Here is a 52,663-nt window from a genome sequence, read left to right as displayed (position 1 = left end):
TGGGGCCATTCTGGGGGACCTCCGGCCCAGGTGTTCGAATATGGGTGCTGCTTACACTGAGCCAAGCCTCACCAAACCCGCACCGCCCGCTCCCCGCACCACCCGATGGGTCCTGATGCCAGCCGCTTTCCGTTCCAGACGGGTCCTCGCGACCTCGGCGGCTCTCGTCGCCCTGCTCTTCGCCGTGCTCCTGAGCCTCGCCGTCGGCGCCCGCCCCATCGCCCCGTCCACGGTGTTCGACGCGCTGCTGCACGGCGGCACGAGCCCCGACGCCGAGGTCGTACGGCAGCTCCGTGTCCCCCGCACCCTCATCGGGCTGATGGTCGGCGCGGCGCTCGCGCTCGCCGGTACCGCCCTCCAGGGCATCACCCGCAACCCGATCGCCGACCCCGGCATCCTCGGCATCAGCCAGGGCTCCTCGGTCGGCGTCGTCCTCGCGATCGCCTTCTTCGGCGTGCACTCGCTCACCGGGTACGTGTGGTTCGCCTTCGCCGGTGCCGCGCTCGCCGCGGTCGCCGTCCACGCGATCGCCTCCAGCGGGCGCGGCGGGGCGACCCCCGTGAAGCTGGCGCTCGGCGGGGCCGCGATCAACGCGCTGCTGCTCTCCGTCACCACCGGCATCCTCACCACCAAGGCCTCCGCGCTCGACGAGTTCCGGTTCTGGCAGATCGGCTCCCTCGACGGGCGCGACGCCCAGATCGTCGGCCAGATCTGGCCCTTCCTGCTGCTCGGCGCGGTCCTCGTCGTCTCCGTGGCGCGCGGGCTCGACGCACTCGCGCTCGGCGAGGACGTCGCCAAGGGGCTCGGGCAGCGGGTCGCGACCGTGCGGATCGTCGGCGGGATCGGCGCGACCGTCCTCACCGGCGCGGGAGTGGCCGCCGCCGGGCCCGTCGCCTTCGTCGGCCTCGCCGTCCCGCACATCGCGCGGGCCGTCGTCGGCTCCGACCACCGTTGGGTGCTGCCGATGGCCGCGGTCGTCGGACCGGTCATGCTCCTCGTGGCGGACGTCGCCGGGCGGATCGTGTTCCCGCCGGGCGAAGTGCCGGCCGGGGTGATGACCGCGCTGATCGGGGTGCCGTTCCTCGTGACACTCGTGCGGCGCAAGGCGGTGGCGGCGTGAGCACCCTCTCCCCCGTCCGGCCCGCCAAGGGCAGGCCGCGGCCCGCCGGATACGGGCTCGTGCGCGCCGGCGGCGCCTCGTTCCTGGTGCACCGGCGGTCCGCCTTCGTCACCGTGGGCCTGCTGCTGCTCCTGGCCGCGTCCTCCGTCGCGTACCTCTGCGTCGGTGAGCGGTTCGTCGACCCCTCCGAGGTCGTGCGCATCCTCCTCGGGGAGTCGTCGCCCTCGACGTTCGTCGTGACGGAGCTGCGGGAGCCGCGGCTCGTCGTCGCCCTGGCCGTCGGCGCCGCGTTCGGGGTCGCGGGCGCGCTGATCCAGACCGTGGCCCGCAACCCGCTGGCCAGCCCCGACATCATCGGCATCAGCCAGGGCGCGGGGGCGGTCACCGTCGCCGCGATGACCTTCGGGATCGGCTCGTACACCGTGCTGCCGTACCTCTCGATCGCCGGCGGTGTCGTCGCCGCGGCGCTCGTGTACGTGTTCGCGTGGCGCGGCGGGCTGCACGCGACGCGGTTCGTCCTCATCGGCATCGGCTTCGCGATCGCGCTGCGGTCGCTCACCACGCTCTTCCTGACCAAGGGCGACTTCCTCGTCGCCCAGCAGGCCCAGATCTGGATGACCGGCTCGCTCAACGGGCGCGGCTGGGACGAGTCCGCGCCGATCCGCTGGACGCTGCTGCTCATGCTGCCCGCCGTGCTGTGGGCGGCCCGCGCGCAGCGGACCGTCTCCCTCGACGACGACACGGCGACGGCGCTCGGCGTCCGGCTCGGGCGGGTCCGGCTCGGGCTCGTCGCGGTGGGGGTCGTGCTCGCGTCCGTGGCGACGGGTGTCGCGGGCCCGGTCGACTTCGTGGCGCTGCTCGCGCCGCAGATCGCCCGCCGGATGACCCGTACCGCGCAGATCCCGCTGCTCGCCTCGGCGCTGACCGGCGCCGCGGTGGTCGTCCTCGCCGACCTGCTCGGCCGGCGGCTCCTGTCGCCCGTCGAACTTCCGGTGGGCGTCCTCACGGCGGCCGTCGGCGCCCCGTATCTGATCTGGCTCATCGTCCGGAGCCGTACCGCAGCATCCGCAGGAGGCAAGGCGTGAGCAGGCTGACCGCGCGCGAGCTGACGCTCGCCTACGAGGACCGCACCGTGGTCCACGAGCTGGACCTGGCGATCCCCGACGGCAAGGTGACCGTGATCGTCGGCCCCAACGCCTGCGGCAAGTCCACCACCCTCCGGGCGCTCGGCCGGCTCCTCAGGCCGGCGGGCGGCGCGGTCCTCCTCGACGGGGTGGAGCTGGCGAAGCTCCCGACGAAGCGGATCGCCCGCTCGATCGGGCTGCTTCCGCAGACGCCGGTCGCGCCGGAGGCGATCACCGTCGCCGACCTGGTGTCGCGCGGCCGCCAGCCGCACCAGGCCTGGTGGAAGCAGTGGTCGGAGGAGGACGAGCGGGCGGTCGTCGAGGCGATGGACCGCACGGACGTGGCCGCGCTCGCCGACCGCTCCGTGGACGAGCTGTCGGGCGGGCAGCGGCAGCGGGTGTGGATCGCGATGGCCCTCGCCCAGGAGACGGACCTGCTGCTCCTCGACGAGCCGACCACCTATCTGGACATCTCCCACCAGGTGGAGGTCCTCGACCTGGTCCGCCGTCTCAACCGGCTGCGCGGCCGCACGGTCGTCCTCGTCCTCCACGACCTGAACCAGGCGGCCCGGTACGCCGACCACCTCATCGCGATGAAGGCGGGCCGGGTGGTGGCGGAGGGGCCGCCGGGGGAGATCGTGACGGAGGAGCTCGTACGGGATGTCTTCGGGCTGGCGTCGGTCGTGGTCCCGGACCCGGTGACGGGGTCGCCGCTGGTGGTGCCGGGGGCGCCGTGGCACGCGGACGCGGACGCGGATCTGGACGACGAAGCCGAGGTTCCCGCGGGCTGAGCCGAGCCCACCCGGTCAGTGCCTGCGGGACCGCCAGAGCAGGAACAGGGCCGACGCGACCGCCGCGCCCCGGAGGACCCAGGGCCAGGTCTCCGAGATCGCCGCGCCCATCGCCTCGCCGCCCGCGGCCACCGGCTCGCCCCAGCGGCCCTCCACGCGGCCCCACAGCCAGGCGATGCCCGACGCGGCGGCCAGGCCGGGGATCACCAGGACGGCGCCCTTGATCTCGCCGGGGGTCAGCCGGCGGGAGGCGTAGGCGATGAGCCAGCCCGCGGCCAGGGCGACGAGGGAGCCGAAGAGCGCGCCGCCGAGCAGGAGGAGCGCGGCGAGCAGGACGAAGGGGTTGGCGAGGCGGAGACGGGGGACCGGGGCCGCCTCGGGCTCCATGTCCGCGCCCGGCTCGGCCGCGGGGGCCGTCTCCTTGCGGCGGAGGAGACGGGCGAGGCGGCGGCGCTTCCCGGGGGACGGGGCCGGTCCGCCTTCGGCGCCCTCGCGGTCCTCGTGGCCGTCCTCGGCGTCCTCGGCGTCTTCGTAGCCTTCGTCGTCCTCGTCGTCCTCCGCGACGGGTTCCTTGAAGAGGTCCGGTCGCTCGACGCCGCCCACGAAGCCGGGGAGACCGTCGGCGGGGTCGGCGGCGTCGACCTGCCACCAGTCCGTACCGGCACCGGCGAGGCCCAGGGCGTCGGTGCCGTCGGTGGCCGCGGCGTCCGGGGCCGGAGTCGGCTTCGGCACCGCCACCGGGGCCGTTCCCTCGCGGGACCGACGGCTGCCCGGCACCCACCCGAGGCGCTTCCCCTCCCGCTTCGCCGTCCGGTCCCCCGCGCGCGGCTGCGGCACGGGCTTCGGCGCGGCCTTCCTCGCCGGCTTCTTCACCGGCTTCCTCGCCGGACCGCTCGCCGGACCGCTCGCCGCCTGCGGGGCCTGCGTCGACGGTTGCGGCGCGCCCGGGCCCTCCGCCCGTTCCACCACCTCGTCCGGGGTTCCCAGCGCACCGAGGATGCCTCGTATCGCCGCCGGGCTCTCCTCGCCGTGCGTGGCGCGGCGGCGGTCGATCTCGTTGCGGAGGGTGGACACCAGCCGCATCCGGTCGCTCGCCGGCAGCTGCCGCTGCTGGGCCAGATCGCCGACCCGGCTCAGATAGTCGTAGACCAACTGGTCGCTCTCGATCCCCACGATGCCCCTCCACGGCCGGTTCGCCCGGTACGGCCCGACGTTAGCGCCTGCGCAGCGGCTAACGTGGTCCGGATGGGGATCGGTGAGCTCGACCGGGAGGCGCACGTGCCCGAGGTAACTGGCGCCGCCGCGGCGCCCCGCACACTCGCTGAGGCGCTGCGCGCACGGGGCGACGAGGGGCTCGCCGCGCTGTTGCGGGCCCGGCCCGATCTGCTGAATCCGGTGCCGAACGACCTGACGCAGCTGGCGACGCGCGCCGGGACGCGCGGTTCGGTGGTGCGGGCCGTGGAGCGGCTCGACCGGTTCGCTCTCCAGACGGCGGAAGCGCTCGCGGTGGCTCAGGACCCGGCGCCGTACCCCGTGCTCCTGGGGCTGCTCACCGGCGACGAGGGTGACGCGGAGATCGAGGCGGCGCTGCCGGGCGCGGTGGCGCTGCTGCGCGAGCAGGCGCTGGTGTGGGGCGAGGACGACCGGTTGCGGCTGGTGCGGACGGCGCGGGAGCTGCTCGCTCCGTCGGCACAGCATCCGTCGCCTACGGGTCTCGGGCCGACGGTGGCCGAGGCGACGTCGGGGATGTCGCCGGGCCGGGTGCAGGAGATCATCGCGGCGGCGGGGCTGCCGGCCACGCACGATCCGGTGTCGGCGGTGGCGGCGCTGACGGGGCTGTTCACGGACCGGGACCGGATGGGGGCGCTGCTCGACACGGCGTCGCCGGACGCGTTGTCCGTGCTCGACCGGCTGGTGTGGGGTCCGCCGTACGGCGAGGTGACGGCGAAGCCGGCGGCTCCGGTGCAGTGGCTTCGCGATCACGGCCTGCTGCTTCCGGTGTCGCCGCGGACGATGGTGCTGCCGCGTGAGGTGGCGCTGCATCTGCGGGGCGGGCGGGCGCACCGGGCGCCGGAGCCGCTGGCGCCGGTGCCGGAGGTGCTGCGGGAGTACCGCCCGCAGGTGGTCGACAGTGCGGCGGCCGGGCAGGCGCAGCTGGCGCTCGCGACGGTCGAGGAGCTGCTGAAGTCCTGGGACCGGGGCGGGCCGCAGGTGCTGCGGGCGGGCGGTCTGTCCGTACGGGATCTCAAGCGGACGGCGACGGCGCTGGACGTCTCGGAGGAGACGGCGGCGTTCTGGCTTGAGCTCTGTTACGGAGCGGGTCTGCTGGCGTCGGACGGCGAGGCGGACGAGCGGTACGCGCCGACGCCGGCGTACGACGACTGGCTCGATCTGCCGCCGGCGGAGCGCTGGGCGCTGCTCGTCACGCCGTGGCTGACGGCGACCCGTACGTCGGGTCTGGTCGGCGGCCAGGACTCGAAGGGCCGGACGCTGTCGGTGCTCGGCCCGGATCTGGACCGGTCGCCCGCGCCGGAGGTCCGGCACCGGGTGCTCGGGCTGCTCGCGACGCTGCCGCCGGGTTCGTCGGTGGAGCCGGAGTCGCTGTTCGCGCGGCTGCGGTGGGAGCGGCCGCTGCGGGGTGCGGCGGCCGCGGACGAGGGCGGCGACCTGCGGTCGCGGCTGGCCCGCTGGGCGCTGGCGGAGGCGGAGCTCCTCGGTCTCACGGGGCGGGGTGCCCTGTCGGGACCGGCACGTGCGCTGCTGAACCTTCCGCTGGCGGAGGCTGCGTCCGCCGAGGAGCTGGGTGGCGGTGTGGAGCAGTCGGTGGCGGCGGGGCGGGCGGCGACGCTCCTGGCCCCGCTGCTTCCGGAGGCGGTCGACCACGTCCTCCTCCAGGCGGACCTGACGGCGGTGGCGCCGGGGCCGCTGCGGCGGCCGCTGGCCGACGCGCTCGCGGTGCTCGCGGACGTGGAATCGAAGGGTGGCGCGACGGTCTACCGGTTCACGCCCGGTTCCGTTCGGCGCGCGCTGGACTCCGGTCAGACCGCGACCGACCTGCACGAATTCCTCAAGGCTCACGCCCGGACGCCGGTCCCGCAGCCGCTCGCCTACCTGATCGACGACGTGGCGAGACGTCACGGCCATCTGCGGGTGGGAGCTGCGTCGGCGTATGTGCGCTGCGACGACGACACCGTGCTCGGCGAGATCCTGGCGGACCGCCGCTCGTCCTCCCTCGGCCTGCGGCGCCTCGCGCCGACGGTGCTCGCGGCGCAGACGGACCCGGCGTCGCTGCTCGACGGGCTGCGGTCGATGGGGTACGCGCCGGCGGCCGAGTCGACGACGGGCGACGTCCTGATCACGCGGGCGGACGCGTACCGCACGGGTGCGCGTACGGCCCCGGTGCCGGTGCCGGACGGCCCGCCGGCCCCCGACACGACGCTGCTCGGCGCGGCGGTCAAGGCGATCCGCGCGGGCGACCGGGCGGCGACTGCGGTCCGCAAGGAGCCGGCGGCCCCGACGGCGGCGGGCGCCCTGCCGCGCACGTCGGCGGCGGAGACCCTGGCGACGGTCCAGGCGGCGGCGATGACGGGCTCGGCGGTCTGGATCGGTTACGTGAACGCGGAGGGCGGCGCGAGCCAGCGGGTGATCGCCCCGGTGCGGGTGGAGGGCGGCTTCGTGACGGCCTACGACCATACGGCGGACGAGGTCCGCACGTATCCGCTGCACCGGATCACGGGTGTGGCGGAGCTGGCGGACGACCAGGTGTAGCGGGGCGTGCCGGGAGCGGGCGCGCCCGGGGCGGAGTGGCGGGAGCAGGCCGTCAGGCCTGGATGTTCCCCGTCAGGAACATGACGACGATGATCGCCACACCGATGCTGACGATCAGCGCCTGGTACGTCACCGCGAGGAAGCAGGCGAGGGCCGCGAGGATGGTCCGCGCCTGTCGGCGACGGCGCGTCCGGGCGAGGCACCAGCTCGGCACGACGAGCGCGAGGGGCAGGACGAAGCCGCCGATGAGGAAGACGGGGAGGGCGGTGAACAGGTCTCCCCACAGCGCCGCCAGGAACGACAGCAGCGGCGCGGCCACGGTCGCGACGAGCGGCGCCACCCACCACCGCGGGTCCGCCTCGTCACCGGGAGCCTGGACGGCGGGCCCGACGAGCCCGGCGGCGGTGGACGCCCCGGCGGTGACGGCGGCGGTGGCCGTGACGGAGGGGTCGGTGCCGGCGGTGGCCGTGACGGCGGCGGGCTGTCGGGTGCTGTTCGTCATGCCCTCATCCCACCGCCCCGGCGGGTCCGGCCCCAGCGCGCGGGTACTCATCCGGCGCGGGCGGGGTACTCAGGTGTGGCGGGCGTCGGGCGGGGCGGTCGGCGGTGACCGCGCCCGTCAGCCGACGAGCAGGGCGCCCCGCCCCGAGGCCATCGCAGGAAGGGGCCGCCAGTCGGCGGGAACGTTCCGCATGATCAGGACGCAGTCCAGGGTCGCGCTCCCCGGCGGGAAGCGGTCCGGGTCGTCGAAGAAGGACGACGTGGCGGCGCGGACCCGGCCGGCTTCCACGTGCCAGGCGTCGGTGTGCAGCTCCATGCCTTCCAGCCGGCCCGAGCCGGTGGGCGAGAAGCCCTTCGCCCCCGCTCGGAAGAAGCGGGAGGCCGCCGCGAGGTCGGGGAAGAGCTCGCTGCCGTGCAGCTCGTCGGCCGGCTCGACGGTGACGTCCACGTGCAGGTCGCCGTCCCAGGTGGCCAGGGCGACCCGCGTCCGGTCGGGGGTCTCGTGCACCTCGAAATCGGCGCGGCCGTGTGCACCGGGGAAGACGCGGCCTCCGGCCCAGGCGTTGAGCCGCGAGGCCGTGTCGCGGCGGGGTATGTAGACGCCGGTCTCGACGCCGTCCGGTCCGTCCCATTCGACGGCGATCCGGTGCGCCGCGTTCTCGCTCCTGGGCCCGAACGCCTCGGGTGCCCAGGTCGGCCGCACCTTTCCCAGGCGCAGGAGGCAGATGCCGGCGACCGCGTGGCCGTTCACCACCTGCGGGCGCAGGGGCTCGGGGAGCAGGCGCGCCGCAGCGTCCGGGGCGACCCGGTAGTTCACCAGCAGTCTTCGTTCGATGACGCTGGACAGTCGTGGCTGCCTCATGATCCCTCGCTCTGCGCCCCGGGGCGCCATGTGGTGTGGCGGAGCACGATCTGCTCGGGGCAGACGGTGCTGAGGAACCGACCGATGCACAGGGCCAGGCGTCCCTCGGCCAGCGTGTAGAGGATCCGGTTGCCCTCACGCCGCTCGGTGACCAGACCGGCACCCTTGAGCACGCCGAGGTGGCGTGAGATGGAGGGCGCGCTGATCTCGAACCTGGCGGCGATCTCACCGGCGGCCAGCTCTCCGCCTCTGAGGTCCTCGAGGATCTGGCGCCTCGTCGGATCGGCGAGGGCCCGGAAGGCCCCTGCCTCGTCCTGAGCATCTGTCATGGCCCATGTTTAGCACTTTAGCTAAAGAGCTAACAAGCCCCCCGGGGCGGCCCTGCCCAGGGCCCCGCGGCGACCCCCGCGGCGACCTCGCCCCGGACGGGAGGGCGCACGGCACCGCAGGCGTCTCCCGTGTCAGGCACACTGGAGGATTGGCCGTTACGGGAACGGCACGGGTGTCGGAAGGACCTGATCACGTGAATGGACCTCTTATCGTCCAGAGCGACAAGACGCTGCTCCTGGAGGTCGACCACGAGCTCGCCGATGCCTGTCGGCGGGCCATCGCGCCCTTCGCGGAGCTGGAGCGGGCGCCCGAGCACATTCATACGTACCGGCTGACGCCCCTCGGGCTGTGGAACGCGCGGGCCGCCGGCCACGACGCCGAGCAGGTCGTCGACGCGCTCGTCGAGTACTCGCGCTACCCCGTCCCGCACGCGCTGCTCGTCGACATCGCCGAGACCATGGCCCGCTACGGGCGCCTCACGCTGTCCAAGCACCCGACGCACGGCCTCGTGCTGACCAGCACCGACCGGCCCGTGCTGGAAGAGATCCTGCGGTCGCGGAAGGTGCAGCCGCTCGTCGGGGAGCGGATCGACCCCGACACCGTCGTCGTGCACCCCTCCGAGCGCGGGCAGATCAAACAGACGCTGCTGAAGCTGGGGTGGCCCGCCGAGGACCTCGCCGGGTACGTCGACGGCGAGGCCCACCGGATCGACCTCGCCGAGGACGGCTGGGCGCTGCGGCCCTACCAGAAGCAGGCCGTCGAGGGCTTCTGGCACGGCGGGTCCGGAGTCGTCGTGCTGCCCTGTGGGGCGGGGAAGACACTGGTCGGGGCCGGGGCCATGGCGCAGGCCAAGGCGACCACGCTGATTCTCGTCACCAACACCGTCTCCGCCCGCCAGTGGAAGCACGAGCTGGTCAAGCGGACCTCGCTCACCGAGGACGAGATCGGCGAGTACAGCGGTACGAAGAAGGAGATCCGGCCGGTCACCATCGCCACGTACCAGGTTCTCACCACCAAGCGGAAGGGGATCTATCCCCACCTGGAGCTGTTCGACTCCCGGGACTGGGGACTGATCGTCTACGACGAGGTGCACCTGCTGCCCGCGCCCGTCTTCAAGTTCACCGCCGATCTGCAGGCCCGGCGCCGTCTCGGGCTCACCGCCACCCTCGTCCGCGAGGACGGCCGCGAGTCCGACGTCTTCTCGCTCATCGGGCCCAAGCGGTTCGACGCGCCCTGGAAGGAGATCGAGGCGCAGGGGTACATCGCGCCCGCCGACTGCGTCGAGGTCCGGGTGAACCTGACCGACTCCGAGCGACTCGCCTACGCCACCGCCGAGGCCGAGGAGAAGTACCGCTTCTGCGCCACGACCGCGACGAAGCGGAAGGTGACCGAGGCCCTCGTGAAGAAGTTCGAGGGGCAGCAGATCCTCGTCATCGGCCAGTACATCGACCAGCTCGACGAGCTCGGCGAGCACCTGGACGCGCCCGTCATCAAGGGCGAGACCCCGAACGCCCAGCGCGAGAAGCTCTTCGACGCCTTCCGGACCGGCGAGATCAGCGTGCTCGTCGTGTCGAAGGTCGCGAACTTCTCCATCGACCTGCCCGAGGCGACCGTCGCCATCCAGGTGTCCGGCACCTTCGGCTCCCGCCAGGAGGAGGCGCAGCGCCTCGGCCGGGTGCTCCGGCCGAAGTCGGACGGCCACCAGGCGCACTTCTACTCGGTGGTCGCCCGCGACACCATCGACCAGGACTTCGCCGCCCACCGGCAGCGGTTCCTCGCCGAGCAGGGGTACGCGTACCGGATCGTCGACGCGGACGAGCTGCTCGCACCGTAGGGGCGGGGCGGCGGGCCGGCCCCTTCAGTCCATCAGCGCGAGGAGTGGGCCGGCGGCCCCCAGGCAGTACTGGGCGGTGACGAGCGCGCGGCGTGGCACGACGAGGGCCGCCACGCCCGCGACGGCCCCGAGGGCCACGGACCAGAACCCCGCGGCGATGAGGACGCCGCCGGAGCCGTCGCCCTCGACGGCGTCACGGAGGGTGATCATGGCGGTGAACACCAGGCAGGCGACAAGGAAGAGCAGTCCGCAGGCGGCGGCGAGGCGCAGGCCGAACGTGTAGGTCTCGGTCGTGGCCGGACCCGGGCCCGGGTCCGTGGAGGGTGGCGTCGTCATGGATCGATCACATCAGTGGGCGGTCCCGTGGCGGCAGGCGTTCTCGTACTCAGTCGGGGCCGGGGGCGTACTCAGGGCGGGGGTTCCTGACCCCGGCCTCCGGAGGGCCGTAGTCGCCGAGGAGGACGACGCCGGCCGCGGCGCCGCCGAAGGCGCGTATCGCGCGCAGGGCGGTGTTCAGCGGGCGGACGCGGGGGCGGGGCACGGTGGTCACGAGGGTGAAGGTCGTCGCGGTCATGTGTCCATGATGGAATCCGGACATTCCGAACACATCGCTCTCGGGGGTGAACCGGGGGCGCGCCCGGGTCCGACGTGAGACGGACCCCGTCCCCTACGGGGTGGATGCGGGTCGAATTCGTTCGCTCCCTGCCCCGCCCAGGAGTTACACTCGCCAGCTTCCCCGCCTCCCTCCGCGGAGTGCCGCCGCCCGGTCGGTAACCGGCGGCCACCTCTACGTGTCCGTGTATCCGCGTATCCGCGCATTCGCCCCGGAGGCTCCGCCGTGTCCGTGTCCGTGCCCGTGTCCGACGATCCCCTCTCGCGCGAGCGTGCCCATCTGGCCTCCTCCCGCGCCGCCCTGCGTGCGATGCGCGAGGACGTGGAGGCGCTCGACATCACGGACGTCACCGCGAACTGGGTCAACGCGGAGGTGCTGGGCCGGCAGATCGAGGACCGGATCAAGGCGCTCGCCGATCTGTCCCACACCCCGCTGTTCTTCGGGCGGCTGGACTATCTGCACACCACGCAGGAGGGGCAGCGCTTCTACATCGGGCGCCGGCACGTGCACGACGCCGAGGGCGATCCGATGGTGATCGACTGGCGTGCGCCGGTCTCGCAGCCGTACTACCAGGCGTCGAGGAAGGACCCGCAGGACGTCGGGCTGCGCCGGCGCTTCGGCTACACGGGCGGCGAACTCACCGCGTACGAGGACGAGCACCTCTCCGACCCCGGGGAGCTCGAGCGGACCAGTCGGCTGCTCCAGGCCGAGATCGAGCGGCCCCGTGTCGGCCCCATGCGGGACATCGTGGCCACGATCCAGCCCGAGCAGGACGGGATCGTCCGGTCCGACCTCTCCGGGACCGTGTGCGTGCAGGGAGGGCCCGGCACCGGCAAGACCGCCGTCGGTCTGCACCGTGTCGCCTATCTGCTGTACGCGCACCGTGAGCGCCTCGCCCGGACCGGGACGCTGGTCATCGGCCCCAACCGCTCCTTCCTGCACTACATCGAGCAGGTCCTTCCCGCCCTTGGCGAGCTGGAGGTCAAGCAGGCCACCGTCGACGATCTCGTCGGCGGGCAGGTCGAGGTACGGGGCACGGACGAGGCCGCCACCGCCGTCGTCAAGGGCGACGCCCGGATGGCGGAGCTGCTGCGGCGCGCGGTGCGTTCGCACGTGGCGCTGCCCAAGGAGTCCCTCATGGTGGTGCGCGGGTCACGCCGCTGGCGGGTGCCCGCGTACGAACTGGAGGAGATCGTCCAGGAGTTGCTGGACCGCGACATCCGGTACGGGGCCGCCCGCGAGGCGCTGCCCCAGCGCATCGCGCACTCGGTCCTGGTGCGGATGGAGGAGGCCGGTGAGGCGCCCGACGACCGGGTGCAGAACGCCGTCGCCCGCAACACGGCGGTGAAGGCCGTCGTGAAGGAGTGCTGGCCGCTGGTGGAGCCCGCGAAGCTGGTGCTCCGGCTGCTCGGCGACGCGGAGTTCCTCGCGGAGCACGCCGAGGGGCTGTTCACCGAGGACGAGCAGAAGCTGCTGCTCTGGGCGAAGCCCGCCCGGAGCGTGAGGGCGGCGAAGTGGTCGGCGGCGGACGCGGTCCTCGTCGACGAGGCGCGGGACCTGGTGGAGCGGACGCACTCGCTCGGCCATGTCGTCCTCGACGAGGCGCAGGACCTGTCGCCGATGCAGTACCGGGCGGTGGGCCGGCGCTGCACGACCGGCTCGGCGACCGTCCTCGGCGACCTCGCGCAGGGCACGACGCCGTGGGCGACGGCGAGCTGGGCGGAGGCGCTCGGGCACCTGGGGAAGCCGGAGGCGGTGGTGGAGGAGCTGACCGCCGGTTTCCGTGTGCCGCGTGAGGTCATCGCGTACGCCTCCCGGCTCCTTCCGCACATGTCGCCGGGGCTCGCGGCCGTGGAGTCGGTGCGTGAGAATCCGGGTTCGCTGGACGTACGGCACACGGACGCGCTCGACCGGGACGTCGTCGCGGCCTGCGTCGAGGCGCTGGCCCACGACGGGTCCATCGGGCTGATCGCCGCCGACGCGCGGATCGCCCCGCTCGCGGAGGCGCTGACGGCCGCCGGGCTCGCGTACCTCTCCCCCGGTGAGGAGACCACGGCCGAGTCCCGGCTGACGCTGGTCCCGGCCTCGCTCGCGAAGGGCCTGGAGTACGACTACGTGGTCCTGGACGAGCCCGCGGCCGTCGTCGACGGCGAGCCGGACGAGCGGACCGGTCTGCGCCGGCTGTACGTGGCGCTGACGCGCGCCGTGTCCGGTCTGACCGTCCTTCACTCGGCCCCGATCCCCTCGCAGTTGGAGCAGGCGTGAGCCGTCCGGCCCGGGCCGGGGCGCTCCATCACGCCGAGGTGCGGGTGGGGGATCCGGCGCGCGCCGAGGCGAGCTTCGGCCGACTCCTCGGCGCCCTCGGGTACGAGGTGGAGCTCGTCGCCGCACCGGAGGAAGACGCGAGGGCGCGATGAGTTTCCGCCCGGCCGCCGGTCTATAGGTTGTACTCGCTGCTGAGCGCCAGTGCTCAGTGGCCGTCACGAACCTCACGGGAGAACCCGGATGCGCACCCTGATCAGCTCTGCCTTCGTCTCGCTCGACGGTGTCGTGGAGGCCCCCGGCGGTGAGCCCGGCTACCGGAACTCCGGCTGGACCTTCAAGGAGGTGGAGTTCGTTCCCGAGGCGTACGCGATGAAGGGCCAGGAGCAGGAGGAGGCCGGCGCGATGCTGCTCGGCCGGGCGAGCTACGAGGCGTTCAGCGCCGTGTGGCCGGACATGGAGGACTTCGCCCGCTACAGGACGCTGCCGAAGTACGTCGTGTCCACGACCCTCACCGAGGACGATCTGGTCGACAACTGGGGCGAGATCACGATCCTGCGCTCGCTCGACGAGGTCGCCGCCCTGAAGGAGACCGAGGGCGGCCCGATCATCATGCACGGCAGCGCCTCGCTGGGTCGTGCGCTCTCGGACGCCGGTCTGATCGACCGGTACAACCTGCTCGTCTTCCCGCTGCTGCTCGGCGCGGGCAAGCGGCTGTTCAGCCAGACGGACAAGGACACGCAGAAGCTGGAGCTCGTGGAGCACGAGACGTACTCCAACGGCATCCAGAAGAACGTCTTCGACGTCGTCCGCTGAAGCTGCTGAGCTGCTGAACTGCTGAAGCTGCTTGAGCGGCCGGTGCCGCCGATGCCGCCGGTCTACAGCGTCGCGTACTCCGCGAGCGCCTCGGCGCGGGTGCGGCGGGCGACGGCCGCGAGCACCGGGTTCGTCTCGCGGAAGTAGTGCTCGGTCACCAGGCCCCAGGCCAGGGCCCAGCCGCGTCCCCGCGCCCAGGTCGCGTCGTCGACGCGGGCCTCCTCGCGGAAGAGCGGGCGGGTGTCGGCGGTGAACAGGGTCCAGGCGGGCATCATGTCGCAGGCCGGGTCGCCCGTACCGACGCCGCCGAAGTCGATGACGGCGCTGAGGCGGCCCTCGCGGCCGAGCAGGTTGCCGGGCAGCAGGTCGCCGTGGACCCAGACGGGCGCGCCGTCCCACTGCGGGAGCCGCAGGACGGCTTCCCAGGAGGCCGTGGCCAGTTCCGCGTCGATCAGGCCCTCGGCGCCGAAGTCGCGGATCGCGCCCGGGAGATGACCGTCCTCCCAGGAGGTGACGTGGCCGCCCCGGAAGGAGGCGGGCCCGTCGCTCGCGTCGACGGTGCGCAGGGCCGCGCCGAAGCGGCCCAGCGTCGCGGCCGCGTGGGCGAGGTCGGTGAGCGGGACGTCGTACGTGTCGTCGCCGTCGAGCCAGCGGTAGACCGACCAGGGTCGCGGGAACTCCGCGCTCGCCCCGGCCCGCCCCACCGGGACCGGGACGTCCAGCGGCAGGTGCGGGGCGAGCAGGGGCAGCCAGCGCTGTTCCTTCTCGACGTGGCGCGCGGCGTACGGGGCCCGGGGCAGCCGTACGACGAGGTCGTCCCCGAGCCGGAACATGTCGTTGTCCGTGCCGGCCGACCGTACGGCGCGGACCGGGAGGCCGGCCCACTCGGGGAACCGCCCGGCGACGAGCCTCTCGACGAGCGCGGTGTCGATGTCGGGTTCGTCGGGTCGGGTCGGGGTGGCTGTCATACGGGGGAGGCTAGCGAGCCCCCTCGCGGCGGGCCACACGATTTCCGCGGACCCCCGCGCGTGGTGGTTACGCGTCCAGTGCCTCGCGCCACGCCCGTACCGCGTCCGCCGAGACCGGGGCCGCCCAGCCCCGGGGGCGGGCCGCGCCACCGATGTGGAAGGCGTCCAGGCCTGCCGCGCGCAGTTCGGGGAGGTGGTCGAGGCGGAGGCCGCCGCCGACGAGGATGCGGGCCTCGTAGCCGGGCTCGCCCGCGCGGGTGGCCTCGGCCTTGAGGGTGGCGAGGCCGTCGTCGACGCCGGTGGCTGCGCCGGCCGTCAGGTAGGTGTCGAGGCCGGGCAGGTCGGCGAGCCGCTTGCGCAGTCCGTCGCGGTCGTCGGCGCGGTCGATCGCCCGGTGGAAGGTCCAGCGGCAGCCGTCGAGGACGGCGATGAGGCGCTCGACGGCCACCAGGTCGGGCTCGCCGTCGGGGGTGAGGAAGCCGAGGACGAACTCGTCGGCGCCCGCCTCGCGCAGGTCGAGGGCCCGGGCCACCAGGGCGTCGACGCCGTCGGGGCCGCCGGCCGCGAAGCCGTCGGTGAGGCGGAGCATCACGCGCAGCGGGATGTCGACGGCGGAACGGATGGCCGCGAAGCCGGTCCGGGACGGGGTGAGTCCGTCCGCGGCCATGTCGGTGACGAGTTCGAGCCGGTCGGCTCCACCGGTCTGGGCAGCGACCGCGTCTTCCTCGTCGAGGGCGATCACCTCAAGGACTGCACGGTTGCTCATCGAGCCCATTCCTCCATGAATGCGTCTCTACAGGTCTAGTCCAATGCCAGCCTAGCCGTGTGCGTGGTCTCCCGCATCGTGCGTGGCCTCACCGGCTGCGGGAGCCGGCACCTTCTCGCCGGCCGCGGACCCGGCCGTGGACCCCGTGGACCCTGCCCCGGACCCGCCCGCCGTCACCGTGAAGGCCGCGGTCCGGACCTTGCCCTCGTGCTGGAAGTCGAGGAAGAGGCGGTACGTGCCCGCGCTGGGCGCCGTCGCCGTGAAGGAGACGTCGGGGCCGGGGCCGCCCCCGTTCGGGTGCACGTGGAGGTAGGCGAGGTCACCGGCGCGCAGGGCGACGAGGTGCCCGTACGCCCCGAGGTACGGCTCCAGGTCGGTGACCGGCTTTCCGGCCTTGGTGACGGTGAGCCGGAGCTCGCCGGCCTTGCCGGGGTCCAGGGTGCCGCCGAGGCGGACCTGGTAGCCGTCGACGGTGGCGGTCGGGGCGACGGCGGGCAGCGGCTTCGGCGCGTACGCCCCCGGTACGGAGAGGTCGACGCCGAGCGTGATGCCCCGGGCGCCGGGCGCGGCGGGCTTGAAGTCGGCGAAGGCCTTGTAGCCGCCGGCGCGGGGCAGGTCGGCGGTCACCGACCAGGTGCCGTCGGCCCCTTTCACGGGGTGCAGGTGGCGGAAGGTGCCGAGGTCGCGCGAGGCGACGATGAAGTGGAGTTCCTTGCCGTGCTCGGTGGTGAACGCGGTGACCTTCCTGCCGGCCGAGTCCTTGACGGAGAACTTCAGGGTGCTCCTGCCCACGGCGGGGGCGGGGGTCTCCATGGCCAGGGTGTAGCCGCCCTCGGAGACCTGGAGGCCGCCGGGGGTGTCCGCGGCGGCGGGCGCGTCCGCGGGGGCGGGGGTGTCCGCGGGGGCGGGGGTGTCCGCGGGGGCGCCCTCCTCGTGCCCGGCGTGGCCGTCGGCCGCCGCGCTCCTCGACGGCGCGGGCGCGGCCGCGTGCTCCCCGTGCCCGGCCTTCTTCGGCTCCTCGACGGGGCCGACGCCCGCGCCCACCCCGTAGGCGGCCCCGAAGGTCGCGGCGAGTGCGGCGGCATAGGCAGTGATCTTCACTCCGGTGTTCATGGCTGCTCTCCCGTACGTGGGTGGTGGCGGCGTCGGTAGCCGTTCGATGCACTTCACCATACCCCTGGGGGGTATCAAGTCAAGCCGGGGGGCTGCTTGCGTCGAATACGGGAGGGGGGTATACATGGAACCGAAGCAGATACCCCCCGAGGGTATCCCGTCCCGCCGGAACCGACCGAGGAGAAGCCATGGGCTCCTGCTGCACCCCCGACAACAGCTGCTCGACCACCACGGAGACCACCGCCGTCGCGGTCGCCGACAGCACCGTCACGGTCTACGCCGTCTCCGGCATGACCTGCGGCCACTGCAAGACCGCGATCACCAAGTCCGTCAGCGCGCTCGCCGGCGTCATCTCCGTCGACGTCGACGTCACCGGCGGCCTCGTCACCGTGACCACCGGCGGCGAGCCCGACGACGCGGCGATCACCGCGGCGGTCGACGACGCGGGCTACGAGCTCACCGGCCGCGCCTGACCGACAGCCCCCTCGGCCGCCCGGCTCGAGAACCGCCGCCCCGCACACCAGCGCCTCCACCCCCGGGACCGGCGAGTGAGCCGAAGGGGCGCGCCGGGGAACGGACCCGAGCGCGCGGAGCCTCCCGAGGTACGAGGGAGGCGAGCACGGTCGGGTCCGTGAGCCCGGCTCCGGCGCCCCGGAGGCAGACCGAGCCCCAAGAAAGAGGAGCAGGAAGAGCTAATGACAACGACGACACCGGGCACCGCCCAGGTCGAGCTCGCCATCGGCGGCATGACCTGCGCCTCGTGTGCGGCCCGCATCGAGAAGAAGCTCAACCGGATGGACGGGGTCGAGGCCACCGTCAACTACGCCACCGAGAAGGCGAAGGTCACCTTCGACGCCGACATCGACGTCGCCGACCTCATCGCCACCGTCGAGGCCACCGGCTACACCGCGGCCGAGCCCGCGCCCCCACGCTCCGAGACCTCCGGCGCCCCCGACGGCCCCTCCGACGAGGAGAAGGCCGACGAGGAGCTGCGCCCCCTCAAGCAGCGGCTGGTCACCGCCGTCGCCCTCGCCGTGCCGGTCATCGCCATGGCGATGGTCCCGGTGCTCCAGATCGAGTACTGGCAGTGGCTGAGCCTGACGCTCGCCGCGCCGGTCGTCGTCTACGCCGCCTGGCCGTTCCACCGCGCCGCGTGGACCAACGCCAGGCACGGCGCCGCCACCATGGACACGCTGATCTCGGTCGGCACGATCGCCGCGTTCCTGTGGTCCCTGTGGGCGCTGTTCTTCGGGACCGCCGGCACGCCGGGGATGACCCACCCCTTCGAGTTCACGATCGCCCGCACCGACGGCGCCGGGAACATCTACCTGGAGGCCGCGGCCGGCGTCACCGCCTTCATCCTCGCCGGCCGGTACTTCGAGGCCCGCTCGAAGCGCAAGGCGGGCGCCGCGCTCAAGGCGCTGATGCACCTGGGCGCCAAGGAGGTCACCGTCCTGCGCGGGGGCCGCGAGGTCACCGTGCCCACCGCGGAACTCCAGGTCGGCGACCGCTTCCTGGTCCGCCCCGGCGAGAAGATCGCCACCGACGGCACCGTGGTCGAGGGCTCCTCCGCCGTCGACGCCTCGATGCTCACCGGCGAGTCCGTCCCGGTCGAGGTCTCCGTCGGCGACTCCGTCACCGGCGCCACCCTGAACGCCGGCGGCCGCCTCGTCGTCGAGGCCACCCGTGTCGGCGCCGACACCCAGCTCGCCCGGATGGCCAAGCTCGTCGAGGACGCGCAGAACGGCAAGGCCGCCGCCCAGCGCCTCGCCGACCGGATCTCGGCCGTCTTCGTCCCCGTCGTCATCGCCCTCGCGCTCGGCACGCTCGGCTTCTGGCTGGGCACCGGACAGGGGCTGACCGCCGCCTTCACCGCCGCCGTCGCCGTCCTGATCATCGCCTGCCCCTGCGCCCTCGGCCTGGCCACCCCGACCGCCCTCATGGTCGGCACCGGCCGCGGCGCGCAGCTCGGCATCCTCATCAAGGGGCCCGAGGTCCTGGAGACCACCCGCAAGGTCGACACGATCGTGCTCGACAAGACCGGCACCGTCACCACCGGCCGGATGACGCTCATCAAGGTCCACACCGCCGAAGGAGTCGACGACAAGGACGTCCTGCGGCTCGCGGGCGCCCTGGAGCACTCCTCCGAGCACCCGATCGCCCAGGCCGTCGCCACCGGCGCCGCCGCCAGAGTGGGCACCCTGCCCACCCCCGAGGACTTCGCCAACATCCCCGGCCTCGGCGTCCAGGGCATCGTCGACGGCCACGCCGTCCTCGTCGGCCGCGAGAAGCTCCTCGACGAGTGGGCCATGGCGCTGCCCGCCGACCTCAAGTCCGCGAAGGACACCGCGGAGAAGGCCGGCAGGACCGCGATCGCGGTGGCCTGGGACGGCGAGGCCCGCGCGGTCCTGGAGGTCGCCGACGCGGTGAAGGAGACCAGCGCGGAGGCCATCCGGCGGCTTCGCGGGCTCGGCCTCACCCCGATCCTGCTCACCGGTGACAACAAGGCGGTCGCCGAAGCCGTCGCCGCCGAGGTCGGCATCGACGAGGTGATCGCCGAGGTCATGCCGCAGGACAAGGTCGACGTCGTCAAGAGGCTCCAGGCGGAGGGCCGTTCGGTCGCCATGGTCGGCGACGGCGTCAACGACGCCGCCGCGCTCGCCCAGGCCGACCTGGGCCTGGCGATGGGCACCGGAACGGACGCCGCCATCGAGGCCGGCGACCTGACCCTGGTACGGGGAGACCTGCGGGCCGCGGCCGACGCGATCCGGCTCTCCCGCAAGACGCTCGGCACGATCCGCTCGAACCTCTTCTGGGCCTTCGCCTACAACGTGGCGGCCCTGCCGCTCGCCGCGGCCGGACTGCTCAACCCGATGATCGCGGGCGCGGCCATGGCCTTCTCCTCGGTCTTCGTGGTCGGCAACAGCCTCCGCCTGCGGGGCTTCCAGGCCGCCGACCGCTGAGGGACCTCCACCGATCGACGGGTCCGCCGGTGAATCCACCGGCGGACCCACCCTTCCCCGCCGAATCTCCGAGGAGCCCGTCGTGGCCGGTTACGGACAGCACAAGGAAGACGTCATCAGACGCCTGCGCCGGATCGAGGGGCAGGTCAGGGGGGTGCAGCGGATGGTCGACGAGGACGTCTACTGCATCGACGTCCTCACCCAGGTCTCCGCGATCAACGCGGCCCTCCAGTCCTGTGCGGTGGCCCTGCTCGACGAGCACCTGAGCTGCTGCGTCACGGAGGCCATCGCACAGGGCGGGGAGCAGGCGAAGGAGAAGGTGGGCGAGGCGTCGAAGGCGATCGCCCGGCTGATCCGGACGTGACCGGGCGACCTGACGGACTCGTGACGGACCGGCAGGGGAGTGTCAACCGCCCTTGCGCGAGGGACAGTCGGCGGACAGCGTGAGACTCAGCCGGAGACAGAGGCCGAGCAGCTGCCGGAGGAGCGCCAGCTCCACCGTTCCGGGAGGGCCGGAGTCGCAGACCTTCGCGCAGGGGCGGTTCCGCGGAGGGATCTTCAGCAGGGTCGACATCCCCTCAGCGTACCCCTGGGGGGTATATCTGAGCGAGGGGGGCGGCCCGTACGATGAGCCGCCCGTAGGGGGAGGGGATGCACGTGCGCCGGCTGGGAGAGCTGGAGGCCGAGATCATGGACCGACTGTGGGCCTGGCAGCGGCCCGCCACGGTCCGCGAGATCGTCGACGACATCAACCGCGGCCGCCGGGTCGCCTACACGACCGTCATGACCGTCGCGGACATCCTGCACCGCAAGGGCTGGCTCCGCCGCGAGAAGGCCGGCCGGGCCTGGCTGTACGAACCCGTCCGCAGCCGCGAGGAGTACACCGCCGGCCTGATGCGGGACGCCCTCGGCGACAGCCAGGACCGCCCCGCCGCCCTCCTCCGGTTCGTCGAGGTCATCTCGGACGAGGACATGGACGCCCTCGACGCGGCCCTCCGCGCCGCCCGCGGCGAGCACGACCCGCACCTCGGCGGCGGGAGCGGAGCGTGAACGTGAACCATCACGTCCTCGTCCCGCTCGGCCTCGTCGTCGTCACCGGCTTCCTCGTCCCCTGGCTGCTCGTCCGGGCGCGCTGGGCCCAGCAGGCACCCCGGCTCGCCCTCGGCGTGTGGGCCGCGTGCGGCACCGCCTTCGCCGCCGCGATCGCCCTGCTGCCGGCCCAGTTGATCCTGCCGAGCGCCGGCAGCCACCGTCTCGCGGACATGATGTTCGCGCTCGAACCGCCCACGGTCGAGCAGCTCCTGGGCCTCGACGGGCGCGAGCGGCTCGCCTTCGCGGCCTCCCTCGCCGTGCTCTCGACGCCCGCCGCCGCGTTCGCCCTCCGGCTGGTCAGGGCCCGCCGGGTGCGGGTGCGGCACGCGGGGGTGCTGCGGCTCGTCGGCCGGTACGACCCCGCGCTGCGGGCCACCGTCCTCGACGACGCGCGCCCCGCCGTGTACTGCCTGCCGGGCCGCTCGCGCCGGGTCGTCGTCTCCTCCGGCGCGGTGGACGCCCTCACGCCCGCCCAGCTCGCGGCGGCGCTCGCGCACGAGCGGGCCCACATCGCGGGGCGGCACCATCTCCTCGTCGCCGCGTCGGAGGCCTTCGCCGCCGTCTTCTCGCGCCTGCCGCTCGCCCGGCACGGGGTGGACTCCGTACCGCTGCTGCTCGAAATGGCGGCGGACGACCGGGCGTTGCGCCGGTGCACGCGCGACGCGCTGGCCACGGCGCTGTACGCGCTCGCGTCGGGGCGGGCGCCACGGTCGGCGTTCGCGGCGGGCGGGCCGTCGGCGGCGCTGCGGATGCGCCGCATCCTCACCCCGCACAGTGCCGGGCATCCCGTCCTGCGCGGCCTGATGACCATCATGGCCGCCGGTCTCGCGATGACGCCCTTGATCGTCGCGTGCTGTTCCTTCCCCGGTTAATTGACTCGCTTCAGCACGTCCGACAGGCCGAACCGCGCTATTTACTAAGCGAATTCGTAGATTTCGCATCGGTCACGAACAACTGAATTCCCCGCTATCGTGGGTATGTTGGGGCTCGGGTTCGGCACGTCGAAGGGTACAAAACCGATGCAGCTGGCTGGCGTTCGGACGGCCGCGGCCGGCGATGCGACGACGATATCCAGGCTGCTCGCCGACGCCATTCGGAGCAGCTACGCGGGAATCCTGGACGAAATCCCGATGCGTCGACTGATCTCCGCACAATGCGCACTCCCCCGCATACGCGCGGAAATTGAAATTCCCGGGGGCGCACCCGGCTGGCTCGGCTGGCTCGTCGCGACGGACTCGGAGGGCACGGTCGTCGGTGTCGCCGCGGGCGGTGTCCCGGTGCCGGGCGAGGGCGAGGTGTACGCCCTCGCCGTGGCGTCCGGCTCCCGCCGCCGGGGTGTGGGTACGGCCCTGCTGGCGGCGGCCACGGAACGGATGCGGAGCTTCGGGGCACGGGACCAGCGGGTGGAGCTCCCCGCGGAGGCGGACCCCGCACTGCCGTTCTACAGCCACCTGGGCTTCGTCGCCCTCTCCGCCCGGCGCTGGAGCAGAACGCTGTAGCGACCGCCGTACTCCAGGGCGTGGCAGATCCACGCCATCGCGTGTTCACGCAGCCCGATCCGGTGGATCGGGGTTCCTCCCCCAGGTCAGGATGGGTTCAGCGGCGCGGTCCCGGCGGCACGGGTGCGCGTCCGGACGGCATGGACCGAGCGAGCCCCTGGAGGAGCGATGCACACACCGAGCGGCACTTCCCTGCCCGTCGTGCCCGCAGCGTTCGCTCCGGTCCTGCCGTCCCGATACGGCCAGGAGCCGGGACCCGCCCCCGGGGCCGGCGTCCGGGTCACCTCGGACACCCTGCCCGGGCTCGAATCCGTCTCCTCCGCCGACGAGAACTCCGTCTGGCTGCACGACGCCCTGCTCGGCCCGCACAGCGCGGACATCGTCCGGTACCTCAGCCTCGCCCGCTCCACCGGCGGACCCGTTCTGGACCTCGGCTCCGGCGCCGGGCGGCTCGCCGTCCCGTTCGCCCGGCACGGCTTCGCCGTGGAAGCCGTGGACCGGGACGCCTCGGCCCTCGAGCGCCTCGACAGCTGGGCCCGCCGGATCGGTCCGCAGGTGGCCGGGCTCGTCGTCACCCACCGGTCGGACCTCGCCGAGCTCCGGCTTGACGGCAGCTACCGGCTCGCGCTGCTCGCGGGTGCGATGGTCACCGCCGTACCCCCGGCGCGGCGGCCCGGGCTGCTGCGGGAGGTGGCGTCCCATCTGCAGTCGGGCGGGGCGCTCGCCCTCGACTACACGGCGCACCGGCTGCCGGGGCTCATCACGGAGCCGCAGCGGACCTGGGCGTTCCAGGTGCCCCGCTTCGACGGCATCGACGAGTGGGTGGTGGCGCGGCAGGTCTTCGACCTGCAGTCGATGAGCGAACGGATCACGTACTACGCGGCGCGGACCGGGAAGCTGTCCACCGAGCGGGTCGTGCTGACCACCGACAAGTGGATCGTCGACCCCGAGCGGCTCGCGGCGGAACTGCACTCGGCGGGCCTGCACATCGAGGGCCGGCGGCGGCACCGGATCGACGAGCGGACCGAGTCCGTCCTGCTGGTGTGCCGGACGGACGACTGACCGGCGGCCGACCGGACGGCCGGACGGCCGGACGGCCGTCGGCGGGCGGTCGACGCACAGCTGACCGGACGACCGCGGCCGACGGACGGCGACCGGACGGACGAAGAGCCCTGACGAGGTTGACGAGCAAGAGGTACGATGCCCACAAAAGTTTGAGCCGACCAGATGGCGGGCGGGCGGAGAAGATGGCGGGCGTGGAAGAGCTGACGGGCCGCGAGGCGGTGATCCAGCGCCTGCGGGACGTCGGGCTGCGGGTCACGGGCCCGCGCCTGGAGGTGCTCACGGTGCTCGCCGCCGGCGGCCATCTCGACGTCGAGGCGATCACCACCACGGCCCGCGAGCGGCTCGGCACGCTGACCAGCCAGGCCGTGTACGAGATGCTGCGGCACTTCCAGGAGACGGGCCTGGTCAGCAAGTTCGACCGGCCCGGCCTGCCCGCGGTCTTCGAGGTCTCGGGCCCCGCGCACCAGCACGCGCTGTGCACGGTGTGCGGCCGCGTGGAGAACGTCGCGGCGGCCGCTCCTGCGGCGCCCGAGGGCGCCCTTCCGGAGTGGCGCGTGGACGACGCGGAGGTCGTCTTCAAGGGCCTGTGCCCCGACTGCCGGGCGAGCGCCCCCGCCGCCTGAGCACCGTTCAACTCCGTGCGTGTCGTTCGATTCTGTGGCAGGGTCTAGCGGGGCGATTCAACAGGATCCGCGTGGATCCGAGGGGAGTCTGCTGCGCCGTGTCCAGAAACGCCGCCGTGTCCCGCGCGGGCAGCGAGCAGGCTCTCGCCGTCTACCAGGAACTCCGCACCCGCCCCGGCACCACCTTCGACCAGGTCGCGGACGGCCTGCAGCTCTCCGCCGAGGAGCGGGAGCGATGTCGCGAGGAGCTCGCCTCCTTAGGACTCACCGCCTCGGGCCCCTCCGGCGACCGGACCGTCGTCGACCCCGACGTCGCCCTGCTGCGACTGCTCCGCCGGGAGCGTGACCGGCTCCAGCAGCGTCTCGCCGCGACCAGCCGCGCGCACACCGCCCTCGAATCCCTCGCCGGACCGTTCCTGCGTGCCGGGGCCGTGCCCCGTTCCGAGGTCGAGGTCGAGATCGTCACCGACCCGCAGCGGGTGCTGCGCGAGCTGACCGAGCTCACCGAGTCCGTCCGCACCGCCGTCCACGTCATGCACACGGGGTCCGTACGGCGTGAGGACATGGCCGCCGAGCTGGACCGGGACCGCTGCCGGGCAGCCCGCGGGGTGCGGGTCCGCGCCATGTACAGCCGGCGGGTCGGCACCGTGCCCGAGATGACCCAGCATCTGGCCGACCGGGCCGCGCTCGGCGTGGAACTGCGGCTCTCCCCTGTCGTCCCGATGAACATGGTCCTCGCCGACGAGAACTTCGCCCTGCTGCCCACGGACCCGCACGACCCGGACTCGCCCACCATCCTGGCCCGCGGTCCCGGCCTCGTCCGCTCCTATCTCGCCCTGTACGAGTACTGCTGGCAGGCGGCCTCCCGGTACGGCGAGGAGCCCGGCGGGAGCGGCGGTGACGGCGACGGACTGTCCGACCAGCAGCGGGCCGCACTGCACATGCTGGCCTCGGGCATCAAGGACGAGCAGATCGCGCGGAGTCTCGGGGTGTCGCTCCGGACCGTCAGCCGTCTGCTGTCGGAGGTCATGCAGGAACTGGGCGCGGCGAGCCGCTTCGAGGCCGGGGTGAAGGCGGCGCGGCTCGGTCTGCTCGACGGTGAGGGCTCCGAACAGGGGGCCTAGTACGAGGAGTTCCGGTGCGACACGGTAAGCGCAGCCACGGGTACGGGCACAGCACGACGGACTCCCGCCGAGCCGTATGACAAGGTGAGGGCGGGGCGACTCGGAGGATGAGGGGGTCACTTCGCCATGGTCACTGCGGGCGACGGCATCGGGGACGGCACGACCGAGGTCCTGCTTGCCGTGTACCAGGAGCTGCGCCGACGGGGCGTCTCGGACTTCGAGGAGGTCCGCAGAGAACTCGGGCTCGCGCCGGAGGAGTACGAGCGATGTCGCGGCGAACTCCTCACCCTGGGACTGATCGTGCCGACCGGCCAGGCGCACGCCACCATCACGGCGGTCCAGGACGGCAGTTGGCGTTCGGAGACGGACACGGTGGCGGCGATCGACCCGGAGATCGCGCTGCTCCGGCTCCTGGAGCGGGAGCGGGAGCGGCTGCGGGAGCACCTGGCGGAGGCGGACGAGGCCTACAGCACGCTGGAGATCCTCGCGGGTTCCTATCTGCGGGCCGAGGCGCTGACGAAGGCGGGGGCGCACGTCGAGGCGCTGACCGACTACCGCCGGATCCAGCAGGCCATCGAGGACATCACCGATGTGATGCAGGAGAGTTCGGCGGCGCTGCACCCGGGGACGCCGGGCCGGCAGAACCCGGACCGGATGCTCGACCGGGACCGGCGGCAGATCGCCAACGGGGTGCGGGTGCGGGCCATCTACGGCCGACAGGAGGCCACGGACCCGCAGATGGAGAAGTTCCTGGGGCAGCGGGCGGAGCTGGGCGTGGAGATCCGCCTGGCGCCCGTCGTCCCGATGAACCTGATCATCGCCGACCAGCAGTTCGCCCTGGTGCCGATCCGGCCCGAGGAGCCCGGCGAGGGCGCGATCCTGGCGCGGGGCAGCGCGCTCGTGCGGCCGTATCTGAGCCTGTACGAGCACTGCTGGCACACGGCGACGCCGTACGGCAACGAGACGACGGCGGAGGCGGGCGGCGACGGTCTTTCGGAGCAGCAGCGGGCGGCGCTGCACATGCTCGCCTCGGGAATGAAGGACGAGCGGATCGCGCGCACCCTCGGGGTGTCGCTGCGGACGGTCAGCCGGATGATCTCGGAGCTGATGCAGGAGCTGGGTGCGACGAGCCGTTTCGAGGCGGGGGCGCGTGCGGTGCGGCTCGGCTGGCTGGACTGACCGCCGGAATTCGGGCGGCGTCCGAAAATACCGGGGCCCCACAATCGTGGCAGCGATTGCGGGGCCCGGCGCGAGGAATTGTCTGGTGAAATTCCCGGTGTTCGACGTCAGTTGGTCGGGGTCGGCTTCGGCGGAACGACCGGCCAGCCGTTGTCCTCGGCGATGCCGGCGACGGTCTGCGGGGTGACCGGGTGGTCGGCGTCGGAGCCGACGGCGAAGGTGGCGCCGCCCGCGACGGCGGTACAGGCGGCCACCGCGACCAGGAGCTGACGGACGGTCTTACGGATTCCGGTGTTCTGCGCAACGGACATGATTCCTCCAGGACTTGGAATGTGAATTCCGCCTTCCGGGGCCCGTGCCGCCGGGCGTTCCCTGAAGACATCTCCATTCTGTCCCGGCCCTCGAATCGGATCCATAGTTCTTCTCTGCGTGGACTCGCCATGGCGTGGATGCGTCAATCCGCCGTCGCCGCAACGGAATTGACGCATCCGGAGCTCTCCATATCTTTGGTCGAACCAAAAGAGATGCTAGACTCGTGCTACGGCCTTCTCGTTCCTCCAGGAGAGAGGGGCCGTCGGGGGGGGGGGGGGGCGGCGCCCCCCCCCCCCCCCCCCCCCCCCCCCCCCCCCACCGCCCGCTCCCCACCCGGGAACACCGGCCGGCGCGTCTCCGCCAGCGCCCCCCGGTACACCTCGACGGTCCGCGCGGCCGACGCCCGCCAGCTCATCCCGTGCGCATGCCGCACCGCCGCCTCCCCCATCGTCCCCACCACCTCCGGGTGCGCCGCGAACCGGCCCAGCAGACGCGCGTACTCCGCCGGGTCGTGACCCTGCACCAGCAGACCCGTCACCCCGTCCCACACCGCCGTCGGCAGCCCGCCCACCGCGGCCGCGAGCACCGGGGTCCCACAGGCCTGCGCCTCCAGGGCCACAAGACCGAAGGACTCGCTCCGCGAGGGCACCACGAGCACGTCCGCCGCCCGGTACCAGTCCGCGAGCCGTGCCTGCGGTACGGGAGGGAAGGGCCGCAGCACATCCGTCACCCCGAGATCCGCGGCGAGCTGCCACGCCGACCCCTCGCGGGTCGCGCCCGAATGACCGCCGACCACCGGCACCAGCAGCCGGCGGCGCAGGTCCGGTGACTCCCGCAGCAGCTCGGCGACCGCCCGTACGAGCACGTCCGGGCCCTTCAACGGCTGTATGCGGCCCGCGTACAGCGGCACGAACGCGTCGGCCGGAAGTCCCAGCCGGGCCCGCGCCGCCGCCCGCCCGTCCCCCGGGCGGAAGGTCCGCAGATCGACCCCCGGACGCACCACCTCGGTCCGCTCCCCCGCCGCCCCGTACAGCGACCGCAAGGCCTCCGCCTCGTCCGCCGTGTTCGCGATCAGCCGGTCCGCGGCGCCCGCCACCTGGTGCTCGCCCCTGACCCGCAGCTCCGGCTCGGGGGTGTCACCGGCGGCCAGCGAGGCGTTCTTCACCAGGGCCAGGGTGTGGGCGGTGTGCACCAGCGGGATCCGCCAGCCCACCGAGGCGATCCGGCCCGCCTGCCCGGAGAGCCAGTAGTGCGAGTGGACCAGGTCGTACCGCCGCTCCTCCTTGAGCAGGGCCAGCGAGAACGGCACCACCAGATCGGGCATGGCCTCCTTGGGCAGCGCCCGGCGCGGCCCCGCGTGCAGATGCCGGACCCGCACTCCGGGGGCGAGCTCGACGAGCGGGGGCAGCCCCTCGCCCCGGCAGCGGGTGAACAGATCCACCTCCACGCCCTGTTCGGCCAGGGCGCGGGAGAGCTCGACCATGTAGACGTTCATGCCGCCGGCGTCCCCCGTCCCGGGCTGGTGGAGCGGGGAGGTGTGGACGCTGAGCATGGCGACGCGCAGGGACACGAGGGGCTCCTGAGGGGAGGCCGCGTGCCCCTGCGCGTCGCTCGCGCGCGCACGGTCACGCGGCGGGGTGGGGGATCTACGGGGTTACTTAGTTGCTTAGTAGTAAGAGAGCGGACGAAACGTCAGAATCCGAAGACCGGACCCGACGGGGGCGCCAGACGGGTACCCGGGAGGGGCGCCGTCAGGGCATGCCAGTCGACCGGGCGGCCCGGCGCCGCGTGGAGCGCCGCCGCCAGCCGGTCCGCCCCCTCCGGCATCACCGGCCGCGACCACGCCGACAGGGCCGAAGCCACTGCCAACTGGGCCGCGAGCGCCGGGAGATGACGGCAGGAGGTGCTGGGCCGGCAGCGTTCGTGGGCGTTCACGTGACCGAAGTCGGCGGCCGAGCGGACCATCTCGTCCAGGACGGCGACCGCCCTGCGCGGGTCGAAGGCGTCGGGGCCGTACGCCTCACGCAGGTCGTCGACGCCCCGGTGCAGCCGCCGCTCCAGGACCTCCCAGCCGGTGCCGCCGGGCAGCGCCTGCGGGGCGAGGCCGCCGCACTCCTCCCGTACGGCGGCGAAGAGCCGGGACAGCCAGCTGTTCCAGTTCTCGTCCAGCTCGCGGCGGGCGGTGGCGAGCCGCTCCCGGTGGAAGACGGTGCGGCGGCCCAGCGGGCGGGCCTGCAGGACATGACGGCGCAGGGTGTCGGAGCCGTACTCGGTGAGCAGGTCGAGCGCCCAGACGTTGCCCTCCTGGATGCCCTCCTCGATGACGTACGACTCGTTGACGTTGAATTCCTGCGGCAGCTTGACGTCCTGTGCGAGGAGCAGCACCGGCAGCAGCACGGCATGGCAGAAGGCGTGCCCGAAGCCGCAGAAGTGGATCGCGCGGCGGGGCAGCGGGCCCGTCACGTCGTAGCCGAAGAGGTGCATCGCGGCGGACTCGAAGCAGCCGTCGATCCGGTGGTCGGGGAAGCCCTCGACGGGCACCTGGAGGCCCCACTCGGCGGGGTGGCCGACCGCGATGTCCGGCAGCCCGTCCTCGACGAGCGACTCGCACAGCGCCGCGAGCCGCGGCGGCAGCCCGGCCGTCGCCCAGTAGTCGGCGAGCGTCTCCCGGAACGGCTCCAGGGGCACGTAGAGCCGGCGGCAGCGGCGGGCCACCGCCGGGGTGTCGCAGAGCGCGCAGCGGGCGCCGATGAGGTCGCCGCCGTCGTTCGGCCGCGCGCACTCGTGGCACATGCCGCCCTCGCTGACCGCGCCGCAGTGCGGGCAGGTGCCGGTGGCGTGCGCCCCGTACAGCCAGCGGTCGCACGGCTCGCAGAACGGCAGGAGGCGGGTGCGCGGGGCGATGACGCCCTGCGCGAAGAGCCGCCCGAAGAGGTCCTGCACCCAGCGTCCGTATCCCTTGTCGCGGCGCGGACGCACGATGTGGTCGAACTCCACGCCCGACCGCAGCCAGTCCGCGGTGATCGCGGCCCGGTAGCCCTCCGCGACCTCCTCCGGCTTGCGGTGGTGGCGCAGCGCCCGGACCTCGACCGAACTGGCGTGATCGGCGGTGCCGGTGGTGAACCGGACGGCCTCGCCCTCGGCGCGCAGATAGCGGGTGAGGACGTCGGCGGCGACGTACGGCCCGGCGAGGTGGCCGATGTGGAGTTCGCCGTGGGTGGCGGGAGGGGTCGCGGTGATCCAGACAGGGGTGCTCATGGGACCTCCTTGACGCTGTGGTGCGGTGGGCTTCAGCGGTCGCGCGCGGCGGAGCGCTGTCGGCGCAGGGCGGGTCAGCGGGCTCGGGCTCGAAGGGGTGGCGGGGTCAGCGGGGCTCGAAGTGGAAGGAGCGGATGAAGCAGTCGCGGGGCTGCTCGACCGCGTAGACGATGCATTCGAAGAGCGCCTGCGTCGTGAGTTTCTCGTCGGGTGCCACGCCGTCCGGATTCGAGCCGTCCCATTCCGCGAACCGCGGGTCGGAGGTCGAGAAGTCGGGCGGGAAGAGGGAGAACACACGGACGCCGGAGGGGCGGAGGCGCCGCGAGAGGATGTCGGCGAATCCGGCCTGGGCGCTCTTCGCCGCCCAGAAGGCCTCGTGGGCGGCGCCGGCGGCCGCGGCGGAGGCGCCCTCGGCGTCGCGGACGGCGACCATGTTGACGATGTCGGGCCGCAGCGAGCCGCGCAGCAGGGGCAGGAAGTGCTTCACCATGAGGACCGTGCCGCCGGCCGTCGACTCGATCGTCTCGACGATCTCGGCGTCGCTGGCCGCTTCCAGGTCCATGCCGTCGAGCCAGCGGGCGCCGTTGTTGACCAACAGGTCGACCCGGTCGGTGCGTTCGCCGACCCGGGCGGCGAACTCCCGGATCTCGGCCGGCCTGCTGAGGTCGCAGCCGAAGGCGTGGATCCGGTCACGGGCCGAGCCCATGACGTCGGTACGGGTGCGTTCGGCTGCCTCGACGGTCCGCGCCGAGACATAGACCTCGGCGCCGAGATGCGCGAATCCGACGGCGAGCGCGCGACCGAAATAGCGGGACGCCCCGGTCACGACGACACGCAGATTCTCGAATTTCATGTGTGTCTGCTCTCCCCACGGATACCGATTGCCGGTCCATTTCAGCGTGGCAGAGGAAAAGGACTCCGGGCCTGGTGAGAGGGGTGCGCGTTCACGCCGTTGCGTGGACACGCCACGGCAGTTCGAGCCTTTCCAGCACGTCGGCGCGCTTGTGGTGGACGCGGACGCGGTCGGGCGCGGTGGAGACCGTGACGGTACCGCCCGGGGTACGGACCTCGCCGTCCACGGGCGGCACGACGGTCCCGTCGAGCGCACCGGCGGCGGCGAGGGCGGCGGCGCCGGTGAGCGCGAGCCGGGGGTGCCAGCCGTCGACGGTGAGCGCCCGCACGGCGATCCCGCCGGGGCCTGCGGTGAAGGCGGCGATCTTGGGCAGGGCGGAGTGGGGTGGATGGCCGAGGAGCCGTGCGGCGTGGGCGCGGAGCCCTTCGAGCCGCTCCCGGAGTCCCTCCCCGGGAAGGTGCCGGGCATCGACGAAGACGTACGGGTTGCCGTACCGGACGAGCGAGACGGGAACGCCGTGGAGGACGTCGACGGCGCGGCCGGTGGGGAGGGTTCCGGGGGAGGTGGGGGCGCGGAGGAAGCTGAGGGTGTACGCGCCCTCGTCCGGCTCGCGCTCGCACAGGACGGTGTCGCCGGTGGTCACGGCGCGGACGGTGACGGGCCCGGGCCTGCCTTCGGCGACCACACAGGCGAGGAGGGAGTGTCCGCAACCGGCGCGGAAGTCGAAACCGCCGTCGGGGAGGGCCTGGACGAAGCGGTAGTCGAGCCTGCCGCGGCCGGTGACCCCGTACAGCGCGATCTTGCCGATCCCGGCGTGGGCCGTGCCGGCGAGCGCGTGGCGCAGCCGTGCCAGCTCCCCGCCGAGCGCGAGCGCGCCGAGGGGGAGCTGGTCGAGCCGGAGGACGAGGGTGGGACCGGGGGCGTCGTGCGCCCGGACGGCGGCGGCGCGGGCGGGGGCGCCCCGCGCTCGGTCGGGGCGGGGCGCTCCCGGGGGGTCAGGCCGCACAGCCGACCGGGATGCGCATGCCCTGGACGACCTCCGTCCACAGTTCGTGGACCGCCAGGGCCCACAGCGCCTGGGCGTCGCGCTGGGTGGGGCGTTCGCCGTGGCGGGTGAGGAGTTTCTGCACGCGGTCCGCGCGGACCTTTCCGCCCAGGACCAGGCGGGCCGGGGACAGCAGTTCCCTGACCGTGTCCAGGAGCGGGCTGCCCGGTGCGAGCATCGCCGACAGCGGCAGGGTGAAGGGCTGCTTGGGGCGGCGCAGGACCGCCGGGGGCAGGAGTTCCGCACCCGCCTCGTACAGGGCCCGCTTCCCCGTCCGTGCCGCCGCCGGCAGCGCCCGCGCGTGTGTCACCACCGACGGCTGGCAGAACGGCATCCGCGCCTCGACCGCCCACGCCATCGACAGGTGGTCCACGCGCCGCAGGTGGTACGCGGGCAGCCGCCAGCGCGTCTCGAAGGCCGTCATCGCGGTGAGCCGGTCCTCGCCGACGGCCTCGGCCGAGCGCAGCTCCTGCTCGATCCGGTCGGCCGCCGACCCCTGATCGGCGACGTGTGCACGGTAGTCGGCGGTGTACAGGTGCTCGCGGAGCAGCCGCGGCGCCGCCGAGAGCGCGTCCGCGTACGTCCCCGCCCAGTCCGTGCCCGCCGGCGCGGCGAGCGCCGCGCGCATCCGGTCGTACCCGCCGAAGAGTTCGTCGGCGCCGTCGCCGGTCAGTGCGACGGTGAAGCCGTTCTCACGGACGGCGCGGAACAGCGCGTACGTGGAGAGGGTGATGGGGTCGGCGTTGGGCTGGCCGAGGTGGCGGACGGTGCGGGTGAGGAGCGAGCCGAACTCGTCGGGATCGACGGCGACCTCGTGGTGCACGGTCCGGGTCCGGCGCGCGACGGAACGGGCGTACGCCGCCTCGGAGTCGGGCCACCGGCCCCGGTAGGTGAGGTGGAAGGTGTGCAGCGGCGGCGCGTCGGTCTCGCGGGCGTGTTCGGCGGCGAGCGCGGTGACGAGCCCGGAGTCGAGGCCGCCGCTGGTGATGGCGCAGACGGGCACCTCGGCCTCGGCGAGCCGTCGCACCTCGTGCCGCAGGACGTCCTGGGTGTCGCCGGCGGGCGTGATCCGGTGCGGCCCGCGGCGGCGTACGACGGGTGCGGCGCCGGGCCGGACGAAGGCGGTGGCCCCGGGCGGCAGGACGCTGACGCCGTCGAGCGCGGTGTGCGTGGAGAAGGACGTACGGGTGGCGAGGACCGTGTCGAGGGAGTCCTCGCGCGGGGAGATCCGTACCCCCTCGAAGGCGAGGAGCGCGGGGATCTCGGAGGCGAACCGGGTGGAGCCGTCGTGCGGGTCGTGGTGGAGGTGGATCGGCTTCATGCCCATGTCGTCGACGGCGAGGACGAGTCGGGTGCTGCCGGGTCGCAGATCGACGATCGCGACGGCGAACATGCCGTCGAGGTGCTCGGCGAAGGCGGGCCCGTGCTCGGCGTAGAGCGCGGGCAGCAGCGTGCCGTCGCAGCGGTCGGGGAAGCGGTGACCGCGGGCGGCGAGGGTGCGGCGCAGTTCGGCGTGGTTGTAGATCTCGCCGTTGAGGACGGCGAGGACGCCGGGGAGGTGCGGCAGCCGGTAGGGCTGCTGTCCGCCGCAGGGGTCGGTGACGGCGAGCCGGTCGCACCCGAGGGACCAGCCGGGTCCGGTGAGCACGGCGTGCTCGTCGGGTCCGCCGTGGCGCTGTCGGGCCGACACGGCGGCGAGTTGCGCCGGGTCGGGGCGGTCGGCGTGGGCCGCCGCTCCGGCGGCGAAGGAGCCGAGAATCCTGCACACAGCGGTCACCCTCCAAGCACGTTCACTCACCAGAACAACCCAATGATTTGAATCTACCAACTTTTTGAATGGCGCGTAAGTGCCATGTCCTGTTCACGCCACGACGTGGCCTTGCGACGCCCCCGCCACCCCAACAGGCTGACCACATGAGGGACATGGAGGACCACGACCACACCGCCGACCACCCCGCCGGCAGCGCCGCCGACCGCACGGTCGACCACAGCGCCCGCACCGCGCCCGCATCGCTGCTCGTCGTGGCCGCGCACCCCGACGACATCGAGTTCTGCGTCAGCGGCACCGTCATGCAGTGGATCGAGCGCGGCACCCGCGTCACGTACTGCATCGTCACGGACGGCGGCGCCGGCGGCTACGACGACCGGCTCCCCCGTCAGGCGATGGCGGATCTGCGCCGCGCCGAACAAGTCCACTCCGCCAAGCTCAGCGGCGTCGCCGACGTCCGCTTCCTCGGCTACCCCGACAGCTTCGTGGAGGCCTCCGTGGAACTCCGCCGCGACCTGTGCCGGGTGATACGGGAGGTACGGCCGCAGCGCGCGATCATCCCCTCCCCCGAGATCAACTGGGCGCGGGTCGCCGACCTCCACCCCGACCACCGCGCCGTCGGCGACGCCTGCCTGCGCGCCGTCTACCCCGAGGCCCGCAACCCCTTCGCCCACCCCTCCCTGCTGAAGGAGGAGGGCCTGGAGCCGTGGACCGTCCACGAACTGTGGATGATGACCGGCCCCACCCCGAACCAGTACGTGGACGTCACCCCGGTCTTCGACCGCAAGGTCGAGGCCCTGCGCATCCACACCTCCCAGACGGCCCACTTCGACGACCTCGCGGGCCTCCTGCGCACCTGGCTCGGCGAACACGCGACGGCGGGCGGACTGCCCCCCGGGCGGATGGCGGAGGCCTTCCAGATCGTGCGCATCGACTGACCGCCGGGCACCGCGGGCCACTGCCGGTCGACCTTGTGGCCTTCGGGGGCGCATGAGACCGTGAGCGCCACACGTGGGGGCGCGTGGGACCAACGCGCGCGTGACAAGCGGGAGTTGAAGGCATGGGGATCGAGCTCGACAGCACATCCCGGCTTGCGGTCCAGAAGTACGGCCCGTCCTGGCCGGAGGTCGACGAGGACCGATACGCCCTCCTGTCAGCCGGCCTGGAATCGTTCGCCGCGCTCGTCGAAGAGGACACCACGGCCGCCGACAGGCACATGGAGCGCCTGATCCCCTCCGGACAGGGCGAAGCCGTCAACGCACTGGCGGAGCACTGGGACCGGGTCAAGAGGGACGACATGACCCCCCTGGGCGCCTCGGCCCGGGCACTGGTGCTCAGGGTGAAGGACCTGCCGGCCACGATCGCCGCCGTCAAGGCGTCCGTCGTGAGCACGGCCGTCCTGCTCGCCGCGGAAGATGCCGAGGCCGCACTCGCGGCGGGCCTCAACCCGGCGGCCCCGGCCGTGGCCGCGAAGGCGAACGCGGAGAGGGCGCGGCGGGCCGAGGCCGAGTACCGGTCGGACGTCCAGAGCATCTGGAAGGCGCTCCGGTCCGTGCTCACCGACCCGGCCGTGACCGCCCTGGAGAAGGTCCCGAACGATCTCGCGGGCACGTCCGGGGACGGTGGGGGCGGCTCCGGCGGGTCCCCCTGGAAAGAGGTCTTCGACAGAGCGGGGAGCGGGGCCGGGAAGGGGATCGGCGGCATCGCGGGCGGCTCCACGGGCGGCGCGGCCACCGGCCGTGCGATCGGCGGCGCCCTGAAGGTGGACCACGAGGAACACCAGCTCGCGGCCCGCAAGATCGCCGAGGTCGGCGGCGCGATCCGCGGCGACACCACCGACAGGCTGAACGCGGCCGTCGCGGATCACGACGCCATCAGGAGCAGCGGCGCCCTCGGCGCCGACCTGGCCGAGACCGTCGATCTGGTCCTCGACCGGCTGAGCGCGGCCACCGCCGCCGTCGGCGACCATCTGAGCGGTGCGCTGCCCGACGCGATCCTGCTGGTGTCGACCAGCCAGCGGGACACCGACGAGGCCAACAGGCAGCGCATGGCACAGCTGGATTGAGGGGCACAGCCGGATCGGGGAAGGAAGCGGTTCCTCCGCGTGAGCCCCGGGCACTTGGCGTACATGTCAAAGGGCTGGCGCTGGTTGTTCCTTGCCGTCTTCGTCGTCTGGACCGTCCTCGCGCTCCAGTGGACGGACGTCGGCTGCGACTACCCGGAGGCCTACCTCGCCGTGGTGCGCTACGGGACCCCGGAAGGCCTGGAGTTCCTGCCGGCCTGCGCGGGCTAGGGTCGCTCGTCCGCGCACCCGCATCGCACGCGCACACTCCCCCGAACGCCCCTACGATCGAGGTATGACCTCTCGCCACGGTTCGGCCCTGTCGCTCTGGTCGCGGGACTCGTTCCTGTCCGTCGCCTCGGTGGGATCGACGCTCTCGATCGGCTCCGTGGGGTCGTTCCTGTCCATCGGCTCCGTCGGTTCCGCGATGTCGGCCGGCTCCGTGGGCTCCTGGGCGAGTGTCGGCTCCCTGCTCTCGGCCCAGTCGTGCTGGTCGGTGCTCTCCTGGCGCTCCCGCCGGGGCGTGCTCGCGGCGGGTGCGGTGCTCGCGGTCGCCGGAGCCGCCGCGGGAGCCGTCGCCGGAACCGTGGCGGTGTCGGCCCGGACGTCGCCGTCCGCGTCGGGCCCGCTCAGGCCGTCGCGTCGATCTTGTTCTTGAGTGCGGTCAACAGCCCCTGCAGGAGTCCGATCGTCGCCTCGTCGACCAGGTTGCCGTCGCTGTCGAAGCGGTCGTTCGACTGGAAGACGTGCACCTCGGGCTTCACCACGACATCGGCGTCGACGCAGACGAAGATCTGCCGGAGCGCCAGCTGCGCCCGGACCGTGCCGAACGCGCCCGGTCCGGCGCCGAGGATCGCGGTGGGCTTGCCGCGCAGGGGGACGCCCTCGGTGCGGGTCCAGTCGGTGCTGAGCCAGTCGATCGCGTTCTTGAGGACGCCGGGGATGGAGTAGTTGAACTCCGGGGTGGCGATGAGCACGCCGTCCGCCTCCGTCACGCGGCGGCGGAGCTCGTCGACGACGGCGGGGCGGCGGTCGGGGGTGTCGATGTCGGCGTCGTACGGCGGGATGTCACGCAGGCCCTCGTAGATCTCGATCTCCAGACCGCCGGGGTTGAACTTCTGCGCGGCGTGCAGCAGTTGCGTGTTGTGCGAGTCGGCGCGGAGCGAGCCGGAGATGGCGAAGATCGTGGACTCGGTCATGGAGTGCCCCCTGTACGTCGGTGATCGGTGGATCGATGGATCGACGGATCGGTCGATGGGTCGGTGAACGAGCGGATCGATGGATCCGGTCGGTCGGCCGACGGCTGCTGCCGTGGCCCGACGACCAGAAAGCTAAACCGATCGGTTCAGTCTGTCAACGAAACGGTTCAGTCTTGACACTGAACCGACTGGTGTAGTTCCGTCCCTCCGTGACCCCGCCACGGCTCGCTTTACAGACCAAACCGTTCAGTTCATATACTGGCGGTCCCGCCACCACACCTAAGGAACACCCATGGGAGCCGGAGCCGAGATCAAGGACGACGCGACCGACGAGTACGGCATCCCGATCATCCCGAACCCCGCCGACGCCGCCTCGCGCAAACGTCAGGCGATCATCGACGCCGCCCTCTCCGAGTTCCTCGCCGAGGGCTACTCCGCGGCCTCGATGGACGCGATCACCCGCGGCTCCGGCGTCTCCAAGGCGACGATCTACAAGCACTTCGGCAGCAAGGAGCGGCTGTTCCTCGCCGTCATCGGCGGCGTGCTGCCGAAGACGTACGCGGACCTGGAGCCGTCCAACTCCACCCTCGCCGACGCCCCCGACCTGCGCGCCGCCCTCGTCCGGCTCACCACCGACTGGGCCCGCATCCTCCTGCGCCCCGACATCATGTCGCTGCGCCGGCTGGTGATCGGCGAGATAGACCGATTCCCGCAGCTCGGGCAGCTCTGGTACCGGGTCAGCTACGACATGAACAACGGCCCGCTCGTCGAGGCCTTCACCGAACTCGACGCCCGCGGCACCCTCGACGCGCCCGATCCGGCGCTCGCCGTACAGCAGTTGGTCGCCGCCACCGTGGGGGTCCCCCAGCTCGTCCGTACCTTCTCGCCCGACGCCGAGATCAGCGACGCGGAGCTGACGCGGGTGATCGGCTCGGGAGTGGACCTGTTCCTGGCTCGGTACGCCGTCCGCCCCTGAGGTCCGAGACGCCGACGGCGCCCGGGACGTCTCCGCTGTCCGTGGCGCCTCCGGTGTCTGTGGCGTCTATGGCGTTCCCGGCGTCTGCGGCGTCTATGGCGTCTGTGGCGTTCCCGGCACTCCCGCTCCTGGGCGTCCGCGCCCGACCGGCCCTCCTCCACCACGCCCACACCAGCAGCGCCGCCGCCCAGCTCCCCGTCGTGAGGAGCTGGGTGCGGCTGGTCGGGTCGCCCAGCATGAAGAGCAGCACCCCGCCGACCCCCGCGAGCGCGAGCACCGCACGTGCGGAGGGGCCGTGCAGGCGCAGGTGGGAGGCGGCGATCAGGGCCCAGACGAGCAGGATCGCGGCGCCGATGGAGTTGAGCAGGAACGGGAAGACCGTACGCGGCCAGAGCAGGCTGAGGACGACCGAGACGAAGCCGAACGCGGCGGAGGCGAGGACGGCCGCGTACGGGACACCGGCGCCGGTGCTCACGCGACCGAGCGCGCGGGGTGCGTCGCCGCGTCCGACCAGGGCGAACAGCATGCGCGACGAGCCGTAGATGTTGGCGTTCATCGCCGACAGGAGTGCGACCAGGACGACCGCCTTCATCAGATCGGCGGCGCCGGGGACACCGGTGCTCGCGACCACGGCGGCGTACGGGCCCTCGGCGACGCCCGGGGCGTTCCACGGCACGAGGGTGACGATGACCGCCATCGAACCGAGGTAGCAGACCGCGACCCGCCACATGACGGCCCGTACGCCGTTGCGGACGGCCCGGACCGGGTCGTCGCACTCGGCCGCGGCGATGGTCACCGTCTCCAGGCCGCCGAACGCGAAGACGGCCGCCACCATGCCGACGGCGACGCCGTACCAGCCGTGCGGCAGGAACCCTCCGTCGCCGGTGAGATGGGTGGTGCCGGGGGACGGGTGGCCGGGCAGCAGGCCCGCGAGGACCACCGCTCCGAGCAGCAGGAACCCGGCGATCGCGGCGATCTTCAGGCCGGCGAACCAGAACTCCAGCTCGCCGAAGTTCCGTACGCCCGCCAGGTTGCTCACGGTGAAGACGCTCATGAAGACGGCCACCCACATCCAGCCGGGCACGGCCGGCACCCAGCCGCCGACGATGTGCGCGGCCCCGACGGCCTCGGCGGCGACGCTCACGACGAGCAGCGCCCAGTACATCCACCCGGTGAGCAGCCCGGCCCACGGCCCGAACGCCCGGCGCGCGTGCTCGGCGAACGAGCCGGTGACCGGGTGGGCCGCCGACATCTCGCCGAGCATCCGCATCACCAGGACGGTCAGAGCTCCGGCGCACGCGTACGAGACGAGGATGCCGGGACCTGCGGCGGCGATCCCGAACCCCGAACCGACGAAGAGCCCGGCGCCGATCGCACCGCCCAACGCGATCATGGCCAGATGTCGTTGCCGCAGACCGGCGCCGAGTACCCGCCCTGTCATGTTTCCCCCCGAATCACAGACGACCAGCGGAGGAGCTTCGCCGATGATCATCCCGGAGGCAAGCCGGATCCGGACATTGAGACATCCCGCGGTGCGGCCGTCAGCCGTCTTCCGCGCGGCGCTTGACGTCCGCGAGGCGTCGGTCCCAGTCGGCGGCCAGGGCCGACATCCAGCGAGCCGTCGCGTCGAGCGCGGCCGGGCGGACCGCGTAGCGGACCTCCCGGCCGACCCGGGTGGCGGAGACGAGCCCGGCGGTGTCGAGCACGGTCAGGTGCTTGACGATCGCCTGACGTGAGACGGGGAGGCGGGTGGCGAGAGCGGTCGCGGTGGCCTCCCCCTGCGCGGCGAGCAGGTCGAGCAGCCGACGCCGGGTGGGATCGGCGAGGGCGCCGAGCACACTGTCGGTGGAGGAGCCGGCCGCCCCCGAGCCCGTCCCTTCGGGCGGCTCCACCCGCTCCTGCGTCACGACGACGGGGCCTGCTCGGCGCGCTTCCTGAACGCGTCGAGCACCTGGGGCCAGCCGCCGGTGTTGTCCCGCACGGCCTGGGCGCGCAGGTCGTCCGAACCCGGCAGCGACGCGAAGCCGCTCTCGACGACGCGGAGCCGGGTGCCGCCGTCCTCCTCGGTCAGGGTGAACTCGACGAGGGTGGTGTTGTCGTCGGTCAACTCACGCCCGGAGAAGGCGCTGGCCCAGCGGTAGGCGACGTAGGTCGGCGGCTCGACCTTCTCGACGCGTACGGGGAAGGTGCCGTGCACGGAGTTCTTCGCGACCATCGACTCCCCCTCCCGGGCCACGGTCCCGGCCAGGCTCGCTTCGTCTGCCACCCAGAACCCGGGCTGCGCGACGAGGGTCCAGACGCGCTCCAGGGGCGCGTCGATCAGGGTTTCGCGCTCGATCCGGTCCTCACTCATGGGGGACTCCTTCTTCGCGTAGGAAGCGTCACACGGAAGTGACTGCAACCCCAGGGTTGCACGTAGGGGCTTCGCCCGCAACCGTACGGTTGCACAACCACCCGCCGAGGAAGAAGACGGACGACCCGGGGAGCGATGCGACCCCCGCGCTCACCCCCGCCCACCGGCCGGATCGGACACGGGATCGGCAGCCGGATCGGGCACGGGGTCGGCGGCCGGATCGGACACCGACTCGGCGGGCGGCTCCGTCACCGGCCAGGCGATTTCCAGGCGGTTGTCCGGGTGGTCCGGTGCGCCGGTCCAGCGGAGGAAGGTGGCGCGGACCGGGCCCGCGAACGCGAAGCCGTGCTCGGCGATCCAGTTCGCCACGGCGTCGTACGCGGTGAGGACCGCGGGGAAGGCGGCCGCCTCGCCCTCCACCACCGTGCAGGCGTACGTACACTCCGGGACGTCCCGTACGGACATCCCCTCGTCCAGCTCCCCGGGCTGCGCGCCCGACTCCCAGAACGGCAGGCACGCCTCGACCAGCGTTCCGTTCTCCTCGTCGCACAGCCCGTGGTACCGGACGAACGCGGGCCCGGTGAAGGTGAGCGGCCCCCGTCCCGCGACCGCGTACAACTCCTCGTACGCGGAGCGCAGGAACGGGTCCAGGCCGTGGTGGTCGACCGTCGCACCGCACAGAAGGACCCGTTCCGGGATGGCCTGGCGGAGGGTGACACGGTGGTTCATCTCGGCTCCTTCGGCAGATCTCGTCAACAGGCTGCGGACGAGGGACCGCTGGACGTCGAGCTTGCGCTCGGCCGCCGCGATCTGCGCGCGCAGCGCCGCCGCCAGCTCGGCAGAGCCGACGGCACCGCCCTCGCCGCCTCCTGCGCCTCCCGGGCCTCCCGGGCCGCTCGCGAGCAGCTCCCGTACCCGCTCGATCGGCATGTCCAGCTGCCGCAGCTCGCGGACGAGCTGCGCGCGGCGGAGCTGGTCCCGCCGGAAGTAGCGGTAGCCGGTGGCCGGGTCGACGAAGGCCGGGGTGAGCACACCGCTCGCGTCGTAGTGCCGCAGCGCCGTCACCGAAAGGCCACTGGCCTGTGCGAACTGCCCGATCGGCAGCAGGTTCGTCTTGTCCACGGGGGAGACTGTGCCGTCTCCGGTGACCCGAGAGTCAACCCCCGGCAGAACTCACTCCGCACGGGCGCCGGTTCAGGAGCGCGCCACGAGCCGTACCGCCAGGACGACGATCAGCGTGCTCGACGCGAGCACCGTGGTCAGCCGGCCCCGGGCCCCCGTCAGGGTCCGGCCGAGCAGCGTTCCGCCCAGGGCGAGGAGCAGCTGCCAGCTCGCCGAGGCGACCAGGGCCGCGAGGACGAAGGCCGTCCGGTCGGGGAGGGTCGCGGGCGCCGAGGGGCCCGTCGCGAGGATGAGCGCGGCGAAGTAGATCACCGTCATCGGGTTGAGGATCGTGATCCCCAGGAAGGTGAGGTACGCGCGGGCCGGGCCGAGGGCCGTCCCGTCGTCGCGGGAGGCGAGCCCGCCCGTCCGGTACGTGGAGAGGGCCACGTACGCCGCCCGCAGCGCGAGCACCACGAGCACCACGGCCGAGGCCCACCGCAGCGGGGTCATCACGGGCGTCAGCAGCGGAACGAGCGCGGAACCGCCCGCCACCGCGAGCACGGCGTACACGCCGTCCGCCGTGGCGACCCCGAGCGCCGCACCCGCGCCCGTACGCCAGCCGGTACGGGCCGTCACGGCCACCAGGTACGCCCCGACCGCGCCGACCGGGATCGCGATTCCGTAGCCGGCGAGCAGGCCGGCCACCACCGCGGCGGTCACGCGACGGCGGGGATCGCGCCTCCGGGGGAGCCGGGCTGCTGCTGTCGGCGGTACGCCGAGCCGTCCTTGGTCCGGGCGAGGAACCCGCCGATCACGAGATACCGCCGCAGGGCGGAGAAGTCCTCGTGGACGGTGAGCAGCGCCTGGTTGACCTCGGGCTCTCGGTAGTCCCGGTCGGGAGCGAAGAGGCTCTCGGTGAGGTGCGCGAGGAGGGCCTCGCGGCGGACCGGCCTGCGCGGGATCGCCTTGAGGCGCCCGTCGGCGGAGAACAGGTCCGCGACCGGGCGGGGCGGAAGGTCCGCGGCCGGGCGGTCGGGAAGGTCCGCGCCGGAGGGGCGGGAAGGATGACTGGTCATGGCGGAGAAGCCTGACGGCCACCGGCCCGCCCCGCAAAGGGTTTTCGGCCCGTCCGTACCCGCCCGGTCACTTCACCATGACGTTCACGGCCTCCTGCACCGTGGGCAGGATCGACCGGATGCCGGCCTGTTCGAAGATCGGCCGGGCCTTCTCCACGAAGGCGAGGAAGGAGTCCTCGGAGTCCCAGAAGTCCACGACCCGCCATCCCCCGCTCCCGTCGGGCCCGGCAGCGTGCGCGAGGAACCCCTCCGCAGGGAACCAGTCGGTGGCCTCCAGGAGCCGGATGGTCTCCTCGTACTGCTTCTGCGTGCCGCCGGGGATCTCGACCGTGACGATGACAGCCATGCCGCTGCTCCTGTACGTGGGGGATTCGGGCGCGGGCGCGGGGAATCCCGACCAGCACACCAGCGGGCAGGGCACCCCGCACGCCGGCACGCCCCGAACGGGCGACGCCACCGGCCCGGCGGCCGTCAGCCGGCCGGGAGGATCTCGACGCCCCGCGTCGTGAGCTGCTCGATCACCGGGTCGTGGGGGTCGGCGTCGGTGATCAGTCCGCTGATCTCGCCCCATGGCAGGACACGGAAGCGCGAGGCGGTGCCGATCTTCTCGTGGGACGCGAGGACGTACGTGTCCGCGGCCCGGGCCGCGAGGGCGCGCTTCATCGCGGCCTCCTCCGCGTCGCCGGTGGTCAGTCCCGCGTCGGGGTGCACGCCGGTGACGCCGAGGAGGCAGAGGTCGGCGGAGACGTTCTGCGCGGCCTCGACGGCTGCGGCGCCGCAGGCGACCGCGGAGTGCCGGTAGATGCGCCCGCCGATGAGGAAGACCTCCACCCGCCGGTGGTCGAGGAGGGCGGCGGCGATCGTCGGGCTGTGGGTGATCACGGTGCAGGCCAGGTCCTGCGGGAGGGCGCGGACGACGGCGAGCGCGGTGGTGCCGCCGTCGAGGATCACCGCGCCGCCCGGCCGTACGAGCCCGGCGGCCACCGCGGCGACCCGCCGTTTGCCGCCGGGGGCGACGGACTGCCGGGACCGGTAGTCCACGACGGCCGGCGAGACGGGCAGCGCTCCGCCGTACACCCGTTGGCACAGCCCCTCGCTCGCGAGATCACGCAGGTCGCGCCGCACGCTGTCCTCGGAGATCCCCAGGTCGGCGGCGACGTCCTTGGCGACGATCTTGCCCTCGCGGGCGAGCAGTTCCAGCAGGTGATCACGCCGTTCGGCAGCCAGCATCCGCACTCTCTCCTGTTCTTGCACGTTTCTGCATGTATTGTAGCGCGCCATGGACGCCCAGCAGACGCTCGACAAGCCCATGCTCATCCTCATCGCCGGCCCCTACCGGTCCGGAACCGACGGCGACCCGGAGGCCATGGCGGCCAACCTCGCCCGCCTCGAAGCCGCGGCGTGGCCGGTCTTCGCCGCGGGCCACCTCCCCGTGATCGGGGAATGGATCGCCCTGCCCGTCCTGCACTCGGCCGGCGCGGGCCCCACGGACCCCCTCGCCGAGCAGGTGCTGTACCCGGTCGCCGACCGCCTGCTCGCCCACTGCGACGCCGTACTGCGCCTGCCCGGCGACTCCACCGGAGCCGACCAGGACGTCGCCACCGCCCGCCGCCGCGGCCTGCCGGTCTACCACGACGTGACCGAGATCCCCGGTCGCACGCTGCGGGAGAACGCGTGAGCACGCGCGCGGCGGACGGCCGGCTGCCGGGCGTCGACGCCCCCGACCACCGGGGCCGGACCCGCCTCGACCGTGCAGGACGCGGCCTCGACCGGAACCCGGACGTCGTGATCCGCGACGTCGAGCTCACCTCCCGGGGCTGGCACGTCCTGCGACGGACCACCTTCGACTACCGCCGCCGCGACGGGCGTTGGGTCACCGAGCAGCGCGAGACGTACGACCGGGGGAACGGCGCCGTCGTCCTGCCGTACGACACCGGACGCCGCACCGTCCTGCTCACCCGGCAGTTCCGCTACCCGGCCTACGTCAACGACCATCCCGACGGCATGCTCGTCGAGGCCGCGGCGGGGCTGCTCGACTCCGACGACCCGCTGACCGCGGTCCGCCGCGAGAGCGCCGAGGAACTCGGCGTCACCCTCGGTCCCCTCACCCACGTCCTCGACGCGTACATGAGCCCCGGGTCCGTCACCGAGCGCCTCCACTTCTTCGCCGCCCCCTACACCCCGGCCGACCGCACCGGGAGCGGCGGCGGACTCGAGGAGGACGGCGAGGACATCGAGGTCCTCGAACTGCCCTTCACCGAGGCCCTCGCGATGACCCGGGACGGCCGGATCGCCGACGGCAAGACCATCCTGCTGCTGCAGTGGGCGGCGTTGGACGGCCCGTTCGCCGCCGACTGATGCACCCGTCGGGTCACGGGCGCAGGACGGGGAAGTCGACGCCGGTCCACGGGGCACGGAGGGAGACCGTCCGACCGGTCTCCGGATCGCCGTCGGCACGCCACACCTTGGCCTGCGCCGTGGAGCTCCCGTCGAGCGACGGCCAGCCGGGGTCCCCGTCGGCGGCGAAGTCGGCCCAGGCGCGCACCATGCGGCGCGACAGCTCGTGGTCGGCAGGGGTGGGCGTACCGCCGACGAGGAAGGCCACGGCGTCGTGGTCCAGGGTGCCGAAGGCGAAGGGGACGTCCGCGCAGTGCCAGGCCCGCACGGTCCCGTCGGGCCCGGTGCGGCGGCGGTCGAAGCGCGAGAGGAACGCCCGGCCGCCCGCCCGGGCGTGCGCCTCGGCGAGCCGGTTGCCGTACTCGCCGAACAGCAGGTCGCCGAAGACGGCGAGGTGGACGTCGCGCACCGGGGCATCGGGCATCGCGGCGCGATAGTCGGCGACGAGACCGCCGGGAAGGCCGAAGTCCTTTGCGAAGAGGGCGAGTTGTTCGTCAGTGGTGATCTTCGCGCAGCTGTCGACGGCGTCGAACAGCCAGTACTCCTCCGTGGTGTGGCAGACCAGCAGGTCCACCCCCCGGGTCGCGCCGGCGGCCATCCCTTCGAGCGGGTCGACGGGCAGGACGTCGCCGTCGAGGACCGGGGCGAAGAGCGAGGGGTCGTAGTGGCGGGAGCCGGAGGCGGGGTCCCGCCGGTAGTCGTCGACGACCTGGTCCGCGGCCGCGACCAGGGCCTGCGGCGTCAGGGAGGCCAGACCCTCCGGCGTGGCGGGGCAGCCCGCGGCCGCGGCGATCTCGCGGGTGGTCGCCTCGGCGATCTCGGGCGTGCGGCAAGGACTGGCGGGGCTGTGGGCGATCGCGCGGCGGAACAGTCCGCGGGCACGGTCCATCACCATCAGACAGACGACGGAGGCGGCACCGGAGGACTGGCCGGCGATCGTGACGTTGCCGGGGTCGCCACCGAAGGCGGCGATGTTCTCGCGCACCCACCGCAGCGCCTCGACCTGGTCGAGCAGCCCCCGGTTGTCAGGGTGACCGGCCGCCGCACCGCCCGGGACGCGGCCGAAGCCCTCGAAGCCGACGCGGTGGTTGAAGGTGACCACGACCAGACCGGCGCGGGCGAGGACGGTGCCGTCGAAGTCGGGCTGCGCCGAGGAGCCGAAGGTGTACGCGCCGCCGTGGATCCAGACCAGGACGGGAAGCCGGCCGCCACCGGGAGCAGGGGTCCAGACGTTGAGGGTCAGGACGTCCTCGTCACCGGGAGACCAGACGGGCGAGCCGGGGAGCTCCGCCGACTGCGGTGCTATCGGGCCGAACTCCGTACAGTCCCGCACCCCGCTCCACGCGGGCGCCGGGAGGGGCGCGCGGAACCGGTCGACACCGAAGGGCGGGGCGGCGTACGGGATTCCGAGCGCGGCGACGACGTCGACGGAAGCCCGAAAGCCCCGGACCGGACCGCTCTTCGTCCTGAAGATCTCCATGGCCGGAGCCTCGCATCGTGCGGAGCGCGAGGGCCAACACCAAGATCGAGAAGACTGACGCACCTCCGATGTCAATCCGGCGCGCACGGGTCTGACGCGGCGCGACGCGGAGCCGGCTCGGCCCTGACGTGGGGGTCGACGCGGCCCCGATGCGGCCCGACGCGACCCGACACCGACCCGCATGGATGTGACCGGCGTCACATCGGGCTCCTGTCAGCAATCGGCACGCCGTCTCGTTCAAGGGGCGCCCGAACGAGACAGGAGCATCGCCATGAAGCACCGCATCGTCGTACTCGGCGCCGGATACGCCGGGGCCTACGCCGCCGGAACGCTGGCGCGCCGGCTCTCCCCCGCCGACACCGAGATCACCGTCGTCAACGCCTCCCCCGACTTCGTCGAGCGGATGCGGCTCCACCAGCTCGCCAGCGGCCACGACCTCGCGGCCCGCAAGCTCACCGACGTCTTCGCGGGCACGGGGGTACGCGTGCACCTGGCCCGCATCACCGGCATCGACCCGGAACGCAGGACGGTCGCCGTGAGCGCCGTGGACGCGGCGACCGGCGCGAACGCCGAGCACGACACCGACACCGACACCGCTGCCGGTGCCGATGCCCGCACCGACGAGATCGCGTACGACACCCTCCTCTACGCCCTCGGCAGCTCCGTGGCCCACCACGGCGTCCCCGGCGCGGCCGAGCACGCCTTCGACGTGGCCGGCCGCTCCTCAGCGCTGCGCCTGCGCGAGCGCATCGCCGCCCTCGGCGCGGGCGGCACCGTGCTGGTCGTCGGCGAAGGGCTGACCGGCATCGAGACCGCCACCGAACTCGCCGAGTCCCGGCCCGACCTCACGATCGCCCTCGCCGCCCGCGGCGAGCTGGGCGCCTGGCTCTCCCCGAAGGCCCGCCGGCACCTGCGCCAGGCCTTCGACCGGCTCGGCATCACCGTCCACGAGCACACCGCCGTCGAGGCCGTCGAGCCGACCCGGGCGATCGCCGCCGGCGGAGCGCCCCTCCCCGCCGACGTGACCGTGTGGACGGCAGGCTTCGCCGTGCACCCCCTCGCGGCCACCGCCGGCCTCGAGGTCGCCGAGACCGGCCGGATCGTCGTCGACCGCACCATGCGCTCCGTCACGCACCCGGAGATCTACGCCGCCGGGGACTCCGTCCACGCCATCGGCGACAACGGCCGGCCGCTCCCGATGTCCTGCGCCTCGGCCGGCTTCACCACCATGCAGGCGACCGCCGCGATCATCGCGCGCCTGACGGGCGGCGAGGTCCCGACCGTCGGACTGAAGTACCACGGCAACCACATCAGCCTCGGACGGCGGGACGCCATCTTCCAGATGGTCGACGGCGACGTCCGGTCGAAAGCCTGGTACCTGGGCGGCCGGACGGCCGCGCGGCTCAAGGCGGGCGTGCTCAAGGGAGCCGGCTGGAACATCGCCCACCCCACCCTCGGCATGCCGAAGCGCAGGCGCCGCCTGACCACCGCGCCGACACCCGCCCGGACCGGCGCGAGGGTCACCGCCTAACAGTGTCTCGCCGATCACGCCGAGGGCCCGGCATGATCGGCGAGGCACCCCTAGGGTGTCCCGCATGGAGAGCGCAGCCGTCGATCGCTTCGAGGCCGGCCGTGGCCGGCTGGCCTCGCTGGCGTACCGCCTGCTCGGCTCGGCCGCCGACGCCGAGGACGCCGTGCAGGACACGTTCCTGCGCTGGCAGGCCGCGGACCGCGAACGGATCGAGGTCCCGGAGGCATGGCTGACCAAGGTCCTCACCAACCTCTGCCTCGACCGGCTCCGTTCGGCGCACGTACGCCACGAACGCGCGGCCGGCGCATGGCTGCCCGAGCCGCTCCTCGAAGGCGACCCGATGCTCGGCCCCGCCGACACCTTCGAGCAGCGCGAATCGGTCTCGCTGGCCGTACTGACCCTCCTGGAACGCCTCTCGCCGGTCGAGCGGGCCGTCTACGTCCTGCGTGAGGCCTTCTCGTACGGCCACACCGAGATCGCCGGGATCCTCGACATCACCGAGTCCGCGAGTCAGCAGCACCTCCACCGGTCCCGGATCCGGGTCGCCGCCGAGCGCCGCCGCGGTGGCGTCCAGGCCGACCCCGCGTCCGCGCGCCGGGTCGTCGAGGAGTTCCTGGCCGCCGCCGTGTCGGGGCGCACCGAACGGCTGGTGGCGCTGCTCACCGACGACGTGACGGCGGTCTCGGACGGCGCAGGGCTGGCCAAGCGGCTGCTGCGGATCACGACGCGCGAGCGGGTCGCCTCCTTCGTGCGGGCCGGTTTCAGGCCCACGCCGGCGAAGCGGCGACTGGCCGGCGGCACGCCCTCGATGCACATCGCGGTGGTCAACGGCACCCCGGCCGTCCTCGCCGTGGTCGACGGCCGGGTCCTGGGCGCGGTGGTGTTCGCGGTCAGCGACGGCAGGGTCACGTCCCTGCACGGCGTCGCCACCGCGGACCGGCTCACGCGACTCGACGAGGCCTGGCGGCGGCGCGCGCACGGGGCGCCGGTGATCGAGGCGTGGTGAGCGGGCCGAGCGGTCCTCGACGTACCGGACCGGACACCGGGGGTAGGCGAAGGGGTGCGCGATCGGCGGCCCGGTCCGGCCCCGGAACCGCTGTCGCCCGGGCCGCCGACGTCCGGGCCTCCGTCGTCTAGACGGCCGGCTTCGCCTTCCACTCCTCGACGAGGAGTCCGAGGACGACCTCGTCCAGGAACTCGCCCATCACCCAGGCCGAGGAGCGCAGGACGCCCTCGCGGACGAAGCCGTTGCTCTCGGCGGAGCGGAGCATCGCGGTGTTGTCCGCCAGTGTCTCGATCTGCAGCCGCCGGAGGCTGCGTACGACGAAGCCGTAGTGGCACAGCGTCGCGACGACGTCGGTGCCGTAGCCCTTGCCGCGGGCGGACGGCAGCAGTCCCAGCCCGATGTGCGCGGCCCGGCTGTGGGTGTCGATGCCCCAGAGGTTCGCGGAGCCGATCAGGGTGCCGCCCTCCAACTCGATCACGGAGAACGGGACATGACCCTCCGCCGTGTCGTCCACAACGAGCCGCCGGTCCTTCGAGCCGGGCGTGATCGGCCGCCAGGGCCCGGCTTCGGCCCGTGAGGCGTTGACCACGTCGTCGTAGAGCTCGGCCCGCAGGATCGGGATGTCTTCGTCGTGTCGAGCCCTGAGCCCGACCTTGCCACCTCTCAGCATGCGAGCTTCCTATCCGACCCGGCTCGGCGACGGCAAGCGGATAAGACGCCGGTGCGGAAGGCGGCGATATCGCTTCGCCGATCTCCCGGAGTACGGGAATCATGGCCGGGGCGAGGCGGACATGGAACGGAGGCCGTGTGAGCGACGGCTGGTGGCCCTATCTGGACGAGCGGACCAGACAGGAGCTCGACGAGAACGTGCTGTGCGACCGCCGGTTGCCGGCGCTCAGGGTCGTGTGGCTCGCCCTGCGTCCCCTGGGGTTGGGTCTGTACGAGGCCGAGCGGGTGGTGCACGCGCGCTACGAGGCGCTGGGTGAACGCGTGCGGTACACGCCACCGGATCCTCTCGACCTCCCCTCGCTCGCCGCCCGTGCCGCGGCGCTGCCGGGCCGGGTGGCCGCCGTGGAGGCCCTGTGGGACGGGGACACGGTCCACGGCTGGTTCGTCGTGATGGTCGCGGTCCTGGACGACCCGATCGGGGAGGGGCATCTGGCGACCGTCCACCGACGCCGTGACGGCCGGCCGCCGGGCCCCGCAGCTGCCGACGCGGGCCGGGCTCTCGCCGAACACCTCGGTGTGCCCTTCCACTTCGCCTCCCCGGACGTGCCCGACGACGAGGCCCCCCGCTGGCGGACGACGCGGCCCCGGCCCGAAGGTCGCCGCCGAGGTGCCCTTCGGGATCGCCGAGGGTGACATGACGCCCGACGGGTTCGGCCGGCTCAACGCGGTGCTGGAAGCCGCGGGCGTCCGCCACGGCAACAAGATCTGCCCCGGCACCGTCCACGGCTCACGATGCCCGACACGAGCGCCTACAGCCCGGACGGGACGCAGCGCCACCGGGACCGCCTGCTGTTCCTCCCCGAGCTGACCGGACACGTCTCGGGCGGTCCCCCCGTCGGCCGGAAGGGCCCGCGTCACTGCGGGTAGAGGGCCGACTGCGCGCTCTCCGAGTCCGACCGCCAGTACGACACCCGCGCCGTCCTGACGTCCACGTGGATGCCCGGCTCCGGGACTTCGAGGAGGGCGCCCTCGCCCGTGTCCCTGGGCTCGTTCCTGCCCGCCGGGGCGAGGATCAGCTCCTTCTCCAGCGGGCTGACCTCCTTGTTGCCCACCCGGGCGAGGAGACCCGCGTACGCCTCCTTGCCCGGCGCGAGCACGATCGGGTTCTGCGGCTTCGAGCTCTTCACCGGCGGCAGGAAGAGCTGGTCCGCGCCGAACTTCACCGCCGGATACTGGTACAGCTTGCACGGCCGCTTACCGGTGTTGGTGATGACGAGTTCGAGCCTCGCGTCGTCCTTCACCGGCGGCAGCGCCCAGTCCACCTTCACCTCGGTGTTCAGGTCCTGGCAGATGCCGTCCTTCGGCTCCCAGTCCGTCTCGCCCGTCGTGCCCGGGGGCTCGCTCGCGGTCGCGGAGGGCCCGCCGTCGGTGCTGCCCGAGTCGCCCGGCTGCGTCGACGGCGACGCGGGGCCGGTGGTGGGAGGCGTCGCGGGATCGGTCGTCGGGTGGGTCGGGCCGGACGCCGTCGGCCGGGTCGCCGACGGCGCCGTTCCGCCCGCCTCGTCGTCCGACGGCCCACAGGCCGTGGCCGAAAGGAGCGCGGCGGCGGTCAGCCCCAGGGCGCCGAGCTTCCACGGACGACGGGTGCGATGGGTGCGAGGAGTGCTCCTGCGGACGGTGCTCATTTCACGTTCCCCCGTGACTCTCGGCCTGCGTTCCTGCACGCTGCGTCGCCCAGAATGGGGCTCCCCGTCGGCGAAATCACGACCCCCGGGGGGATCGTTACCGATCGCGGACAAGGAACGAACCCTTCCGGGCCGTGGCCGGATTCCGCAGGCCCTACTACCCCAGCCGGTACCTGATCTTCTTGATCAGTTCGTTCAGATCCGGCTGCCGCAGCAGGCTGTAGTGGTCGGCGTCCAACTCCACCACCGTCGGCGGACGCGTCGACCGGCCCTCCGCGCCCTCCAGGAACGAGTAGTCGTCACCCGCGGCCCTGAAGAGCGTCACGGGGCACCTCGCCTGGCGCTCCGCCAGCTCCCAGGGAGCGCAGGTACTGGCCGAGGACCAGGGCGCCCTCCGAGAGCTCGCGGAACGTGAGGGTCTCGCCCTCGTGGGCGACTGCGGTGGCCTCGGGGCGGTGCAGGGTCTCGGCGTAGAGGAGCCGGTCGAGCGTGCACATGATGATCCCTTCTGTGTACGGCCCCTCGCCCCCTCGTTGGGGGCAGCGGTCCCGCCGCCGCCCTGCCCACCCCCGTTGTGGGCATTCGTCCCGTGTGCCCACCCGTCCCTCCCCCAAGGACTTCGTCCAGGGGGGAGGCGCGGGCGGGCGCCCGCACGGCCGGGGGGCGGGGTGTGGGCGCACGCACGGTGCGGGTGGTGGGTGGTGGGGTCAGCGGTAGATCAGGAGTTCCTGTTCCGTCGCGCCCCTCAGTTCGTAGCGCGTCCTCACCAGCGGGCGGCCCGCGTAGATGCGGATCAGCGTCGACGCGTCGCCCTTGAAGGTGGCCGGGGGCCGGCCCTCGATCTCGTTGCCCAGGGAGACCCGGGACGTCGTGCCGTCCTCCAGGACTCCCACGAGGCGCGGAGTCTCGCGCTTGCGGCTCGTCACGGTCAGGAGCGGGAGCGCCAGCTCCAGCGCCTTGCCGCAGTACGCCCCCGGTTCGCCGAAGGCCTCCCGTACGTCGCCCGCGTGGACCCATTCGCCGAGCGCCACGGCGTCGAGCCGGCCGTCGTCGCGTTCGGCGATCACCGGGCCCGCCTCCGTCAGGCCGCGTTCCAGTTCGTCGAGGATCCGGCCCAGCGGCCAGTCCTCGCGTTCGGCTACGTCGCAGGCGTTCGCCTCGGGCAGGAACACGCCCTCCTCCAGGCGGTCCTCGACGATTCTGACCAGGGCCGCGCCGCAGTGGGCGAGGACCTGCCGTGCCGTCCACCCGGGGCAGGCGGTACGAAGCTCGTACGCCTCCTCGGGTGTCCGGCGCAGCAGCGGCATCAGCAGGTCCCGTTCCGTCCGCAGGAGACGGTCGGGGAGCCACGGGTCGCGCCCGTCATCGTGCGTACACATCATCAGTAGCGGTAGTGGTCCGGCTTGTACGGGCCCTCGACCGGGACTCCGATGTACGAGGCCTGCTCGGGGCGGAGGGTCGTGAGGCGGACGCCGA

General features: G+C 73.1%; 61 protein-coding genes (1 of these 61 cut by a window edge). 28 read left to right on the top strand and 33 right to left on the bottom strand.

Going from position 1 to position 52,663, the window contains the following annotated elements; all coding sequences use genetic code 11:
- A protein-coding gene (locus tag ACZ4XX_RS30225) for an HAD family hydrolase (RefSeq protein WP_468511040.1) crosses the window boundary here: on the bottom strand, window position 1 shows a 1-nt sliver of it. It extends 632 nt beyond the left edge of the window; a 1-nt sliver of its 633-nt coding sequence is all that appears in the window; its start codon straddles the left edge of the window (only 1 of its three bases is visible, at window position 1); its stop codon lies off the left edge, out of view.
- A 114-nt stretch (window positions 2-115) separates the two neighbouring features.
- Between ACZ4XX_RS30225 and ACZ4XX_RS30220 the strand changes: the two genes are divergently transcribed.
- From ACZ4XX_RS30220 to ACZ4XX_RS30210, 3 genes are read left to right on the top strand one after another with little or no spacing between them, the layout of a single operon-like run.
- Entirely contained in the window at window positions 116-1,120 is a 1,005-nt protein-coding gene (locus ACZ4XX_RS30220) for a FecCD family ABC transporter permease (protein ID WP_468511039.1), read from the top strand.
- A complete protein-coding gene (locus ACZ4XX_RS30215) occupies window positions 1,117-2,205 on the top strand; it encodes a FecCD family ABC transporter permease (protein ID WP_468511038.1) in 1,089 nt (362 codons plus the stop codon). The genes ACZ4XX_RS30220 and ACZ4XX_RS30215 overlap by 4 nt, the downstream gene beginning before the upstream one ends.
- Window positions 2,202-3,035 carry an ABC transporter ATP-binding protein gene (locus ACZ4XX_RS30210; RefSeq protein WP_468511037.1) on the top strand — a complete coding sequence of 278 codons (834 nt, stop codon included), beginning with the start codon at window positions 2,202-2,204 and terminating at the stop codon, window positions 3,033-3,035. The genes ACZ4XX_RS30215 and ACZ4XX_RS30210 overlap by 4 nt, the downstream gene beginning before the upstream one ends.
- A 15-nt stretch (window positions 3,036-3,050) precedes the next feature.
- Here the strand turns inward: ACZ4XX_RS30210 and ACZ4XX_RS30205 are convergent, their stop codons facing one another.
- Window positions 3,051-4,208 carry a hypothetical protein gene (locus tag ACZ4XX_RS30205; RefSeq protein ID WP_468511036.1) on the bottom strand — a complete coding sequence of 386 codons (1,158 nt, stop codon included), beginning with the start codon at window positions 4,206-4,208 and terminating at the stop codon, window positions 3,051-3,053.
- A gap of 72 nt (window positions 4,209-4,280) precedes the next feature.
- Here ACZ4XX_RS30205 and ACZ4XX_RS30200 point away from each other — a divergent pair, with 72 nt between their 5' ends.
- Window positions 4,281-6,803, top strand: a complete 2,523-nt coding sequence (locus ACZ4XX_RS30200) for a helicase-associated domain-containing protein (protein ID WP_468511035.1) — start codon at window positions 4,281-4,283, stop codon at window positions 6,801-6,803.
- Between the two features lie 52 nt (window positions 6,804-6,855).
- On the opposite strand, the gene ACZ4XX_RS30195 is transcribed toward ACZ4XX_RS30200, so the two are convergent.
- The 3 genes from ACZ4XX_RS30195 to ACZ4XX_RS30185 form a co-directional block, all read right to left on the bottom strand.
- Window positions 6,856-7,305, bottom strand: coding sequence for a hypothetical protein (locus tag ACZ4XX_RS30195; RefSeq protein WP_468511034.1), 450 nt, complete (start codon window positions 7,303-7,305; stop codon window positions 6,856-6,858).
- 117 nt (window positions 7,306-7,422) lie between these two features.
- A complete protein-coding gene (locus ACZ4XX_RS30190; RefSeq protein ID WP_468511033.1) occupies window positions 7,423-8,166 on the bottom strand; it encodes a DUF2071 domain-containing protein in 744 nt (247 codons plus the stop codon).
- Window positions 8,163-8,495 carry a metalloregulator ArsR/SmtB family transcription factor gene (locus tag ACZ4XX_RS30185; RefSeq protein WP_468511032.1) on the bottom strand — a complete coding sequence of 111 codons (333 nt, stop codon included), beginning with the start codon at window positions 8,493-8,495 and terminating at the stop codon, window positions 8,163-8,165. Before ACZ4XX_RS30185 ends, ACZ4XX_RS30190 begins: the two co-directional genes overlap by 4 nt.
- A 194-nt stretch (window positions 8,496-8,689) precedes the next feature.
- On the opposite strand from ACZ4XX_RS30185, the gene ACZ4XX_RS30180 reads away from it, so the two are divergent.
- Window positions 8,690-10,330, top strand: a complete 1,641-nt coding sequence (locus tag ACZ4XX_RS30180) for a DNA repair helicase XPB (protein ID WP_030322109.1) — start codon at window positions 8,690-8,692, stop codon at window positions 10,328-10,330.
- Between the two features lie 24 nt (window positions 10,331-10,354).
- Here the strand turns inward: ACZ4XX_RS30180 and ACZ4XX_RS30175 are convergent, their stop codons facing one another.
- Together ACZ4XX_RS30175 and ACZ4XX_RS30170 are read right to left on the bottom strand one after the other, a co-directional pair.
- A complete protein-coding gene (locus ACZ4XX_RS30175; protein ID WP_468511031.1) occupies window positions 10,355-10,666 on the bottom strand; it encodes a hypothetical protein in 312 nt (103 codons plus the stop codon).
- Between the two features lie 49 nt (window positions 10,667-10,715).
- Window positions 10,716-10,904: a hypothetical protein gene (locus ACZ4XX_RS30170; RefSeq protein ID WP_468511030.1), complete on the bottom strand. Its 189-nt coding sequence runs from the start codon at window positions 10,902-10,904 to the stop codon at window positions 10,716-10,718.
- 264 nt (window positions 10,905-11,168) lie between these two features.
- Here ACZ4XX_RS30170 and ACZ4XX_RS30165 point away from each other — a divergent pair, with 264 nt between their 5' ends.
- The 3 genes from ACZ4XX_RS30165 to ACZ4XX_RS30155 all read left to right on the top strand — a co-directional run bounded on the left by ACZ4XX_RS30165 (window position 11,169) and on the right by ACZ4XX_RS30155 (window position 14,021).
- Entirely contained in the window at window positions 11,169-13,208 is a 2,040-nt protein-coding gene (locus ACZ4XX_RS30165; RefSeq protein ID WP_468511029.1) for a HelD family protein, read from the top strand.
- Window positions 13,205-13,360: a hypothetical protein gene (locus ACZ4XX_RS30160; RefSeq protein ID WP_468511028.1), complete on the top strand. Its 156-nt coding sequence runs from the start codon at window positions 13,205-13,207 to the stop codon at window positions 13,358-13,360. The genes ACZ4XX_RS30165 and ACZ4XX_RS30160 overlap by 4 nt, the downstream gene beginning before the upstream one ends.
- Window positions 13,361-13,448: 88 nt before the next feature.
- Entirely contained in the window at window positions 13,449-14,021 is a 573-nt protein-coding gene (locus ACZ4XX_RS30155; protein WP_468511027.1) for a dihydrofolate reductase family protein, read from the top strand.
- Window positions 14,022-14,083: 62 nt separating this feature from the next.
- Here ACZ4XX_RS30155 and ACZ4XX_RS30150 read toward each other — a convergent pair whose 3' ends face one another.
- The 3 genes from ACZ4XX_RS30150 to ACZ4XX_RS30140 all read right to left on the bottom strand — a co-directional run bounded on the left by ACZ4XX_RS30150 (window position 14,084) and on the right by ACZ4XX_RS30140 (window position 16,868).
- On the bottom strand, window positions 14,084-14,989 hold the full coding sequence (locus ACZ4XX_RS30150; protein ID WP_468511026.1) for an aminoglycoside phosphotransferase family protein: 906 nt from the start codon (window positions 14,987-14,989) through the stop codon (window positions 14,084-14,086).
- 67 nt (window positions 14,990-15,056) lie between these two features.
- Window positions 15,057-15,755, bottom strand: a complete 699-nt coding sequence (locus ACZ4XX_RS30145; protein ID WP_468511025.1) for a copper homeostasis protein CutC — start codon at window positions 15,753-15,755, stop codon at window positions 15,057-15,059.
- A gap of 51 nt (window positions 15,756-15,806) precedes the next feature.
- Window positions 15,807-16,868 carry a hypothetical protein gene (locus ACZ4XX_RS30140; RefSeq protein WP_468511024.1) on the bottom strand — a complete coding sequence of 354 codons (1,062 nt, stop codon included), beginning with the start codon at window positions 16,866-16,868 and terminating at the stop codon, window positions 15,807-15,809.
- Window positions 16,869-17,056: 188 nt separating this feature from the next.
- On the opposite strand from ACZ4XX_RS30140, the gene ACZ4XX_RS30135 reads away from it, so the two are divergent.
- From ACZ4XX_RS30135 to ACZ4XX_RS30125, 3 genes are all read left to right on the top strand, one after another.
- A complete protein-coding gene (locus ACZ4XX_RS30135; RefSeq protein ID WP_468511023.1) occupies window positions 17,057-17,341 on the top strand; it encodes a heavy-metal-associated domain-containing protein in 285 nt (94 codons plus the stop codon).
- A 222-nt stretch (window positions 17,342-17,563) separates the two neighbouring features.
- On the top strand, window positions 17,564-19,831 hold the full coding sequence (locus ACZ4XX_RS30130; protein ID WP_468511022.1) for a heavy metal translocating P-type ATPase: 2,268 nt from the start codon (window positions 17,564-17,566) through the stop codon (window positions 19,829-19,831).
- 13 nt (window positions 19,832-19,844) lie between these two features.
- Window positions 19,845-20,195, top strand: a complete 351-nt coding sequence (locus ACZ4XX_RS30125) for a metal-sensitive transcriptional regulator (protein ID WP_468511052.1) — start codon at window positions 19,845-19,847, stop codon at window positions 20,193-20,195.
- 42 nt (window positions 20,196-20,237) lie between these two features.
- Here the strand turns inward: ACZ4XX_RS30125 and ACZ4XX_RS30120 are convergent, their stop codons facing one another.
- The gene (locus ACZ4XX_RS30120) at window positions 20,238-20,405 is read right to left on the bottom strand and encodes a hypothetical protein (protein ID WP_468511021.1); all 168 of its coding nucleotides are present in this window, start codon (window positions 20,403-20,405) and stop codon (window positions 20,238-20,240) included.
- Between the two features lie 83 nt (window positions 20,406-20,488).
- On the opposite strand from ACZ4XX_RS30120, the gene ACZ4XX_RS30115 reads away from it, so the two are divergent.
- The 7 genes from ACZ4XX_RS30115 (at window position 20,489) to ACZ4XX_RS30085 (ending at window position 26,413) form a co-directional block, all read left to right on the top strand.
- A complete protein-coding gene (locus ACZ4XX_RS30115) occupies window positions 20,489-20,881 on the top strand; it encodes a BlaI/MecI/CopY family transcriptional regulator (RefSeq protein WP_468511020.1) in 393 nt (130 codons plus the stop codon).
- A complete protein-coding gene (locus tag ACZ4XX_RS30110; RefSeq protein WP_468511019.1) occupies window positions 20,878-21,795 on the top strand; it encodes a M56 family metallopeptidase in 918 nt (305 codons plus the stop codon). The genes ACZ4XX_RS30115 and ACZ4XX_RS30110 overlap by 4 nt, the downstream gene beginning before the upstream one ends.
- Window positions 21,796-21,942: 147 nt before the next feature.
- The gene (locus ACZ4XX_RS30105) at window positions 21,943-22,422 is read left to right on the top strand and encodes a GNAT family N-acetyltransferase (protein WP_468511018.1); all 480 of its coding nucleotides are present in this window, start codon (window positions 21,943-21,945) and stop codon (window positions 22,420-22,422) included.
- A gap of 168 nt (window positions 22,423-22,590) precedes the next feature.
- Entirely contained in the window at window positions 22,591-23,484 is an 894-nt protein-coding gene (locus ACZ4XX_RS30100; RefSeq protein WP_468511017.1) for an SAM-dependent methyltransferase, read from the top strand.
- 194 nt (window positions 23,485-23,678) lie between these two features.
- Window positions 23,679-24,110, top strand: a complete 432-nt coding sequence (locus ACZ4XX_RS30095) for a Fur family transcriptional regulator (protein ID WP_468511016.1) — start codon at window positions 23,679-23,681, stop codon at window positions 24,108-24,110.
- 98 nt (window positions 24,111-24,208) lie between these two features.
- A complete protein-coding gene (locus ACZ4XX_RS30090; protein WP_468511015.1) occupies window positions 24,209-25,234 on the top strand; it encodes a LuxR C-terminal-related transcriptional regulator in 1,026 nt (341 codons plus the stop codon).
- Window positions 25,235-25,360: 126 nt separating this feature from the next.
- The gene (locus ACZ4XX_RS30085; protein ID WP_468511014.1) at window positions 25,361-26,413 is read left to right on the top strand and encodes a helix-turn-helix transcriptional regulator; all 1,053 of its coding nucleotides are present in this window, start codon (window positions 25,361-25,363) and stop codon (window positions 26,411-26,413) included.
- Between the two features lie 107 nt (window positions 26,414-26,520).
- Here ACZ4XX_RS30085 and ACZ4XX_RS30080 read toward each other — a convergent pair whose 3' ends face one another.
- The 6 genes from ACZ4XX_RS30080 to asnB all read right to left on the bottom strand — a co-directional run bounded on the left by ACZ4XX_RS30080 (window position 26,521) and on the right by asnB (window position 33,649).
- Entirely contained in the window at window positions 26,521-26,724 is a 204-nt protein-coding gene (locus ACZ4XX_RS30080; RefSeq protein WP_468511013.1) for a hypothetical protein, read from the bottom strand.
- Between the two features lie 227 nt (window positions 26,725-26,951).
- Window positions 26,952-28,277 carry a D-inositol-3-phosphate glycosyltransferase gene (gene mshA / locus ACZ4XX_RS30075; RefSeq protein ID WP_468511051.1) on the bottom strand — a complete coding sequence of 442 codons (1,326 nt, stop codon included), beginning with the start codon at window positions 28,275-28,277 and terminating at the stop codon, window positions 26,952-26,954.
- Between the two features lie 140 nt (window positions 28,278-28,417).
- Window positions 28,418-29,983, bottom strand: coding sequence for a class I tRNA ligase family protein (locus ACZ4XX_RS30070; RefSeq protein WP_468511012.1), 1,566 nt, complete (start codon window positions 29,981-29,983; stop codon window positions 28,418-28,420).
- 106 nt (window positions 29,984-30,089) lie between these two features.
- Entirely contained in the window at window positions 30,090-30,836 is a 747-nt protein-coding gene (locus tag ACZ4XX_RS30065) for an SDR family oxidoreductase (protein WP_468511011.1), read from the bottom strand.
- Between the two features lie 91 nt (window positions 30,837-30,927).
- Window positions 30,928-31,842, bottom strand: coding sequence for a PrpF domain-containing protein (locus ACZ4XX_RS30060; RefSeq protein ID WP_468511010.1), 915 nt, complete (start codon window positions 31,840-31,842; stop codon window positions 30,928-30,930).
- A complete protein-coding gene (gene asnB, locus ACZ4XX_RS30055) occupies window positions 31,832-33,649 on the bottom strand; it encodes an asparagine synthase (glutamine-hydrolyzing) (RefSeq protein WP_468511009.1) in 1,818 nt (605 codons plus the stop codon). The genes ACZ4XX_RS30060 and asnB overlap by 11 nt, the downstream gene beginning before the upstream one ends.
- Before the next feature lie 146 nt (window positions 33,650-33,795).
- Here asnB and ACZ4XX_RS30050 point away from each other — a divergent pair, with 146 nt between their 5' ends.
- From ACZ4XX_RS30050 to ACZ4XX_RS30035, 4 genes are all read left to right on the top strand, one after another.
- The gene (locus ACZ4XX_RS30050) at window positions 33,796-34,587 is read left to right on the top strand and encodes a PIG-L deacetylase family protein (RefSeq protein WP_468511008.1); all 792 of its coding nucleotides are present in this window, start codon (window positions 33,796-33,798) and stop codon (window positions 34,585-34,587) included.
- Between the two features lie 122 nt (window positions 34,588-34,709).
- Window positions 34,710-35,714, top strand: coding sequence for a hypothetical protein (locus tag ACZ4XX_RS30045; RefSeq protein ID WP_468511007.1), 1,005 nt, complete (start codon window positions 34,710-34,712; stop codon window positions 35,712-35,714).
- Window positions 35,715-35,768: 54 nt separating this feature from the next.
- The gene (locus ACZ4XX_RS30040) at window positions 35,769-35,942 is read left to right on the top strand and encodes a hypothetical protein (RefSeq protein WP_468511006.1); all 174 of its coding nucleotides are present in this window, start codon (window positions 35,769-35,771) and stop codon (window positions 35,940-35,942) included.
- Between the two features lie 64 nt (window positions 35,943-36,006).
- Window positions 36,007-36,369 (top strand): hypothetical protein, encoded by a 363-nt coding sequence (locus tag ACZ4XX_RS30035; protein WP_468511005.1) that lies wholly within the window; start codon window positions 36,007-36,009, stop codon window positions 36,367-36,369.
- Here the strand turns inward: ACZ4XX_RS30035 and ACZ4XX_RS30030 are convergent.
- Complete coding sequence (locus tag ACZ4XX_RS30030) at window positions 36,341-36,910, bottom strand: NADPH-dependent FMN reductase (RefSeq protein ID WP_468511004.1); 570 nt, start codon at window positions 36,908-36,910, stop codon at window positions 36,341-36,343. The genes ACZ4XX_RS30035 and ACZ4XX_RS30030 overlap by 29 nt on opposite strands.
- Before the next feature lie 292 nt (window positions 36,911-37,202).
- Here ACZ4XX_RS30030 and ACZ4XX_RS30025 point away from each other — a divergent pair, with 292 nt between their 5' ends.
- Window positions 37,203-37,886 (top strand): TetR/AcrR family transcriptional regulator, encoded by a 684-nt coding sequence (locus ACZ4XX_RS30025; RefSeq protein WP_468511003.1) that lies wholly within the window; start codon window positions 37,203-37,205, stop codon window positions 37,884-37,886.
- Here ACZ4XX_RS30025 and ACZ4XX_RS30020 read toward each other — a convergent pair.
- From ACZ4XX_RS30020 to ACZ4XX_RS29985, 8 genes are all read right to left on the bottom strand, one after another.
- Window positions 37,810-39,327: an amino acid permease gene (locus tag ACZ4XX_RS30020; RefSeq protein WP_468511002.1), complete on the bottom strand. Its 1,518-nt coding sequence runs from the start codon at window positions 39,325-39,327 to the stop codon at window positions 37,810-37,812. The genes ACZ4XX_RS30025 and ACZ4XX_RS30020 overlap by 77 nt on opposite strands.
- Before the next feature lie 100 nt (window positions 39,328-39,427).
- The gene (locus ACZ4XX_RS30015; RefSeq protein WP_468511050.1) at window positions 39,428-39,778 is read right to left on the bottom strand and encodes an ArsR/SmtB family transcription factor; all 351 of its coding nucleotides are present in this window, start codon (window positions 39,776-39,778) and stop codon (window positions 39,428-39,430) included.
- 11 nt (window positions 39,779-39,789) lie between these two features.
- Window positions 39,790-40,239 carry an SRPBCC domain-containing protein gene (locus ACZ4XX_RS30010; protein WP_468511001.1) on the bottom strand — a complete coding sequence of 150 codons (450 nt, stop codon included), beginning with the start codon at window positions 40,237-40,239 and terminating at the stop codon, window positions 39,790-39,792.
- A 150-nt stretch (window positions 40,240-40,389) separates the two neighbouring features.
- A complete protein-coding gene (locus ACZ4XX_RS30005; RefSeq protein ID WP_468511000.1) occupies window positions 40,390-41,361 on the bottom strand; it encodes a MerR family transcriptional regulator in 972 nt (323 codons plus the stop codon).
- Window positions 41,362-41,433: 72 nt separating this feature from the next.
- A complete protein-coding gene (locus tag ACZ4XX_RS30000; RefSeq protein ID WP_468510999.1) occupies window positions 41,434-42,063 on the bottom strand; it encodes a LysE family transporter in 630 nt (209 codons plus the stop codon).
- On the bottom strand, window positions 42,060-42,419 hold the full coding sequence (locus ACZ4XX_RS29995) for a DUF2087 domain-containing protein (protein ID WP_468510998.1): 360 nt from the start codon (window positions 42,417-42,419) through the stop codon (window positions 42,060-42,062). The genes ACZ4XX_RS30000 and ACZ4XX_RS29995 overlap by 4 nt, the downstream gene beginning before the upstream one ends.
- Before the next feature lie 67 nt (window positions 42,420-42,486).
- Window positions 42,487-42,765 carry an antibiotic biosynthesis monooxygenase family protein gene (locus ACZ4XX_RS29990; protein WP_468510997.1) on the bottom strand — a complete coding sequence of 93 codons (279 nt, stop codon included), beginning with the start codon at window positions 42,763-42,765 and terminating at the stop codon, window positions 42,487-42,489.
- A 125-nt stretch (window positions 42,766-42,890) separates the two neighbouring features.
- Window positions 42,891-43,649 carry a DeoR/GlpR family DNA-binding transcription regulator gene (locus tag ACZ4XX_RS29985; RefSeq protein WP_468510996.1) on the bottom strand — a complete coding sequence of 253 codons (759 nt, stop codon included), beginning with the start codon at window positions 43,647-43,649 and terminating at the stop codon, window positions 42,891-42,893.
- A 79-nt stretch (window positions 43,650-43,728) separates the two neighbouring features.
- Between ACZ4XX_RS29985 and ACZ4XX_RS29980 the strand changes: the two genes are divergently transcribed.
- Window positions 43,729-44,097, top strand: a complete 369-nt coding sequence (locus ACZ4XX_RS29980; protein ID WP_468511049.1) for a DUF4406 domain-containing protein — start codon at window positions 43,729-43,731, stop codon at window positions 44,095-44,097.
- On the top strand, window positions 44,094-44,777 hold the full coding sequence (locus ACZ4XX_RS29975; protein ID WP_468510995.1) for an NUDIX domain-containing protein: 684 nt from the start codon (window positions 44,094-44,096) through the stop codon (window positions 44,775-44,777). The genes ACZ4XX_RS29980 and ACZ4XX_RS29975 overlap by 4 nt, the downstream gene beginning before the upstream one ends.
- Before the next feature lie 13 nt (window positions 44,778-44,790).
- Here the strand turns inward: ACZ4XX_RS29975 and ACZ4XX_RS29970 are convergent, their stop codons facing one another.
- Window positions 44,791-46,296, bottom strand: coding sequence for a carboxylesterase/lipase family protein (locus tag ACZ4XX_RS29970; RefSeq protein WP_468510994.1), 1,506 nt, complete (start codon window positions 46,294-46,296; stop codon window positions 44,791-44,793).
- A gap of 271 nt (window positions 46,297-46,567) precedes the next feature.
- On the opposite strand from ACZ4XX_RS29970, the gene ACZ4XX_RS29965 reads away from it, so the two are divergent.
- On the top strand, window positions 46,568-47,827 hold the full coding sequence (locus ACZ4XX_RS29965) for an NAD(P)/FAD-dependent oxidoreductase (RefSeq protein ID WP_468510993.1): 1,260 nt from the start codon (window positions 46,568-46,570) through the stop codon (window positions 47,825-47,827).
- A 64-nt stretch (window positions 47,828-47,891) separates the two neighbouring features.
- The gene (locus tag ACZ4XX_RS29960; RefSeq protein ID WP_468510992.1) at window positions 47,892-48,833 is read left to right on the top strand and encodes a sigma-70 family RNA polymerase sigma factor; all 942 of its coding nucleotides are present in this window, start codon (window positions 47,892-47,894) and stop codon (window positions 48,831-48,833) included.
- A 127-nt stretch (window positions 48,834-48,960) separates the two neighbouring features.
- Here ACZ4XX_RS29960 and ACZ4XX_RS29955 read toward each other — a convergent pair whose 3' ends face one another.
- Window positions 48,961-49,503 (bottom strand): GNAT family N-acetyltransferase, encoded by a 543-nt coding sequence (locus ACZ4XX_RS29955; protein ID WP_468510991.1) that lies wholly within the window; start codon window positions 49,501-49,503, stop codon window positions 48,961-48,963.
- A gap of 101 nt (window positions 49,504-49,604) precedes the next feature.
- On the opposite strand from ACZ4XX_RS29955, the gene ACZ4XX_RS29950 reads away from it, so the two are divergent.
- Window positions 49,605-50,195: a hypothetical protein gene (locus ACZ4XX_RS29950; RefSeq protein ID WP_468510990.1), complete on the top strand. Its 591-nt coding sequence runs from the start codon at window positions 49,605-49,607 to the stop codon at window positions 50,193-50,195.
- 221 nt (window positions 50,196-50,416) lie between these two features.
- On the opposite strand, the gene ACZ4XX_RS29945 is transcribed toward ACZ4XX_RS29950, so the two are convergent.
- The 5 genes from ACZ4XX_RS29945 to ACZ4XX_RS29925 form a co-directional block, all read right to left on the bottom strand.
- Complete coding sequence (locus ACZ4XX_RS29945; protein ID WP_468510989.1) at window positions 50,417-51,187, bottom strand: DUF4232 domain-containing protein; 771 nt, start codon at window positions 51,185-51,187, stop codon at window positions 50,417-50,419.
- Window positions 51,188-51,344: 157 nt separating this feature from the next.
- On the bottom strand, window positions 51,345-51,512 hold the full coding sequence (locus ACZ4XX_RS29940; RefSeq protein ID WP_468510988.1) for a hypothetical protein: 168 nt from the start codon (window positions 51,510-51,512) through the stop codon (window positions 51,345-51,347).
- Window positions 51,487-51,684, bottom strand: a complete 198-nt coding sequence (locus tag ACZ4XX_RS29935) for a hypothetical protein (RefSeq protein WP_468510987.1) — start codon at window positions 51,682-51,684, stop codon at window positions 51,487-51,489. Before ACZ4XX_RS29935 ends, ACZ4XX_RS29940 begins: the two co-directional genes overlap by 26 nt.
- Before the next feature lie 210 nt (window positions 51,685-51,894).
- On the bottom strand, window positions 51,895-52,566 hold the full coding sequence (locus tag ACZ4XX_RS29930) for a maleylpyruvate isomerase family mycothiol-dependent enzyme (RefSeq protein ID WP_468510986.1): 672 nt from the start codon (window positions 52,564-52,566) through the stop codon (window positions 51,895-51,897).
- A 2-nt stretch (window positions 52,567-52,568) separates the two neighbouring features.
- Window positions 52,569-52,663: adenosylhomocysteinase (locus ACZ4XX_RS29925; RefSeq protein WP_352030442.1), on the bottom strand; the 95-nt coding region annotated here is incomplete at its 5' end.

It is taken from the genome of Streptomyces sp. NPDC029956 (assembly GCF_055574655.1).
This window is presented reverse-complemented; position numbering and strand designations above follow the sequence as displayed.

What these genes read in the sequence shown, in the direction of transcription:
- ACZ4XX_RS30190 (WP_468511033.1), bottom strand. Translation starts at nt 8,166, where the DNA reads ATGAGGCAGCCACGACTGTCCAGCGTCATCGAACGAAGACTGCTGGTG.
- ACZ4XX_RS29990 (WP_468510997.1), bottom strand. Translation starts at nt 42,765, where the DNA reads ATGGCTGTCATCGTCACGGTCGAGATCCCCGGCGGCACGCAGAAGCAG.
- ACZ4XX_RS30100 (WP_468511017.1), top strand. Translation starts at nt 22,591, where the DNA reads ATGCACACACCGAGCGGCACTTCCCTGCCCGTCGTGCCCGCAGCGTTC.
- ACZ4XX_RS29980 (WP_468511049.1), top strand. Translation starts at nt 43,729, where the DNA reads ATGCTCATCCTCATCGCCGGCCCCTACCGGTCCGGAACCGACGGCGAC.
- ACZ4XX_RS30105 (WP_468511018.1), top strand. Translation starts at nt 21,943, where the DNA reads ATGCAGCTGGCTGGCGTTCGGACGGCCGCGGCCGGCGATGCGACGACG.
- ACZ4XX_RS30045 (WP_468511007.1), top strand. Translation starts at nt 34,710, where the DNA reads ATGGGGATCGAGCTCGACAGCACATCCCGGCTTGCGGTCCAGAAGTAC.
- ACZ4XX_RS29930 (WP_468510986.1), bottom strand. Translation starts at nt 52,566, where the DNA reads ATGTGTACGCACGATGACGGGCGCGACCCGTGGCTCCCCGACCGTCTC.
- ACZ4XX_RS30200 (WP_468511035.1), top strand. Translation starts at nt 4,281, where the DNA reads ATGGGGATCGGTGAGCTCGACCGGGAGGCGCACGTGCCCGAGGTAACT.
- ACZ4XX_RS30030 (WP_468511004.1), bottom strand. Translation starts at nt 36,910, where the DNA reads ATGACCGAGTCCACGATCTTCGCCATCTCCGGCTCGCTCCGCGCCGAC.
- ACZ4XX_RS30065 (WP_468511011.1), bottom strand. Translation starts at nt 30,836, where the DNA reads ATGAAATTCGAGAATCTGCGTGTCGTCGTGACCGGGGCGTCCCGCTAT.
- ACZ4XX_RS30140 (WP_468511024.1), bottom strand. Translation starts at nt 16,868, where the DNA reads ATGAACACCGGAGTGAAGATCACTGCCTATGCCGCCGCACTCGCCGCG.
- ACZ4XX_RS30185 (WP_468511032.1), bottom strand. Translation starts at nt 8,495, where the DNA reads ATGACAGATGCTCAGGACGAGGCAGGGGCCTTCCGGGCCCTCGCCGAT.
- ACZ4XX_RS30150 (WP_468511026.1), bottom strand. Translation starts at nt 14,989, where the DNA reads ATGACAGCCACCCCGACCCGACCCGACGAACCCGACATCGACACCGCG.
- ACZ4XX_RS30120 (WP_468511021.1), bottom strand. Translation starts at nt 20,405, where the DNA reads ATGTCGACCCTGCTGAAGATCCCTCCGCGGAACCGCCCCTGCGCGAAG.
- ACZ4XX_RS29945 (WP_468510989.1), bottom strand. Translation starts at nt 51,187, where the DNA reads ATGAGCACCGTCCGCAGGAGCACTCCTCGCACCCATCGCACCCGTCGT.
- ACZ4XX_RS30195 (WP_468511034.1), bottom strand. Translation starts at nt 7,305, where the DNA reads ATGACGAACAGCACCCGACAGCCCGCCGCCGTCACGGCCACCGCCGGC.
- ACZ4XX_RS29965 (WP_468510993.1), top strand. Translation starts at nt 46,568, where the DNA reads ATGAAGCACCGCATCGTCGTACTCGGCGCCGGATACGCCGGGGCCTAC.
- ACZ4XX_RS30020 (WP_468511002.1), bottom strand. Translation starts at nt 39,327, where the DNA reads ATGACAGGGCGGGTACTCGGCGCCGGTCTGCGGCAACGACATCTGGCC.
- ACZ4XX_RS30220 (WP_468511039.1), top strand. Translation starts at nt 116, where the DNA reads ATGCCAGCCGCTTTCCGTTCCAGACGGGTCCTCGCGACCTCGGCGGCT.
- ACZ4XX_RS29995 (WP_468510998.1), bottom strand. Translation starts at nt 42,419, where the DNA reads ATGACCAGTCATCCTTCCCGCCCCTCCGGCGCGGACCTTCCCGACCGC.
- ACZ4XX_RS30145 (WP_468511025.1), bottom strand. Translation starts at nt 15,755, where the DNA reads ATGAGCAACCGTGCAGTCCTTGAGGTGATCGCCCTCGACGAGGAAGAC.
- ACZ4XX_RS29960 (WP_468510992.1), top strand. Translation starts at nt 47,892, where the DNA reads ATGGAGAGCGCAGCCGTCGATCGCTTCGAGGCCGGCCGTGGCCGGCTG.
- ACZ4XX_RS30170 (WP_468511030.1), bottom strand. Translation starts at nt 10,904, where the DNA reads ATGACCGCGACGACCTTCACCCTCGTGACCACCGTGCCCCGCCCCCGC.
- ACZ4XX_RS30070 (WP_468511012.1), bottom strand. Translation starts at nt 29,983, where the DNA reads ATGAGCACCCCTGTCTGGATCACCGCGACCCCTCCCGCCACCCACGGC.
- ACZ4XX_RS30155 (WP_468511027.1), top strand. Translation starts at nt 13,449, where the DNA reads ATGCGCACCCTGATCAGCTCTGCCTTCGTCTCGCTCGACGGTGTCGTG.
- ACZ4XX_RS30175 (WP_468511031.1), bottom strand. Translation starts at nt 10,666, where the DNA reads ATGACGACGCCACCCTCCACGGACCCGGGCCCGGGTCCGGCCACGACC.
- ACZ4XX_RS30135 (WP_468511023.1), top strand. Translation starts at nt 17,057, where the DNA reads ATGGGCTCCTGCTGCACCCCCGACAACAGCTGCTCGACCACCACGGAG.
- ACZ4XX_RS29955 (WP_468510991.1), bottom strand. Translation starts at nt 49,503, where the DNA reads ATGCTGAGAGGTGGCAAGGTCGGGCTCAGGGCTCGACACGACGAAGAC.
- ACZ4XX_RS30080 (WP_468511013.1), bottom strand. Translation starts at nt 26,724, where the DNA reads ATGTCCGTTGCGCAGAACACCGGAATCCGTAAGACCGTCCGTCAGCTC.
- ACZ4XX_RS30085 (WP_468511014.1), top strand. Translation starts at nt 25,361, where the DNA reads ATGGTCACTGCGGGCGACGGCATCGGGGACGGCACGACCGAGGTCCTG.
- ACZ4XX_RS29970 (WP_468510994.1), bottom strand. Translation starts at nt 46,296, where the DNA reads ATGGAGATCTTCAGGACGAAGAGCGGTCCGGTCCGGGGCTTTCGGGCT.
- mshA (WP_468511051.1), bottom strand. Translation starts at nt 28,277, where the DNA reads ATGCTCAGCGTCCACACCTCCCCGCTCCACCAGCCCGGGACGGGGGAC.
- ACZ4XX_RS30025 (WP_468511003.1), top strand. Translation starts at nt 37,203, where the DNA reads ATGGGAGCCGGAGCCGAGATCAAGGACGACGCGACCGACGAGTACGGC.
- ACZ4XX_RS29935 (WP_468510987.1), bottom strand. Translation starts at nt 51,684, where the DNA reads ATGTGCACGCTCGACCGGCTCCTCTACGCCGAGACCCTGCACCGCCCC.
- ACZ4XX_RS29985 (WP_468510996.1), bottom strand. Translation starts at nt 43,649, where the DNA reads ATGCTGGCTGCCGAACGGCGTGATCACCTGCTGGAACTGCTCGCCCGC.
- ACZ4XX_RS30050 (WP_468511008.1), top strand. Translation starts at nt 33,796, where the DNA reads ATGAGGGACATGGAGGACCACGACCACACCGCCGACCACCCCGCCGGC.
- ACZ4XX_RS30010 (WP_468511001.1), bottom strand. Translation starts at nt 40,239, where the DNA reads ATGAGTGAGGACCGGATCGAGCGCGAAACCCTGATCGACGCGCCCCTG.
- ACZ4XX_RS29950 (WP_468510990.1), top strand. Translation starts at nt 49,605, where the DNA reads ATGGCCGGGGCGAGGCGGACATGGAACGGAGGCCGTGTGAGCGACGGC.
- ACZ4XX_RS30130 (WP_468511022.1), top strand. Translation starts at nt 17,564, where the DNA reads ATGACAACGACGACACCGGGCACCGCCCAGGTCGAGCTCGCCATCGGC.
- ACZ4XX_RS30035 (WP_468511005.1), top strand. Translation starts at nt 36,007, where the DNA reads ATGACCTCTCGCCACGGTTCGGCCCTGTCGCTCTGGTCGCGGGACTCG.